The 57,671-nt window shown below is 54.8% G+C and carries 55 protein-coding genes and 2 tRNA genes (2 of these 57 running past the window's edge); 38 read left to right on the plus strand and 19 right to left on the minus strand.

Annotation, left to right across the window (positions count from 1 at the left end):
- From ACN08Y_RS04430 to ACN08Y_RS04445, 4 genes are all read right to left on the minus strand, one after another.
- A protein-coding gene (locus ACN08Y_RS04430; RefSeq protein ID WP_419104469.1) for a neutral zinc metallopeptidase crosses the window boundary here: on the minus strand, positions 1-831 show its 5' portion. It extends 105 nt beyond the left edge of the window; 831 of the gene's 936 nt are visible here — the first part of the coding sequence; its start codon is at positions 829-831; its stop codon lies off the left edge, out of view.
- A 107-nt stretch (positions 832-938) separates the two neighbouring features.
- Complete coding sequence (locus ACN08Y_RS04435) at positions 939-1,556, minus strand: CbiQ family ECF transporter T component (RefSeq protein ID WP_419104470.1); 618 nt, start codon at positions 1,554-1,556, stop codon at positions 939-941.
- Positions 1,553-2,317, minus strand: a complete 765-nt coding sequence (locus tag ACN08Y_RS04440; protein ID WP_419111955.1) for an energy-coupling factor ABC transporter ATP-binding protein — start codon at positions 2,315-2,317, stop codon at positions 1,553-1,555. Before ACN08Y_RS04440 ends, ACN08Y_RS04435 begins: the two co-directional genes overlap by 4 nt.
- Positions 2,318-2,389: 72 nt before the next feature.
- On the minus strand, positions 2,390-2,980 hold the full coding sequence (locus ACN08Y_RS04445; RefSeq protein ID WP_419111956.1) for a biotin transporter BioY: 591 nt from the start codon (positions 2,978-2,980) through the stop codon (positions 2,390-2,392).
- A 339-nt stretch (positions 2,981-3,319) separates the two neighbouring features.
- Here ACN08Y_RS04445 and abc-f point away from each other — a divergent pair, with 339 nt between their 5' ends.
- A complete protein-coding gene (abc-f, locus tag ACN08Y_RS04450) occupies positions 3,320-4,870 on the plus strand; it encodes a ribosomal protection-like ABC-F family protein (RefSeq protein ID WP_419099808.1) in 1,551 nt (516 codons plus the stop codon).
- A 579-nt stretch (positions 4,871-5,449) separates the two neighbouring features.
- Here abc-f and ACN08Y_RS04455 read toward each other — a convergent pair.
- Entirely contained in the window at positions 5,450-6,181 is a 732-nt protein-coding gene (locus ACN08Y_RS04455) for a metal-dependent hydrolase (RefSeq protein WP_419111957.1), read from the minus strand.
- A 276-nt stretch (positions 6,182-6,457) separates the two neighbouring features.
- On the opposite strand from ACN08Y_RS04455, the gene ACN08Y_RS04460 reads away from it, so the two are divergent.
- Both ACN08Y_RS04460 and ACN08Y_RS04465 read left to right on the plus strand, forming a co-directional pair.
- A complete protein-coding gene (locus ACN08Y_RS04460; protein ID WP_419110457.1) occupies positions 6,458-7,804 on the plus strand; it encodes a uracil-xanthine permease family protein in 1,347 nt (448 codons plus the stop codon).
- A complete protein-coding gene (locus tag ACN08Y_RS04465; RefSeq protein WP_419099744.1) occupies positions 7,801-8,391 on the plus strand; it encodes a xanthine phosphoribosyltransferase in 591 nt (196 codons plus the stop codon). Before ACN08Y_RS04460 ends, ACN08Y_RS04465 begins: the two co-directional genes overlap by 4 nt.
- A gap of 48 nt (positions 8,392-8,439) precedes the next feature.
- Here ACN08Y_RS04465 and ACN08Y_RS04470 read toward each other — a convergent pair whose 3' ends face one another.
- The 3 genes from ACN08Y_RS04470 to ACN08Y_RS04480 form a co-directional block, all read right to left on the minus strand.
- Positions 8,440-9,402 (minus strand): SURF1 family protein, encoded by a 963-nt coding sequence (locus ACN08Y_RS04470; protein WP_419111958.1) that lies wholly within the window; start codon positions 9,400-9,402, stop codon positions 8,440-8,442.
- Between the two features lie 72 nt (positions 9,403-9,474).
- Entirely contained in the window at positions 9,475-9,723 is a 249-nt protein-coding gene (locus ACN08Y_RS04475; protein ID WP_419099742.1) for an acetone carboxylase, read from the minus strand.
- A 2-nt stretch (positions 9,724-9,725) separates the two neighbouring features.
- Positions 9,726-10,214: a DUF3099 domain-containing protein gene (locus tag ACN08Y_RS04480; RefSeq protein ID WP_419111959.1), complete on the minus strand. Its 489-nt coding sequence runs from the start codon at positions 10,212-10,214 to the stop codon at positions 9,726-9,728.
- Between the two features lie 169 nt (positions 10,215-10,383).
- Between ACN08Y_RS04480 and fabG the strand changes: the two genes are divergently transcribed.
- The gene (fabG, locus tag ACN08Y_RS04485) at positions 10,384-11,091 is read left to right on the plus strand and encodes a 3-oxoacyl-[acyl-carrier-protein] reductase (RefSeq protein WP_419099740.1); all 708 of its coding nucleotides are present in this window, start codon (positions 10,384-10,386) and stop codon (positions 11,089-11,091) included.
- Positions 11,092-11,478: 387 nt separating this feature from the next.
- A complete protein-coding gene (locus ACN08Y_RS04490; RefSeq protein ID WP_419111960.1) occupies positions 11,479-12,219 on the plus strand; it encodes an SDR family oxidoreductase in 741 nt (246 codons plus the stop codon).
- A 91-nt stretch (positions 12,220-12,310) separates the two neighbouring features.
- Here the strand turns inward: ACN08Y_RS04490 and ACN08Y_RS04495 are convergent, their stop codons facing one another.
- On the minus strand, positions 12,311-13,093 hold the full coding sequence (locus ACN08Y_RS04495; protein WP_419111961.1) for a lysostaphin resistance A-like protein: 783 nt from the start codon (positions 13,091-13,093) through the stop codon (positions 12,311-12,313).
- A complete protein-coding gene (serB, locus tag ACN08Y_RS04500; protein WP_419111962.1) occupies positions 13,038-13,976 on the minus strand; it encodes a phosphoserine phosphatase SerB in 939 nt (312 codons plus the stop codon). The genes ACN08Y_RS04495 and serB overlap by 56 nt, the downstream gene beginning before the upstream one ends.
- A 133-nt stretch (positions 13,977-14,109) precedes the next feature.
- Here serB and ACN08Y_RS04505 point away from each other — a divergent pair, with 133 nt between their 5' ends.
- The 4 genes from ACN08Y_RS04505 to ACN08Y_RS04520 all read left to right on the plus strand — a co-directional run bounded on the left by ACN08Y_RS04505 (position 14,110) and on the right by ACN08Y_RS04520 (position 17,517).
- A complete protein-coding gene (locus ACN08Y_RS04505; RefSeq protein ID WP_419111963.1) occupies positions 14,110-14,895 on the plus strand; it encodes an ABC transporter ATP-binding protein in 786 nt (261 codons plus the stop codon).
- A gap of 3 nt (positions 14,896-14,898) precedes the next feature.
- The gene (locus ACN08Y_RS04510) at positions 14,899-15,783 is read left to right on the plus strand and encodes a TrmH family RNA methyltransferase (protein ID WP_419111964.1); all 885 of its coding nucleotides are present in this window, start codon (positions 14,899-14,901) and stop codon (positions 15,781-15,783) included.
- 155 nt (positions 15,784-15,938) lie between these two features.
- Positions 15,939-16,196, plus strand: coding sequence for a type B 50S ribosomal protein L31 (locus tag ACN08Y_RS04515; protein ID WP_083091002.1), 258 nt, complete (start codon positions 15,939-15,941; stop codon positions 16,194-16,196).
- Between the two features lie 160 nt (positions 16,197-16,356).
- Positions 16,357-17,517 (plus strand): LCP family protein, encoded by a 1,161-nt coding sequence (locus tag ACN08Y_RS04520; RefSeq protein WP_419110448.1) that lies wholly within the window; start codon positions 16,357-16,359, stop codon positions 17,515-17,517.
- An 81-nt stretch (positions 17,518-17,598) separates the two neighbouring features.
- Here ACN08Y_RS04520 and ACN08Y_RS04525 read toward each other — a convergent pair whose 3' ends face one another.
- Together ACN08Y_RS04525 and pepN are read right to left on the minus strand one after the other, a co-directional pair.
- Positions 17,599-18,777, minus strand: coding sequence for an HIRAN domain-containing protein (locus tag ACN08Y_RS04525; RefSeq protein ID WP_419111965.1), 1,179 nt, complete (start codon positions 18,775-18,777; stop codon positions 17,599-17,601).
- Positions 18,778-18,928: 151 nt separating this feature from the next.
- Positions 18,929-21,574: an aminopeptidase N gene (gene pepN, locus ACN08Y_RS04530; RefSeq protein ID WP_419111966.1), complete on the minus strand. Its 2,646-nt coding sequence runs from the start codon at positions 21,572-21,574 to the stop codon at positions 18,929-18,931.
- 181 nt (positions 21,575-21,755) lie between these two features.
- Between pepN and ACN08Y_RS04535 the strand changes: the two genes are divergently transcribed.
- Together ACN08Y_RS04535 and ACN08Y_RS04540 are read left to right on the plus strand one after the other, a co-directional pair.
- Positions 21,756-21,841: transfer RNA gene (locus ACN08Y_RS04535), tRNA-Leu, on the plus strand.
- A gap of 65 nt (positions 21,842-21,906) precedes the next feature.
- Positions 21,907-22,335: a hypothetical protein gene (locus ACN08Y_RS04540; protein WP_419111967.1), complete on the plus strand. Its 429-nt coding sequence runs from the start codon at positions 21,907-21,909 to the stop codon at positions 22,333-22,335.
- Here ACN08Y_RS04540 and ACN08Y_RS04545 read toward each other — a convergent pair.
- Positions 22,332-22,754: a hypothetical protein gene (locus ACN08Y_RS04545; RefSeq protein ID WP_419111968.1), complete on the minus strand. Its 423-nt coding sequence runs from the start codon at positions 22,752-22,754 to the stop codon at positions 22,332-22,334. The genes ACN08Y_RS04540 and ACN08Y_RS04545 overlap by 4 nt on opposite strands.
- 255 nt (positions 22,755-23,009) lie before the next feature.
- Here ACN08Y_RS04545 and ACN08Y_RS04550 point away from each other — a divergent pair, with 255 nt between their 5' ends.
- The 3 genes from ACN08Y_RS04550 (at position 23,010) to ACN08Y_RS04560 (ending at position 25,340) form a co-directional block, all read left to right on the plus strand.
- Positions 23,010-23,462: a hypothetical protein gene (locus ACN08Y_RS04550; protein WP_419111969.1), complete on the plus strand. Its 453-nt coding sequence runs from the start codon at positions 23,010-23,012 to the stop codon at positions 23,460-23,462.
- A gap of 156 nt (positions 23,463-23,618) precedes the next feature.
- Positions 23,619-23,704 (plus strand) — tRNA-Leu (locus ACN08Y_RS04555).
- 115 nt (positions 23,705-23,819) lie between these two features.
- Positions 23,820-25,340, plus strand: coding sequence for a protein adenylyltransferase SelO family protein (locus ACN08Y_RS04560; RefSeq protein WP_419111970.1), 1,521 nt, complete (start codon positions 23,820-23,822; stop codon positions 25,338-25,340).
- A 114-nt stretch (positions 25,341-25,454) separates the two neighbouring features.
- Here the strand turns inward: ACN08Y_RS04560 and ACN08Y_RS04565 are convergent, their stop codons facing one another.
- Positions 25,455-27,485 carry a DHA2 family efflux MFS transporter permease subunit gene (locus ACN08Y_RS04565; protein WP_419111971.1) on the minus strand — a complete coding sequence of 677 codons (2,031 nt, stop codon included), beginning with the start codon at positions 27,483-27,485 and terminating at the stop codon, positions 25,455-25,457.
- 346 nt (positions 27,486-27,831) lie between these two features.
- Between ACN08Y_RS04565 and ACN08Y_RS04570 the strand changes: the two genes are divergently transcribed.
- The 4 genes from ACN08Y_RS04570 (at position 27,832) to mshC (ending at position 31,627) form a co-directional block, all read left to right on the plus strand.
- Entirely contained in the window at positions 27,832-28,794 is a 963-nt protein-coding gene (locus ACN08Y_RS04570; RefSeq protein WP_419099724.1) for an L-lactate dehydrogenase, read from the plus strand.
- A gap of 196 nt (positions 28,795-28,990) precedes the next feature.
- On the plus strand, positions 28,991-29,266 hold the full coding sequence (locus tag ACN08Y_RS04575) for a hypothetical protein (protein WP_419099723.1): 276 nt from the start codon (positions 28,991-28,993) through the stop codon (positions 29,264-29,266).
- A 96-nt stretch (positions 29,267-29,362) separates the two neighbouring features.
- Positions 29,363-30,193 carry an undecaprenyl-diphosphate phosphatase gene (locus ACN08Y_RS04580; protein ID WP_419104487.1) on the plus strand — a complete coding sequence of 277 codons (831 nt, stop codon included), beginning with the start codon at positions 29,363-29,365 and terminating at the stop codon, positions 30,191-30,193.
- A gap of 135 nt (positions 30,194-30,328) precedes the next feature.
- Positions 30,329-31,627, plus strand: a complete 1,299-nt coding sequence (mshC, locus tag ACN08Y_RS04585) for a cysteine--1-D-myo-inosityl 2-amino-2-deoxy-alpha-D-glucopyranoside ligase (RefSeq protein WP_419111972.1) — start codon at positions 30,329-30,331, stop codon at positions 31,625-31,627.
- A 112-nt stretch (positions 31,628-31,739) separates the two neighbouring features.
- Here mshC and ACN08Y_RS04590 read toward each other — a convergent pair whose 3' ends face one another.
- Complete coding sequence (locus ACN08Y_RS04590; protein ID WP_419111973.1) at positions 31,740-32,645, minus strand: PAC2 family protein; 906 nt, start codon at positions 32,643-32,645, stop codon at positions 31,740-31,742.
- Positions 32,646-32,746: 101 nt separating this feature from the next.
- On the opposite strand from ACN08Y_RS04590, the gene ACN08Y_RS04595 reads away from it, so the two are divergent.
- The 15 genes from ACN08Y_RS04595 to ACN08Y_RS04665 all read left to right on the plus strand — a co-directional run bounded on the left by ACN08Y_RS04595 (position 32,747) and on the right by ACN08Y_RS04665 (position 50,163).
- Entirely contained in the window at positions 32,747-33,880 is a 1,134-nt protein-coding gene (locus tag ACN08Y_RS04595; RefSeq protein WP_419111974.1) for a site-2 protease family protein, read from the plus strand.
- A 75-nt stretch (positions 33,881-33,955) separates the two neighbouring features.
- Positions 33,956-34,969, plus strand: coding sequence for a tRNA (adenine-N1)-methyltransferase (locus ACN08Y_RS04600; protein WP_419099718.1), 1,014 nt, complete (start codon positions 33,956-33,958; stop codon positions 34,967-34,969).
- A gap of 79 nt (positions 34,970-35,048) precedes the next feature.
- Complete coding sequence (gene arc, locus ACN08Y_RS04605) at positions 35,049-36,728, plus strand: proteasome ATPase (RefSeq protein ID WP_419111975.1); 1,680 nt, start codon at positions 35,049-35,051, stop codon at positions 36,726-36,728.
- A 30-nt stretch (positions 36,729-36,758) separates the two neighbouring features.
- Entirely contained in the window at positions 36,759-38,339 is a 1,581-nt protein-coding gene (gene dop, locus ACN08Y_RS04610; RefSeq protein WP_419112052.1) for a depupylase/deamidase Dop, read from the plus strand.
- 24 nt (positions 38,340-38,363) lie between these two features.
- A complete protein-coding gene (locus ACN08Y_RS04615) occupies positions 38,364-38,567 on the plus strand; it encodes a ubiquitin-like protein Pup (RefSeq protein WP_419104491.1) in 204 nt (67 codons plus the stop codon).
- A 47-nt stretch (positions 38,568-38,614) separates the two neighbouring features.
- Positions 38,615-40,048 carry a Pup--protein ligase gene (pafA, locus tag ACN08Y_RS04620; protein ID WP_419111976.1) on the plus strand — a complete coding sequence of 478 codons (1,434 nt, stop codon included), beginning with the start codon at positions 38,615-38,617 and terminating at the stop codon, positions 40,046-40,048.
- Positions 40,049-40,149: 101 nt separating this feature from the next.
- Positions 40,150-41,193, plus strand: coding sequence for an FKBP-type peptidyl-prolyl cis-trans isomerase (locus tag ACN08Y_RS04625; RefSeq protein ID WP_419104493.1), 1,044 nt, complete (start codon positions 40,150-40,152; stop codon positions 41,191-41,193).
- 23 nt (positions 41,194-41,216) lie between these two features.
- Positions 41,217-41,618: an FKBP-type peptidyl-prolyl cis-trans isomerase gene (locus tag ACN08Y_RS04630; protein WP_419099713.1), complete on the plus strand. Its 402-nt coding sequence runs from the start codon at positions 41,217-41,219 to the stop codon at positions 41,616-41,618.
- An 86-nt stretch (positions 41,619-41,704) separates the two neighbouring features.
- Complete coding sequence (locus ACN08Y_RS04635) at positions 41,705-43,648, plus strand: helix-turn-helix transcriptional regulator (protein ID WP_419111977.1); 1,944 nt, start codon at positions 41,705-41,707, stop codon at positions 43,646-43,648.
- A gap of 189 nt (positions 43,649-43,837) precedes the next feature.
- Entirely contained in the window at positions 43,838-44,089 is a 252-nt protein-coding gene (locus tag ACN08Y_RS04640) for a hypothetical protein (protein ID WP_419099711.1), read from the plus strand.
- A 5-nt stretch (positions 44,090-44,094) separates the two neighbouring features.
- Positions 44,095-44,355: a Sec-independent protein translocase subunit TatA gene (tatA, locus tag ACN08Y_RS04645; protein ID WP_419099710.1), complete on the plus strand. Its 261-nt coding sequence runs from the start codon at positions 44,095-44,097 to the stop codon at positions 44,353-44,355.
- A 110-nt stretch (positions 44,356-44,465) separates the two neighbouring features.
- Positions 44,466-45,320, plus strand: a complete 855-nt coding sequence (gene tatC / locus ACN08Y_RS04650) for a twin-arginine translocase subunit TatC (RefSeq protein ID WP_419111978.1) — start codon at positions 44,466-44,468, stop codon at positions 45,318-45,320.
- 111 nt (positions 45,321-45,431) lie between these two features.
- Positions 45,432-48,245: a DEAD/DEAH box helicase gene (locus ACN08Y_RS04655; protein WP_419111979.1), complete on the plus strand. Its 2,814-nt coding sequence runs from the start codon at positions 45,432-45,434 to the stop codon at positions 48,243-48,245.
- Positions 48,246-48,272: 27 nt separating this feature from the next.
- Complete coding sequence (locus ACN08Y_RS04660; RefSeq protein ID WP_419111980.1) at positions 48,273-49,346, plus strand: hypothetical protein; 1,074 nt, start codon at positions 48,273-48,275, stop codon at positions 49,344-49,346.
- A gap of 82 nt (positions 49,347-49,428) precedes the next feature.
- Positions 49,429-50,163 carry a polyprenol monophosphomannose synthase gene (locus ACN08Y_RS04665; RefSeq protein WP_419104498.1) on the plus strand — a complete coding sequence of 245 codons (735 nt, stop codon included), beginning with the start codon at positions 49,429-49,431 and terminating at the stop codon, positions 50,161-50,163.
- A gap of 86 nt (positions 50,164-50,249) precedes the next feature.
- Here the strand turns inward: ACN08Y_RS04665 and ACN08Y_RS04670 are convergent, their stop codons facing one another.
- From ACN08Y_RS04670 to ACN08Y_RS04680, 3 genes are all read right to left on the minus strand, one after another.
- Positions 50,250-50,588 (minus strand): RNA polymerase-binding protein RbpA, encoded by a 339-nt coding sequence (locus tag ACN08Y_RS04670; protein ID WP_419099705.1) that lies wholly within the window; start codon positions 50,586-50,588, stop codon positions 50,250-50,252.
- 102 nt (positions 50,589-50,690) lie between these two features.
- Complete coding sequence (locus ACN08Y_RS04675) at positions 50,691-51,821, minus strand: SPFH domain-containing protein (RefSeq protein WP_419099704.1); 1,131 nt, start codon at positions 51,819-51,821, stop codon at positions 50,691-50,693.
- A 54-nt stretch (positions 51,822-51,875) separates the two neighbouring features.
- Entirely contained in the window at positions 51,876-52,319 is a 444-nt protein-coding gene (locus ACN08Y_RS04680) for an NfeD family protein (protein ID WP_419104499.1), read from the minus strand.
- A gap of 242 nt (positions 52,320-52,561) precedes the next feature.
- Between ACN08Y_RS04680 and ACN08Y_RS04685 the strand changes: the two genes are divergently transcribed.
- Positions 52,562-52,945 (plus strand): DUF3054 domain-containing protein, encoded by a 384-nt coding sequence (locus ACN08Y_RS04685; RefSeq protein WP_419104500.1) that lies wholly within the window; start codon positions 52,562-52,564, stop codon positions 52,943-52,945.
- Between the two features lie 54 nt (positions 52,946-52,999).
- Here the strand turns inward: ACN08Y_RS04685 and trpD are convergent, their stop codons facing one another.
- Positions 53,000-54,040, minus strand: coding sequence for an anthranilate phosphoribosyltransferase (gene trpD / locus ACN08Y_RS04690; RefSeq protein WP_419111981.1), 1,041 nt, complete (start codon positions 54,038-54,040; stop codon positions 53,000-53,002).
- Positions 54,041-54,281: 241 nt separating this feature from the next.
- Here trpD and ACN08Y_RS04695 point away from each other — a divergent pair, with 241 nt between their 5' ends.
- The 4 genes in view from ACN08Y_RS04695 to ACN08Y_RS04710 are tightly spaced (at most 53 nt apart) and all read left to right on the plus strand, a layout consistent with a single transcriptional unit that may run on beyond the window.
- Positions 54,282-54,920 (plus strand): cytochrome c oxidase subunit 3, encoded by a 639-nt coding sequence (locus ACN08Y_RS04695; RefSeq protein ID WP_419099700.1) that lies wholly within the window; start codon positions 54,282-54,284, stop codon positions 54,918-54,920.
- 53 nt (positions 54,921-54,973) lie between these two features.
- On the plus strand, positions 54,974-55,768 hold the full coding sequence (locus tag ACN08Y_RS04700) for a c-type cytochrome (protein ID WP_419099699.1): 795 nt from the start codon (positions 54,974-54,976) through the stop codon (positions 55,766-55,768).
- 49 nt (positions 55,769-55,817) lie between these two features.
- Positions 55,818-56,906 (plus strand): Rieske 2Fe-2S domain-containing protein, encoded by a 1,089-nt coding sequence (locus ACN08Y_RS04705; protein ID WP_419099698.1) that lies wholly within the window; start codon positions 55,818-55,820, stop codon positions 56,904-56,906.
- Positions 56,906-57,671: the start of a cytochrome b gene (locus ACN08Y_RS04710; protein ID WP_419104502.1), read on the plus strand. It continues 899 nt past the right edge of the window; the window shows 766 of its 1,665 coding nt (coding positions 1-766); it begins with the start codon at positions 56,906-56,908; its stop codon lies beyond the right edge, outside the window. Before ACN08Y_RS04705 ends, ACN08Y_RS04710 begins: the two co-directional genes overlap by 1 nt.

The raw sequence follows: 57,671 nt of genomic DNA on the forward strand, positions 1-57,671 counted from the left end.
GCCGTGGGTGTAGGTGGATGAATCGGTGTGGCCCTGGCTTGTCATCTGTATGTGATCATCTCCGATAACCTCGGTTGCGTTGATGATTCTCTCTAAGTCATCGGAGCTAAAGGGTTTGATCTGAACGGGTGAGCTGGTGTCCTCTTGGGCGCCCCTGGCCCAGACACCTGCGTAGCAGTCAGCCTGCAGCTCAACGCGCACCGCCCCGGAGTCTGCCCCCTGGGGGTCATACTGGGAGTATTTGAGGTTACCGAGTAGGTTCTGAATATGGTGGCCGTATTCGTGGGCCAGTACATACTGTTCGGCACTCTGGCCGCCGGTTGCCCCCAGCTGGGTTTTCATGGTGTCAAAGAAGCCAGTTTGGACGTAGGCAACCTGGTCGGCGGGGCAGTAGAAGGGGCCTACTGCCTGGCTGGCAGAACCGCAACCGGTACTGACGGTCTCTTGTTTGAAGAGGTCAAGTTTTGGTGCAGTGTAGGCTATACCTGCTTGGTCGGGCAGAGCTGTCTGCCAGAAGTAGTCTAGCGAGTTGGCGGTTCCCACCATGTTGCAGTCGGTGTAGGTATTGGCATCTTCACCGGTCTTGCAATGGGCAAACTTTTCTCCTGAATCACCTTCAACCTGCTGGTAGTTGAAGCCACCACCGCCGGTGACCTGGTTGAGCATGTTAATGCCGTCCTGGCCAAAAATTATTCCAACAGCAAGTACCAGCACGATACCGCCTAAGCCACCACCGATTTTGAGTCCGGAGCCACCGCCTGAGCTGCCGGAACTACCTGAGCTACGTACCCGGTCGGTGTTCAGCCGGGAGTTTTCTTTAAAAGCCATCATGGATACAGCATAAGCTGTGAACTTCCCCTGAAGACCATTTCTGCACCCCGGCGGTTTGCCTTGTCCTGCTTACACCCCGGTAAGTGTTATACCGGCAGACAGAACAATTAGCGAGAATCTAGCCCGCGGGCGGCGAGCGCGTCACCTGTGTCCTGGGCGTAGGAGACGGTGGAGATGACCAGTGGAATGAAGAGACGAAAGCGCGAGACTTTGAGGCCGCGAGCGGTGACTGATTCTTGAAGGAAGGACCAGGTATCGATGATCGTTGGAATGGAGCGAATCATCAGTGCCAGGGCCAGGCCGATGCCTTGTGGGGAGATACCAAGGTGACGGAGGGGTGAGCAGAGCCAGATGAAGCCGTCAATGATGACCGGTAGGGGAGTCGACCAGAGCAGAACCTTGGCGGCAAAGAGCAGGCTGAGTAGACCTAGCAGGGTGTCTGCCCCTCGGGCCAGGGTGCCGGTGTACCAGTAGTAGAGCAGGAGGAAGCCCAGAAGCCAGGCGAGTGATCCTAGTGCCTGCACCCAGGTCATAACTGGTATCTGGGCGAGGGTGCCTAGAGCTATGACGATTACAAGCACAGCCGCCGCGATGCTCCACTGGCTGGTGAGCGTGAGTAGGGCGGTGAGTGTGAGCAGAGAAAGAGCCTTGACGCTCAGCGGTGTTCTGTGGATCGGTGTTTCTAAGGGCTGGTAGGTTCCAAAGAGGTGGTGGGCGGCGTTCACGGGTGGTTCTCTTCAGGGCTTTCTGCAGTGGGCTCTGAATCTAAAGCAGGAAAGCCCTCGGCGCACCAGCGCCGGTAGTCAGATAGGATGCTGGCCGTAGGTCCCTGGGCTAGTAGCCTGCCTTCGTGGATTACCAGTGCTTCGGTGCAGGTGGCCGCTAATTCAAGGTCGTGGGTAGAAATCAGGAGTTGCTGAGGCAGGGTGTCTAGTAGCTCAATGAGCTTTAGCCTGTTCCTGAGGTCTAGCAGGGTGGTTGGTTCATCGAGCAGGAGCATGCTTGGCTCTACTGCCAGAACCGCCGAAAGTGCGGTGAGCTGTTTCTCCCCACCGGAGAGGTTGTAGATCGGGTCAAAAGCCCGCTGTTCAACTCCCTGGTGGGCCAGTTGTGTCAGTGCCTTCTCCCGCCGCTCCTTGCGGTCTTTAATGTGCTGAAAGGACAGCTCAACATCTTCAACGCCGGTGGGCATCACCAACTGGGCCCCCGGGTCAGAGAAAAGCATACCCACGTGCGAACGAACGTGGTTGAGATTTTCGTAGACGCTCAGCCCGTGAACGGTTACTTTCCCGCTACTGAGGGGAGCAAGCCCGTTGAAGAGCCTCAGAAAAGTTGATTTGCCCGAACCGTTGAGCCCAAGGACGGCGGTCCTGTTAGCAGTCAGGGTGACTGTGACATCGTGCAGGAGGGTGCGTTGGCCCGTGCCTGTGGGGGCGGTGACGGTTGCTTGCCGGGTGCTCAGAACGTTCGGCTCAGAAAATACCACTGGGCCTGACTCTCTGGGGGAGCTTCTTCGGGAAGATCGGGAGAAAATCACGGTGTATATAGTACCCAAGCCTTAGCGGCCTGAGCCTGCTAGCGCGGGGAAGGCACGGTGCACCGAGAGGGCAATGGCTACGGCTACAGCGCATTTGATGAGGTCGCCGGGAACGTAAATCATGGCAGCTGCAAGGGCGGTGCCCAGGTCCAGGTGGGCATTGACCATCATGCCTGCTACACCGAAGACCTGAATAACTGCGAAGCCCGCTAACGCGGAGACTGCTAGGCCCAGAGCAGTAACCGCTTTTGAGCGGCTAGGCCCCAAGAAGCGGTAGGCCAGAAAGCCTGCTATAAAAGCGCCGGGAACAAAACCGAGAAGATAACCGAAGGAGGGGGAAGCTAGCACACCGAAGCCACCGCTACCACCGGCAAATACGGGCAGGCCCAGCAGGCCCGCTAGCAGGTAGAGAGCTACCGAAAGACCGGCACGCCTAGCACCCAAGATGAGGGCAACGGTGTAGACCGCCAGGGTTTGTAGGGTAATGGGCACGGCAACCGGTCCGACCGGAATAGCGGGTAGAAGCGAGCAGGCGGCAATAAAGGCGGCAAAGATAGCTATGAGAGCGAGGTTGCGGCCCGGTTGAGCGGCGGTGGTATGGGGTGAAGTCATCATGTCCTCACTATAGGGGAGGCTGAACACCCTTTAAAAATGGAGACTGCACTATCTCATATAGGAAAACCTCACCGAGAAATGCGGAATGCAGAGCGGATACCAGGAAGAAGCCGAGTTAGTGGATCCTGCGGGTATCTTAAACCCAAAAAATCTCTTATTCCGCGCATGAGCTAGATCCTCCAAGTATCGAGTCTTCTGGCTGTAGAATGGTGAGCTGGCATTCAGGGAGCTATCGTTGCCTTTCCTGTGCCTCTCTTTTCATTGTCATACCCTAGGGAGTTTTACCCCGTGCTATCTGTTTCTAACCTTGAACTGCGAGCAGGTGCCCGCCTGCTCATGGAGGATGTTAACTTCCGTATTGATAAGGGTGACAAGGTTGGGCTGGTTGGCCGTAACGGTGCGGGTAAAACCACTATGACCAAGGTGCTGGCCGGGCTGACTCTGCCTGCTGACGGTACCGTTAGCAGGGGTGGGACTATCGGCTATCTGCCTCAGGACCCCAAGGTCGATGATATGACCCAGCTCGCTAAGGACCGTATCTTCTCCGCTCGCGGGCTGGACGGTGTTGCCCGTAAGATGCGTCAGGCCCAGGAGATGATGGCCAGCGAAGACCCCGCTGAGCACGCCAAAGGCATGCGCCGCTACGATCGGCTTGAGGCAGAATTTATTGCCGGCGGCGGGTATGCTGCCGAGTCTGAGGCCGCAACCATCACTGCTAACCTTGACCTGCCAGAGCGTGTGCTTAACCAGCCGCTTTCCACCCTCTCCGGCGGTCAACGCCGCCGCGTGGAGCTAGCCCGTATTCTCTTCGCTAACGCCGACACAATGTTGCTCGATGAGCCCACCAACCACCTGGACGCCGATTCTGTGGTCTGGTTGCGTGACTTCCTCAAGAACTACCAGGGCGGGATCCTGGTCATTAGCCACGATGTTGAGCTCATGGAGCTTGTCGTCAACAAGGTTTTTTACCTGGATGCTAACCGCTGTGTCATTGATATCTACAATATGGGCTGGAAGAACTATCTGCTGCAGCGGGAACAAGATGAGGCCCGCCGTAAGCGCGAGCGCGCCAATGCACAGAAGAAAGCTGGCGCTCTCATGGAGCAGGCTAACAAAATGCGCGCTAAGGCAACCAAGGCGGTTGCGGCCCAGCAGATGATTAAGCGTGCCGAAAAGCTCATGCGCGGCCTGGAAGATGAGCGTCGTGTCGATAAGGTTGCCGCTATCCGCTTCCCGGACCCTGCTCCCTGCGGCAAGACCCCGCTTTCCGCCGAGGGCCTTTCCAAGAGCTATGGTTCGCTTGAGATTTTCACCGACGTGGATCTGGCGATTGACCGTGGTTCCCGTGTGGTGGTGCTGGGCTTTAACGGTGCCGGTAAAACAACGCTTTTGCGTATGCTGGCTCAGGCCACCCAGCCTGACACCGGTGAAGTCATTTATGGTCACGGTGCTAAGGTCGGCTATTTTGCTCAGGAACACGAAATCCTGGACGGTGAGCGCACTGTTTTTGAGAATATGAAGTCTGCGGCCCCTGATTTGGACGATACTAAGGTCCGCACCATTCTGGGGTCTTTCCTCTTCTCGGGCGACGACGTCGATAAGCCCGCCGGTGTGCTCTCGGGTGGGGAGAAAACCCGCCTGTCTTTGGCGACCTTGGTTGCATCGTCAGCTAATGTGCTTTTGCTCGATGAGCCCACCAACAACCTTGACCCCGCATCGCGTGAGGAAATCCTGAACGCCTTGAAGAATTACCAGGGGGCAATTGTCATGGTTTCTCACGATGAGGGTGCGGTTGAGGCGCTGGACCCAGAACGTGTACTGCTGCTACCTGATGCGGTAGAGGATCTGTGGAGCAAGGAATACCAGGATCTGATCTCACTGGCATAAGGGGTGCAATCACCGGGTAGGTTCTGTGGCCTTACGCGGGGAACCATAAATGGTCCCTACCAATATGCCTGTGTGTCTCTTTCTTACGAGTCTTAGTCGTTATGCAGGTCACGTGGCATGGGATCAGTAATGTGTGATTGTTGGGTTTGGGGCCAAAAAACCAAATATCACGAAACGGTAACGTCATCTCTTGCCTAGTAAGCCCCAGAGCAATGAGCGTAGAGTAAATACCAGCCCTCGAGGCTAATAACCCCGAGTGCTTATCAAGAAAAACCACCCCGCCGATGTGGTGGAACCACCGGCTAACGCAGGCGTTAGCTAAGAACCTTGAAAGGAAGATTCTATGCTCGAATCACACGACGTACGTTACCCTGAAATCGCCGAAGAGGGCACCGAGGTAGACGTTTTTTGGACTGAAGACTAGGTCAATCACCGCACGTCGTCTTTTGTTTTGCTTCAGTACATTCCATGTGTGCTTCTAGGCTCATAGGTAATTTGCGTGAAGGGGGCCGGAGTTCTTACTCCGGCCCCCTTTCTTTGCCTCTGTCATGGGCTAGCATCTGAGGGCACGCCCGGTACCTACCTATCAGAGATGAATTGGCTGATGAGCTCGCCAGGGGGCAAATGGGTGATGCCCAGGATCGTCAGCGCATAAAGCCCGACATAAGAGGCCAACAGTCCTGAGAAAATATTCTCACGGTTACTGCCAGCATCCCCTAGCACAGGTAGCGCCATATACCCGCTCCTGCGCCACAGAGGGCTGGGAACCAGAGGCCTAAGTGTTGCAGGCCAGAAGGGGTTTACTCCGCGGGTGGTAAGTGCATCACCCACAATATGGGCTGTGGCCCCGGCCAAGATTGCCCAGGGCATCGTAGCAAAAGAATTGGTGTAGATAGTACCCGCCATGACCACCAGCGCACCAGCCCAACCGCCAGGCGCTCTAAAGGTGCGCAGAGCAAGCCCACCCGCAAAGCCAGCCAGCGCCAAAGCGAGGAGTGGTACCCCTGCGTAGGTTAAGCGGTTGGCGCTAAGAGCTAGCACCCAAAAGAAAGCCAGGCCTATCAGAGAATGGGTGCCTTTGCGATGGCCGCCTGAGATTTTGGCAACCAGCCGTACAACCCACCGGCTGACAGGGGGTATGGAATGTGCAATTGACCCGTTGTGGTGATCGATATCGGGTAGCATGCCTGCACCAGCGGCAGCCAAAGTGGTAACGGCGAGCGTGGCGGGATCATCAATTCTGATAATCCCGGATTCATTCAGAGCAAGCCAGGCAGCTGCTGCGCTGATTGAGTGTGAATACCCCATCATGGCGGGCTGAACCTCCTCATGAAAAGCAAAACACCACCCTAGCACATATTCGAAAGTATGTTCTAATAGGATCGGAGGGGCGGGCAAGATCCTCCTTGGGCGGTTATGCACTAGAGTTTTTCGCCTAAGCAGGCAGAGAGGACAAGCCGAAAAGACCTGACATAAACCTTGTCAGTTTGCCCGGTAGAGGAGTTCGACCGGTAGGATTAACCCTGTCCTCCACCGCCTGGTAGCTCAAGGCGATTTTTCTGTTAACTTCACATCGAAAGTCCTCCGTTGAACCAACATACCCAAGGGTCGGCCCACACGGCCCCTGCTGAAACTTCAACCGACATGCTCTACCAGCTAGACGACGTTCCGCCCCTGGGCGTCTCGATTTTACTGGCCCTGCAACATATTCTGGCCGCTTTTGCCGGTATCATCGCCGTACCCCTCGTTGTCTGCACAGCCTTGAATTTCTCCCTTGCACAAACCTCATTGATGGTTTCTGCCTCGATTTTTGTGGCAGGTATCGCCACTTTTATCCAGTCCAAGGGCATCGGGCCCGTGGGTGCTCGCGTCCCCGGCATGATGGGCACCGACTTCACCTTCGTTAACCCCACCATAGCGGTGGGTAGCCAGTTCGGCATGGCTGGTATTGTGGCGGCGACCCTTTCTGCTTCGCTGGTTGAGGTTATCCTCAGCCGCTTCATCAAGCCACTGATGCGGTTCTTCCCGCCACTGATAACCGGTACCGTGGTTGCCCTGATCGGTATCACTCTGCTCCCTGTCAGCATGGACTGGGCGGCAGGTGGTGTGGGCTCCGAGGATTACGGCTCGCTCCAGAACCTCACTATCGCCTTCGGCGTTATGACCCTCACCCTGGCGATTGCTCATTTTGGTCGAGGCATCCTCCGCGCAGCTGCCGTCTTTATTGGCATGGTTGCAGGCTACCTGGTCTGTATCCCTCTGGGTCTGGTCGATCTCTCCGTTGTGGGGGATGCCCCCTGGTTCGCGCTGCCGAACATCTTTGCTTACGGCTTCCACTTTGACTGGGCCTCTACCCTGGCCTTTGTCCCCGCCTACATTGTGTCCACCATCGGTACCGTGGGTATCATGATGGCTATCGGTCAGGCTTCCGGCCGCACCTTGGAGAGCAAACGCGTATCGAACGGTGTTCTAGCGGACGGCGTTGGCTCAGCTATGGCCGGTATTTTCGGCGCAGGACCGAACACTTCTTTCTCCCAGAACGTCGGCCTGATTGCTCTGACCAAGGTGGCCTCCCGCCGTGTCATGATTATTGCCGGCCTGATTCTGGCTGTGCTGGGTGTCTTCCCCAAGCTCTCAGCCCTAATTTCTGTGATGCCTCAACCCGTCCTTGGTGGTGCTGGTGTTATCATGTTCGGTCTGGTTGCGGCTCAGGGGATTAAGACCCTAGCCTCCATTGAATTGGGGGACCGTGAGCTACTCATCGTTTCGGTGGCCTTTGCCCTAGGTATTGGCGTGACCGTACGCCCCGGTATGCTGGCAAACCTCCCCGGCGCCCTCCAGATGATTTTCTCCTCGGGTATCTCAACAGGTACGCTGGTTGCTCTGCTTCTAAACGTGGTTCTATTCGACCGTAAGAAAAAGGTGAGCGCATGAAACTCCTGGAAGAACGCATCCGCAGGGACGGAAGAATCCTGCCCGGAAATATCCTCAAAGTTGACCAGTTCATCAACCACCAGGTGGACCCCCAGCTCATGGTGGAAATGGGACGCGACTTCGCTGAGCACTTCAAGGACGCGGGGATTACGCGGGTTCTTACCCTTGAAGTATCTGGCATTTCAATGGCTATGACGGCCGCCCTACACCTGGGCGTTCCCATGGTTTTCGCCAAAAAGATTTCTTCAAAGACGCTGTCTACCGACACCTACAATTCCAAGGTCTTCTCCTACACCAAGAAGATCGAATACGACATCCGGGTGGACAAGCGCTTTGTCACCCCCGAAGACAGAATCCTGATCATCGATGACTTCCTGGCCAACGGACAGGCCCTCCACGGTCTGACCCACCTGTGTGAGCAGGGCGGTGCTACCGTAGCAGGTATCGGTATTGCGATTGAAAAGGTATTCCAGGGTGGCGGTAAAGATTTCCGCGACCGTGGCTACGATGTTTATTCTCTGGCCATGATTGACCACTTCACCGAAGACGGTGTCGTCTTCAGCCACGAACTAGAGTCAAGCTCCTAGAAACACTCGGGCCCCACACCATCACACGGTGCGGGGCCCGAACTGTAACTAGAGGAGCTTATCGACCAGTGCGTCCTCTTCTTCCTCATCAGTGGGGCGTGAGCGCTTCTTGGGAGGCCTTGGCCGCACAATGGACTTCATATGTGCAGGCATATCGTCCACAAACTCCATACGGCGGCGAATAATTTCTTCGTCTACCTCGCCAATATAGTTGCCCTCAGTGTCATAGAACTGGCTGTAGTAAGCATCGAGTTCAGCGGCAAGCTGGGCGTCAAGCTCATCATTGCGCACCTTTTGGCGGGCAGACCAGAAGAAAGCAACATAGAACATAAGAGCGAAGCAGTACCACTGCACAGAGTAGGACAGGTTAGGGCCGTAATCCTGCTCCGGCTTATCCCTCTGAACCGGTGCGCTTGCGGGAGCCGGGCTTTCGCTGGCCATGACACCATAGTTGGCGGTAGCAAGGTCTAAGCCTGTGAGCTCAGCGATTTCTGGTAAATCGATGGAGGTTATCTGCCCCTTGACGGGCGAGGCCCCCGTATCAATTTCGCCCTCAACAATTCGTGCGGTTAGGGTAATCTCACCGGTGGGAGGCTGGGGAATAGGGGTAGCGGTTGCCGCCGCATCACCAAAAGCCGCTTCGACCCATCCCCGGTTAATAACGATCATCTGACCGGTATTTGTGCGGAAGGGGACCAGAACCTCGTAGCCGTTCAGCCCGTTATAGGGCCTATTGCGAACCAGTAGCTGTTGATCGGCGAGATAGGTGCCAGCCATCTCAACCTGTTGCCACCGCAAATCAGGGTGCGGGGAAGAGAAAAGCTCGGGGGAGTCTGCAAGGAGTATCGGGTCAGCATCATAGTTGAGAGATATTCGCTCGTTACTGAAATCCAGAGCCTCTTTGCGGCTCATCTGCCACTGGGCCAGGTAGAGGCAAATTAGCGAAGCAACCACAGTGAGTGCAAAAATACCAATCCATTTACCAGAGAAAAGAAACCCGTATTTTTTCATCACGTACCTTGCTGAATATGCGCTAAAGAGAGAACCAAGAGCCTATTGTACGGACTCAGCTGGCAACACACCCTAGGAGAGCGGGCGGGTCTGCTTCCAAAAACCGCGTGCCACCAAAAAATCTTGCAGATAGGCCGTGTGCTCGGTACAGGCCGCCCAAGTCTTGCGCCGATCGGGTGTATGGACTTTGGGGTTATTCCACAGAATCTCAGAGGTAGCCGCCGCCTGGCACCCCTTACGTGAACACTTAATGAAATCCGGCTGAGGAAGAGCCGATGATCCACTGTGCTGTGCCGAAGTCAAATTACCGAGTATATCCATGCTTACAGTCCTCCCTGCCTGCCGGAGGAAGAACCCCCGTCATCGTGCTCGTCCTCGACCAGCTCACCGTCAATAACAATAGGTCCATCGGTAGATACAGCTTCTTCCCCCGGTTGCCAATCATGCTCCGCCTGGTCCTGCCGGCTGATCCGCTCCTCCTGCGCCGCTGCAATAGCGGCCTGCTGCTCCGCCGGTAGGTAGGCTGTAAAACTTGACCCACCCTGCTGATGCTCGCCATTTGCCACCACAACCGCTAGCCAAGGGATAATTGCTGCCCCAGCTAAGAAAATCCACTGCCAGACACCCTCAACCATCACAGCCGCAATGATAAAGATAATGCGTAAAAACATCTTGAAGGCATAGCTTTTGGCGCGTGCACTCACACCTGTCGACTGGCGTTCTGCCGCACCAGTAATCTCAAATACCTCAGAATCACCAGAAGCGTAACCGGCCGCTTTCAAGTCCTCCGCAGTCCAATATTTAGCAGCCATATTTTCACCTCCCGGGCGCAGTTAAAGCTACTTCCACTAGTGTAACCCCAGTCAAACTAACAGAACCCGGCAGACTAAATAACACGCGTTTACCCGGTAAACCTGCCCCTGCCCACGCCAAACGCGTAAAATAGGGGCAGAAAAACAACCCCCACCCCAAGGGAAACCCATGAGCAACCAAACCGTACTCATCACCGGTGGCAACCGAGGCATCGGCTACGCCATGGCCCAAGCCTTCAAACAGGCCGGCTACCAGGTAGCTGTCACCTACCGCTCCGGTCAAGCCCCCACCGAGTTCTTCGCCGTCAAAGCCGATGTCACCGACGCCGCCTCCATCGACGCCGCATTCAGCGCCGTAGAAGCCGAATTCGGTCCCATCGGAGTCCTTATCGCTAACGCAGGCATCACCAAAGATACCCTACTCATGCGCATGAGCGAAGAGGACTTCACCTCAGTCATCGACACCAACCTCACCGGTGCCTTCCGCGTCGCCCAGCGCGCCACCAAGGGCCTGCTCAAAAACAAGCGCGGCCGCATCATCTTCATCTCCTCGGTCGTAGGCCTCTACGGCAACCCCGGCCAGGTCAACTACTCAGCCTCAAAAGCCGGCCTGGTCGGCATGGCCCGATCCATCACCCGCGAACTAGGCTCCCGCAACATCACTGCCAACGTGATTGCACCCGGCTTCATCCAAACCGACATGACCGACGCACTCTCCGACGAGATCAAGAAGCAGTACACCGACTCAATCCCCGCCCGCCGCTTCGCCACACCACAGGAAATTGCTGACGTGGCTCTCTTCCTGGCATCAGATGCCGCAAGCTACATCAGCGGGGCCGTGATTCCCGTTGACGGCGGTTTAGGCATGGGGCATTAGGGTGTTAACGGGAATCACATTCCGTTTGCTCCTGTGTGCTCGCTTGCTCGCACCCGCTGCACTCCATCCCGTTGACGGTGGTTTAGGCATGGGGCATTAGGGTGTTAACGGGAATCACATTCCGTTTGCTCTTGTGTGCTCGCTTGCTCGCACCCGCTGCACTCCATCCCGTTGACGGTGGTTTAGGCATGGGGCATTAGGGTGTTAACGGGAATCACATTCCGTTTGCTGGCTGATTAAAGCTGATAGGCCTCAGCCCACTCACCTCCTCACCGGTTCGCTAACGCCCTCACGCGATTCACGCCAGACCCAGCCCGTGGGCTTCCGGCATACCGGCCCTAAGCCAAGGCAGCAGCCAGACCAAAGCTATTGAAGAAAGAAAATTACATGTCACTTCAGAACAAAACCATCATCATTACCGGCTCCTCACGCGGCGTAGGCGCAGATACCGCCCAAATTCTTGCCGCCCAGGGCGCAAACATCGTCGTCAACTACCGCTCCAAGGCACCCCGAGCCCAGAAAGTAGTGGCAACCATTGAAGAGGCCGGTGGCTCCGCCATCGCCGTTCAGGGCGACGTCACCAAGGCCGAAGACGCTCAGGCCCTCATCGACGCCGCCCTTGAAGCCTACGGTTCCTTGGACTACCTGATTCTCAACGCCTCCGGCGGTATGGAATCCGGTATGCCCGAGGACTATGCCATGACCCTCAACCGCGACGCACAGCTCCGTCTGGCACGACTAGCCGCCGAAAAAATGACCCAAGGCGGCCGCATCGTCTTCGTGACCAGCCACCAGGCGCACTTCATTCGTGAGGTAGAAACCATGCCCGAGTACCAGCCGGTAGCAGAGTCCAAGCGGGCCGGTGAAGACGCTCTGCTGGCTGAGGTTCCTGCCCTGACTGAGCGCGGTCTATCGCTGGTCGTTGTCTCTGCCGACATGATTGAAGGCACCGTCACGGCGGCCCTGCTCAACCGCCTGCACCCCGGCGCTATCGAAGCCCGCCGCGAAGAAGCCGGCAAGCTCTACACCGTCAATGAGTTCGCTCAAGAAATCTCAAAGATGGTTACCGCCGACGTTGAAACCGGCCATATCGAGCTGGTCGGCGGAGCAGGCGGCTTCATCAAATAAACGTTAGCCCTCTCAAACCCAAAGGGTGTTCGCATACAGTACGCGAACACCCTATTTTGCTACGGACCTAAGTAACCCAAATAAGGATTTTCTACCTCGAAAAGGCTAGCAAGGTTAGGAACACAACCATACCATTGAGACTGATATGGCAGATAAGTGGTGCCCAGATACTGCGGTGAAAAGCTCTCAGCCAGGCTAACCCCGCCCCCAGGACAAAATAGTAAGGAATGAGCAGACCAAGGCCGTGTATAAATGCGAAGACAACACCACTCAAGATAACCGCAAGAACAGCAGAAAAACGAGTACGTAGCCAGCCCCAAAGGTATCCGCGTAAAAGCAACTCCTCCCACAATGGTCCCAAGAAAACCATTGATAGAACTGCGCATACTATTGATAAGGGAGAAGGCATGCTAGAAAGCAAAGTCTCTAACGACTTTCCTGGAGGACTTGTTTCTCTATCTACGAACGCATAGACGATAAATAACTGGAAAGTAAGGGCGGCTATAAAGATGAGCGGGCCCTGCCAGAAGACATGAAGAATCCGCAAAGAAGGCTTGCTCAGACCCAGAACATCCGCCCTTAAACAGTATTTCTTTTTCAGCCAAAACAACCAGGATAAAGAAAAACCCCCGACAAGGAGCATCGCAAACATAAGGGCCTGAACCAGGAGCTGGAGCTCCCACTGTAAGAACAAACATAGAAGGACAACCGCCCCAAAAATACACACAACAGTAGCGATAACACCTGCAACCGCAAGCCCTAAGTGTCTACCCCCAACCACTTGAGGGCTTTCAAAGACATTGATTCTTTTCACAGTGTTAGAGTCCCACGAAATGGCGCACAGCATCCAGGCGGGGGAAGGGGACCTGCGCATCGGCAACCTCGCGCAGGGCTTCTTTCGCGCAGTAGGCAACACCCAACTCAGCCTGACCTAGCATCAAAATATCGTTGGCTCCATCACCCACCGCAAGCACCTGCGAGAGATCAACCCCAAACTCCTGAGCCCATTCCAGCAAGGACTTACGCTTGACCTCAGCGGTAACAACCTGCCCGGTAACCTTCCCCGTTAGTGCCCCATCGTCAACCTCCAGCCTATTTGCCCGGTACCTGGTGAGGCTGAGCTCACCGGCCAGGGGAGCCAAGACCTGCATAAACCCACCAGAAACAACACACACGGCATGCCCTGCCTCCAAAAACAGGCTAACTAGCTCATGAGCCCCCGCAGAGAATTTCACACTCCCAGCAACTTGCGCAATAACATCCTCGCTAAGACCGGCAAGCGCGCAGACACGCTCGCGCAGGGACTGCTCAAAATCAAGCTCACCGCGCATAGCCCGCTCGGTCACCGCAGCAACTTCAGCACCACGGCCCGCCGCTACCGCCAACTCGTCAATAACCTCCTGGCCAATGAGAGTCGAATCAACGTCCATAACGAGGATTTTCTTCTCGGAACCGGTCAGGGAACATGGAACAAAGTTCACATGATACCCCCGCTCGCAGAGCGTATCTAAAGCTGCGACCTCTTGCCTGAGCCCGTCAATCTCACCGGCAGAATATTCCGCATCGGCGGTGTAGACCCAATACGCAGGCCCGGAGAGCTCACCTGCAACCGCGCATTCCTGCATATAGTCAGACTTGCCGTTGGTCAGCTGTAGGCCTTCAACCTCACCGAGAACCTGTAAGAACCAACCCTGATCAAAAGGTGGCGTGCTACTAGTGGCGGGGGCAAAGGCTACAAGGCGCATAGAAACACTCATGGCTCCCATTCTAAAAGTGTCAGCTAAGCCATGTTGCCAGCTAGTGCTCTGACACGCGATACGGATATAACCCTTTGGCTCCCCTTGCAACAAACTAGGCAGGTGAACCCAAAAGGTACTAAAGTTGGGTGCTATGGCATCAGTTCTGGATCTCAAGCACGTCACCGTCACTCGAAACGGCAAAAACCTTATTGACAAGATCACCTGGCAGGTAGATGAGGGCGAGCGCTGGGTCGTCCTCGGCCCTAACGGCGCTGGCAAAACTACCTTGCTCTCCATTGCGGCAGCGCGTCTGCACCCCACGCGTGGTGAGGTAGATATTTTGGACGAAATTCTTGGTGCGGTTGATGTCTTTGAACTGCGCCCACGGATTGGGCTTTCATCTGCTCCGGTAGCTGCTCAGATTCCCGGCAATGAAACAGCCCTAAACGTCGTTATTACTGCAGCTTACGGTGTATCAGGCCGTTGGAATGAAGAGTACGATTCCTTTGACGATAATCAGGGGCTTGTTCTGCTTGAGGACTGGGGAGTGGCTCACCTGGCTGACCGAACTTTCGGGTCACTTTCTGAGGGTGAGAAGAAGCGCGTTCTGATTGCTCGTGCGCTGATGACCGACCCCGAAATGCTGATTCTCGATGAACCCGGTGCGGGCATGGATATTGCTGGGCGGGAGGACCTCGTTAAGCGTCTGACCTATCTCGCTCAGGACCCTTATGCCCCCGCAACTATTCTGGTAACTCACCATCTTGAAGAAATCCCTGCGGGCTTCACGCACGCCCTCCTGCTGCGCGACGGCCAAGTCGTTGCCGCTGGGCCTATCGAGAGCACTCTGACGCAGGAGAACGTCTCAGCTACCTACGGAATGGATCTTGACCTCACAGTTCACCCCGGTGGTCGCTACTCAGCCTTTGCTCGCTAAAGCATGAAACCCAAGCAACTGAGCCCGGAGCAGATTGCTGAGCGCGCCGAGCGAGTCTGGGCTCTACCCAACGCTCGCGCGCTGGCTGAGGCCCCTGAATCTGAGACACGCTACTACACCTCGCTCACCGACGTGAAGCTGCGCTCCCAGAAAGAACCTGAGTGGGGTATCTATATTGCTGAATCGTCTAAGGTAATTCGCCGTGCCCTAGCCGCTGGGCACCGCCCTCTTTCGCTCATACTGAGTGAGAAGTGGGCTGATGACCTCTATGATGTTCTCAGCGCCCACCCCGAGGTACCTGCTTATCTTGGAACAGAAGCTGAACTGGAAGCGGTGACTGGCTTCGCTCTACATCGGGGTGCTCTGGCAGCTATGGCACGCCCCAAACCGACCGCCTTGGCAGACCTGCTTGAGAACGTCCAGCGGGTCGCTATTCTTGAAGATATCGTTGATCACACCAACGTGGGGGCTATTTTCCGCTCTGCCGCCGCCCTTAACGTCGACCTTGTGCTGGTAACGCCCCGCTGCGCTGATCCTCTTTACAGGCGGTCTATCAGGGTCTCTATGGGAACTGTGTTCCAGGTTCCCTGGGCTCGACTTGAGTCCTGGCCCCATGCGCTAGAAACCTTACACAAGGCCGGGTTCGTGACAGCCGCGCTGGCTCTCAAAGAAGACTCCCTGACCCTTACCCAACTGGCGGAAAAACGGCCAGAGAAACTTGCCCTGATTCTGGGATCAGAAGGGCACGGCCTTGCCGCCTCAACGCTGGCTAAGACCCAGCATACCGTCATTATTCCCATGAGCCACGGCGTTGATTCACTCAATGTCGCCGCAGCTAGTGCGGTGGCTTTCTGGGAAACCCGGCCCCAGTCTCACCTGAACTCCTAAAGAGTGATGAACAACCGACCCTCCTGGGGCTCTAGTTTGCCCAAAGAGTGGTAGAGTGGTGCCTCGGTTGTAAACCGCAACCACCGGTAGGCACCCGCCCCGGTAGCTACAAGATATGCACTGGCAAAATCCAGGGCACGAAGAAGGTATATATCATGCAGGCTGGCATCCACCCTGAATACAACTACGTTCTGTTCCGCGACCTCGCTTCTGGCGAGACCTTCCTGACCAAGTCCACCATGACTTCTCAGAAGACCGAAAAGTGGGAAGACGGCAACGAGTACCCCCTCGTAGAAGTTGAAATCTCATCGGCTTCACACCCCTTCTACACCGGTAAGCAGCGCATCATGGACGCCGCTGGCCGTGTTGAGCGCTTCAACGCTCGCTTCGCAAACTTCGGCAAGAAGGCCTAAGCGCAGGCCACAGGCTTTCTCGCTTAACATCACACCCCGCAACGGCGATTTTTCACTCCTTGCGGGGTGTTTTTGTAGGTTCACTGCGTAGAATTAGGGTCGATTCGCTTTGCGCCAACCCCCAAAGGCGCTCACTGTGAAATAACTATAGGGAGGTACCGTGTCCAAGGCGGTTGAGGGTCAACCTCAGAAAAAACGAAAAAAAGCACTGTGGATTATTCTGCTGTGCCTTATTCTGGTTCCGGCCTTGGCTGCCGGTGGGTATTTACTCATGATTAACAAGGCTTGGAATAAAGCCGAAACTATTGAGAACGCTATGCCCAATGAAGATGGCTCGGTGAACACCGTGCACAACGACCAGCTTCAAGAGATGGTTGATAAAGCAACCAAAGCCCCAGAAGAAATTACTAATGAGTCAGGGGCTAGCCTGAAAGAGAATATCTCTGAGGGCGACTCCGATGGCGATGGCATTCTCGATAAGGTGGAGGGCGGTGCTGTTACCAGCCGTCCCGCCAACACCAACTCCACCGACATCCTTCTACTGGGCTCCGATCAGAGAAGCGGAGCGGAAGCTCAGTACGTGACCGGTGCCCGTGCAGATAGCATCATGGTGCTCCACATCCCCGAAGACGGCTCAGCCGCCTACCTGATCTCTATCATGCGCGATACCTGGGTTAACATCCCCGGCTATGGTTCCCACAAGGTGAATGCTGGCCTGAACTACGGTGGCGTTGACCTACAGGTAGCAACCATCGAACAGCTCCTGGGCATGCAGATGGACCACGTAGCAGAGATTGATTTCGAGGGTTTCAAGGCTCTTGTCGACACTTTAGGTGGCGTCACCGTTGATGTTCCCCTGGCTTTTAATGCTAGCGCTCCAGGCTACTCCTTCGCTGCTGGACCCCAGACCATGACTGGCGGACAAGCCCTTGTTTATGTCAGGGAACGTTACAACTTCAGTGACGGTGACTACCAGCGCGTTCGTAACCAGCGCGCCTTCCTGCGCGGTGTCTACAATCAGCTGCGTTCTGAGGGCGCTTTGAGCTCTGCTGCCAAGCTACTTCCGGTTATCGAGTCCGTTTCGCCCTACATGAAGGTTGACTCGGGGCTTTCACCCGCAGCTATTGTTGGAATTGCTCAGCCGGTTCTGTCCAACGGCAACACCCAGCTTGTCTCATTGACTCTTCCCAACGCTGGCACCGGCTGGTCATGGGACGGGCAGTCAATTGTTGTGCTTGATGCGGCAGCTACCAGCGCTCTATCCCACGCACTACAGACCGATACTATGCCAAACTACATCGCTACCTACGGTGCTGACTAAACAGTAGGGCGCGGCAACTGATTAAAAAATATTGAGGGCCCCTTACTGGGGCCCTCAATATTTTTGTCTCAACAAAAAAGCTTAGTGTTCGAGCGGGTCCTCGGAGACTTCTTCTTCGTCGTAGCTATTGTCTCGACCGTAGAAGAGCGCAAGGAAGGCGATAGAGGCCCCCAGAACAAGGCCCAGGATACCAAGCATGGGCTTGAAGAAAATCATGACCAGGCCGGCAGTCAGAATCAGGCCGCCCAGGATTCCCATGAGCACTGAAATCCTCTGGAGGCCCAATGGGGGTGCCGGGTAGTCGGATTCGTTCTGGTCCTTCCAGGTAGCCGATTCATGGTTGGCCGTGTCGGCAACTGAGGCTGAACGACCGGGAATCAGGGAGCGCTTTTTCTTGGGTGCACTTTCACGGTGGGCTTCGCCCTCGGAGGGCACGAAAGCATCGGGTACATCGTACTCGTCAGCCTCGGGAAGAAGCTCGGGCAGGAAGTTGGGTAGCTCATTGAACCACTCCTGAGTAATCTCGGAGGGGCGCACAGCCTGAACGGTGAGCGAGAGTTCAAAAGCGTTACCGCGAATAGTTCCCCAGGCGCTGGTGAGCTTGTTGTGTTCATAGGCATGGCGGATAACGGGTGCTAGCTGCTCCGAAATCTGTGTTGAGAGCCGACCAACAACCTTGCGGTCATGGAGCACATCAACAGAGTCAACGGTACGGCCGTCGGCAAGTTTGATTTGGTTGTTCTCAAGGGAGAGGATTACACGGCCCTCGCCGGAGGGAGGAAGAATCTCGTGGAGGTACTCGGAGTAGTCTTTTTCATCGAGGACCTTCATGGAGGCACCCTGGGGCAGGAGCGCTGCCTGGGTGGGTGCCTGGTTGAGGGGGAAGAGCGACCCCGGTGCACTCAGTGAAAGCAAACCGGTGCTTTCGATGTAGGTGTCGCCGGTGACCCCACGCAGAACAGCGGTGAGCTGAAGCCGCGCAGTGGCATCGTAGCCTGAGGCAACAACGCGGCAGATGGGGTTCCAGTAGGCTTCGGAGTCTTCTGGGCTCATGCGACCTACTTTGAGATCGTCGACGTAGACCGCGATAGCGTAAGGCTGGTAGGGGTTATCCGGCTCAGGGACCAGGCGAACATCGCCGTTCCAAACCTGCTCCCGGTCAATCAATAATTCTTCAAAAATATGAAGAATTTCGGCGTCGTAATAGTCATCGGTGATGATATGTACGGTGCCACGATCGCCCAGTGTATATTCCGTCACTGCCAGCTCCTATTTCCCTGCAAAACTTACTCTCTATAGCTTCTCACGAAAGCGCCGGTTTTGGTTCGCAATCTCGCCCACCAAAACCGGCTTTCTTTCGATATTCTCAGCCTTGAACGCGGTTGGAGTGAGGCAACTCTCGCAAGACTTTTTATCTGCCCGCTGTATTGAATTCCTGGGCCGCCAAAATGCGCTGGGCGTCATCGAGTAGTTCTCGAATGAGGCGTACCAGTGCTGTTGGGGCGTCCTGGTTCTGAGATAGCCAGTCCTTGGTGGCGGTGATAACCGGGTGGTTATCGAGCGTTCCCTCAGCAAGTTCGACCGCGGGGTAAAGCCCGCGAATAATCCGGGTTGCCATTCCGCCAGAACGCTCGCCCCAGGTCTTAGCCAGAAGCTCAAAATAACGGGAACGGTATTCCGTGCGCAGGCTTTCTGGGCCCTGCTGGAAACCTGCGGCTGTGGCGGAGAGAAGGTCGTTGGAAAGATCGGGGTTGCCGGTGACGGCTTCCCAAGCCTTTGCCTTAGCTTCTGCGGTGGGTAGTGCAGCCAGGGCGAAAGCGTAACCGCGTTCGGCGGTGGCTGACGGGGAGTAGCTCCGCGCCTGGGCCAATTCCTGCTCCGTCACCTGCTGGTTCACGGCAAGCGCGTTCAGCGCCTTCCAGCCCAGTGTCTGGTTGTAGCTCACACCGGGGGCCTGGGGGATATGTCCATCTACCGGGCCGTAGGCACCCCGGGCAACATCGCGTGCAAAGTCGGAGCCCAGCCTCGTATGGCTTGCAAGACTGAGAGCGGTACGAACCATGATGAGCTGTTCATCGCTCCCAGGGGCCGCTGTTTCGAGGGCTGAGAGCAGAGCCTGGTAGAGGGTGTCCCATAGGGTGCCCCGCTGGTCCTGCGGCGTGTAAAGGGAGATAGCGGATTGAGCTTGAGCCACAATGTTGGAGAGTAGTGTTGCAGACTTTTCCTGGGGCAGAGCCTGGCAGACAGCGGTGACGAAGCGGCTAGCTTCGAGCTTGCTGTCCCTGGTCATGTTCCAGAGGCTACCCCAGAGCAGGCCACGGCTAAGTGGGTCCTCAAGGGTAGAAACGTGGCTAAGAGCAGTGGACAGCCCGGTTTCCTCGGTCAGAGCGACCTTGGCGTAGGTGAGATCTTCCGCGTTGAGAAGTAGCACGGCGGCATCGGCAACCTGTGCAAGCTCGTCGGCTGACAGGTTTACCTGTGCTTCTTCTGTTCCTGCGGGCATCTCAAGGGGGATGCTGGCAGTCTGGGTAAGCCGCCCATGGGCGAGAGCCAGTGTTGCAAGCTGGAGCCTGTGGGGGCGACCGATAGATGCGGGCACCTCGGGCGGCAGAACCTGCTGAACTGTGAGCGTAGCCAGGTTGCCCTGTGCATCGCGCACGAGACGGCAGGAGAGCTCGGAGAGGCCGCTGGTGAGTAGCCAGGCATCGGCCCAGGAACGCACGTCGCGGTCGGAGACCTCATCGAGCGCCGCCAGGAAGTCGTCCAAGGTGGTGTTATCCCACGCATGACGTTTGAAGTAGAGGCGGGCGGCGTCAATAAACTCGTCAAAGCCGACGTAGGCTACGAGCTGTTTGAGAGCAGATGCGCCCTTGGCGTAGGTAATTCCGTCAAAGTTTTGGCGGGCCGCTTCGAGGTGGGGTATCTCGGCCACGATGGGGTGGGTGGTGGGTAGCTGGTCCTGCCGGTAGGCCCAGGCCTTGCGTGAATTGGCGAAGGTGACCCATGATTCTTTGTAGCCGTTGGCTTCTGCCGCGCCCAGGTGGCCCATGAAGTCAGCGAATGATTCTTTGAGCCAGAGGTCGTTCCACCACTTCATGGTGACCAGGTCACCGAACCACATGTGGCTCATCTCGTGGCAAATGACGTTGGCCCTGCTCTCTAGCTGGGACTGGTCGGCACCGGAGACAAAAATGTAGTTTTCGGTAAAGGTCACCAGCCCGGGGTTTTCCATGGCACCCAGGTTGTATTCGGGCACAAAGGCCTGCTCGTACTTGGGGTAGGGGTAGGGGTAATCGAAGAGCTCTTGGAAGAAGTCAAGGCCCTGCTTGGTGACCGCGAAGATGTTGTCGTGGTCAAAGTGTTCTGCCAGGGACTGACGGCAGTAGGCGACCAGAGGGATATTGCCTGAGTTGACCGAAGCCTTGGGGGAGTAGGTATCACGGGCGACAAAATACTCGCCGGCAAGGATCGCGGTGATGTAGGTGGAAATCCTGGCGGTCGGCTTGAACACTCGTTTGCTGATGGTTGAGTCTGAGGGGTCTTCTAGTTCCCTTTCTAGTTCTGCGTTGGAGGAGACAACCCAGGTTTTGGGTGCTGTGACGCGGAAGTTGAAGACGGCTTTGAGGTCGGGCTGTTCAAAGCAGGGGAAGACCCTGCGGCAGTCTGCTGGCTCGTACTGGGTGTAGAGGTAGGTGCGGTTATCGGCCGGGTCAGTGTAGCGGTGGAGGCCTTCACCCGAGCGACTGTAGTAGGAGCGGCCCTTGATGGTGAGGGTGTTCTCTTTTTCAAGGTTGGGTAGTGTAATGCGGGAACCTTGGACTACGTCGTCCAGGTGGAGGGTTTTACCGTTGAGTTTGACGGAGTCTACCGCCTGGTGAATGTAGTCGATGAAGGTTGATTGGCCGGCAGCAGCGGTGAAACGGACGGTGGTAGCAACCGGGAAGGTCTCAAAACCTGCCGCTGCGTGGGTCAGGTCGATGTGGACGTCGTAGGTATCAACGGTGATCAGGTCGGCGCGGGTGGCGGCTTCTTGCTGGCTTAAGTTTTCGTTATTCACATCACCTATGGTAGGTCGCGGGGTAGCGGAGGTCTAATACCTAGGGCAGGCTGTCGCTAGAGTGAAGCGGTAGCCGTGCGGTGTCACTGTTTTTGGGGGAGCCGATTTGCGGTGCGCCTACCGAACGGTGTATCTTGTTTTTTGTTGCTTTTCTGGCCCAAGCGGGCCGGGAAGTCACCTTGCGCGGGTGGCGGAATAGGCAGACGCGCTAGCTTGAGGTGCTAGTCCTCGTATTAGAGGGTGGGGGTTCAAGTCCCCCCTCGCGCACAACTGAAAACCCTGACTCATATGAGTCAGGGTTTTTCTGTATACACCGAATAAGGAGCGACAATATGGCCGCGAGAGGGAATACAGTACCCACAGCAGCTGAAATTCGTTTTGCGAAAATACTCAGAATATTCTTCGCAATGATTCCTGTAGTTTATTGTCTCTTTTGGATACTGTTTACCGATGAAAAAATTAACTACTGTCTGATATTTTTTGTCTACTTCTGTGTCAGTTATTTTCTTAGTGCGCTGCTACCAGATATTTTGATTGGCATTACAGCCATAGGGATTGCGGAATACTCATTCGGCTGGCTGGCAACAGACCTCTATCAGCAAATGGGTATTCCGATGCCTGATTTTATATACCCCATATGGAGCGGACTCATTACTGGCTGTATTCTTGGTAAAAATTTTGGATTACCCTATGTGAGTACCTGGCTAAAGACCAATGAATGGGTCTACGAAGAATCGCAGAAGAATAAGAAGACAAGCTAGTCGCCAAAATCAACGGCACTAACTTCTGGATCGCTCAGAAACAACTGCCAATCACCAAAAGCTAGATCAAGTTTCTGACCTTTATAAGAATTGATTCTGCTAATGAACTCATCTTGAGTTAGCCCCTGTTTGCTACCTCTGAATCGTAGATATCCACAATCTGTAGTTGCAATATATAAATATTCAGTATGGTTGTAAGACTTTGTTCCCGTGCGCGCGATACCCGCAGATTTGATAGTGCAAGTTTTAACGTGGTTGTGGCTTTGGTTGTAGAGCGGGGAGAACCCCATATGCGCTAAGCCATAAGCAACTGGGGCCACAACTACGAGTGCCACTACTCTCAATGCCCAAACAGTTGCCCGCGGGAACTTTTCGGTAGATTTCAGTACCACTTTTCTGGGTTTCCCTTGAATGCTCATATATCCCTTTGCTTATTTCGGGTGCACACCATATCTTACTTACGTTCCTCTATCTAAACGACAGGTATGCTTGCCTACCTCATGAGAGAAACCGCCCTTATGCCGTTGTTACTTCCTGTTCTCAGTAGTATCTGTGGTGAACATGTTTATAGCTTATCCCCAGGGCAGTCCTGGTTTTGAGGTGGTCTGATGAAGCGTTTGGGTGGGTTGGTTGCCTTTCTTCTCGTGGCAGTGGTGTTGTCCGGGTGCTCTTTTGTGCAGGGTTCTTCTCGGGTTGCTTCTGCTGAGCAGCAGCGTGTGATTGTGGATGAGTTTTGGTCTTTGTTCCCTGACACGGTGGAGGCTACGGGGACTGATCCTTCTCATTTTGTGTATGAGGGTGGGGCTATTTACACTGCGGAGCGTATTGCTGAGCGTGATCTTGATTATCGGTTGTGTTCGGATGATGTTGATGGGACGTCTTTGTATATGTTGTCTGCTTTGGTGAGGGACACTTCTCAGCGTAATTCGAAGGAGGAGTACAAGCAGAAGGTGCAGAAGATGCGTGATTTGTGGGAGTCTTGGGGGTATGAGGTTCAGGGTAGGGGGCCTCATAGTGAAGGGGCTGAGATTGTGATGTATACGGATTCTGGTACTCGGGTGTCGTATTTGGCTACTGTGTCGGGTGAGCGTATATCGGTTGATACGGCGTGTGTTTTGTCGAAGTAGCTGGCGGGGGAACCAGGTAGCTGAAAATTTCCCCCGTTTTATTAGGGTGTGGCACGTCACCCGCTTTTCGGGGCTGAAAACTTGCAGACCTCGAATCTTCTGCGTATAGTTATTACTCGTTGCCAGCTAAGCCCAAAGGATCAGCTAAGACACCTTGCGCGGGTGGCGGAATAGGCAGACGCGCTAGCTTGAGGTGCTAGTCCTCGTATTAGAGGGTGGGGGTTCAAGTCCCCCCTCGCGCACAGAGCAATCCCCGGTTCTTTGAGAGCCGGGGATTTTTCTATGCCCACCCAACCACCCAGACCAAGGTCGAACCCGGCACCAACCCCAACCGTAGAGGGCCGATAGACTGGGAACATGACAGCCACCAGCCCCAACCCATCCCCCCACCTACCTCAGCTCGAACACACCTACGCCCAAGCCTTCCCATCCCTGGCCCACCCCGCGCAGCCAGAGATACCCGCAGGGTCACAAGTAGCCTGGGTCAACCACAGCCTGGCCCGCCAACTCGGACTAGACAGCGAGCGCCTCGCCAGCGCCCAAGGACTCACCTGGCTCACCGGCGGGGCAAGCAAAAGCACCTACGCCCTTGCCTACTCCGGCTACCAGTTCGGCCAGCTCTCACCCGTCTTAGGGGACGGCCGGGCCCACCTGACCGGGGAACTAACCCCCAGCCCAAAAGCTGGTGATACTCCTGGGGCCAGAGCCCACCGCCTAGACCTGCACCTTAAAGGCAGCGGCAGGACGCCCTTTTCGCGCCCCGGCTCAGACGGCAAGGCACCGCTGTCAGCAATCTGGCGCGAAGCGGTCATCGGGGAATTCCTGCACGCAATGAACGTGCCGACCAGCAGGGTCCTAGCCATTATCGAAACCGGGGAACGCATCAGACGGCGTTCGCCCCAACCTGAGCCTGCCGGCATCGGGGTGCGTGTGGCTAACAGCCACATACGGGTGGGGACCTTCCAGTACGCCCAGTACCGGGCAGATACGGACATCCGCCGGGAGCTAGTCAGCTACGCCCTACACCGCCACTACCCGGAGGTAGAAATCCCAGCAACCAGCGGTCAAGAAGCCCTGGCCCTCCTGCGCGCGGTAGCACAGAGACAGGCCGAGCTGGTGGCTCAATGGCAGGCGCTGGGCTTCGTGCACGGGGTACTGAACACCGATAACGTGACTATCTCCGGTCAGGCCATAGACTTCGGGCCCTGCGCCCTCATTGACACCTTTAGACGCGGTGCCGTGTACAGCTCAATTGACCAGAATGGGCGCTATGCCTACGACCAGCAACCCGCTGTCACCCAGTGGAACCTTGCGCGCTTTGCTGAAACCCTGCTTGACCTCATCGACGGTGAGAACCCCAACCGGGCTATTCACCTGGCAACAGAGGTCCTGGCCGAGTTTGAAGAAACTATCCGCGACCGGCAGGTTAGTTTGTTTGCGCAGAAAATCGGCTGTGACCTCTCATCAACACCTGTAGAACACCGGGTACAGGTGGCTGCCTTCATCGACCGGACGCTGGGATTGCTCGAAGAACAGTCCCTCGATTTCACCGGCTTTTTCAGTTCTCTCACCGGAGGCAGCTGCCTGCTCAAAGGCCAGGAACAGGCCGCCTGGCTGGCAGAACAACAGCACCTGCAAGAGCTGACGCAGACCACCCCTGAGCGCGCGGAGCAGTTGATGAAGCGGGCAAATCCCCTCTACATTCCTCGCAACCTTGCCCTGGAGACTGCCCTGCGTCAGGTGGAGCGAGGAAACCTAGAGCCGGTACTGGGCCTCATTGACATCATCAGCAGGCCTTTTACCCCTCAAGAGGGGGCCGAATTTTTACAGACAGCACCCGCCCAGTCACGTTTCTTTGTCAGCTTCTGCGGCACCTAGAACCCCTACACCGGGTAGTGAGGGTAAGAGAAAGGGCCGATGACCCTACACAGGTCATCAGCCCCTTGCTGGGACTAGCGGTTGCGGCGGGAATATACCCACACCACAAGCGCGCTAGACAGATTCTTTACTCTGCTCAGTTTCTTGGGCAGCGGCTAACTGCTTATCAGCCTGCTTCACGCGGGCGCTTTCCTGTAGACCGGAGCTAGTGCGTAGCGGGGGCACCCTAAAGAAGAGAGCAAGAATAAAAGCCAATACCGTAACGAAGAAGCCCACCCAGTAGACCGAGACCGCTGAGGCGGTGAAACCCTCCATGAAGGGGCGGGTCAGGCGGGCATCTGCGCCGTTCAGATACGAGGTATCGGAGGTTGACACTTCAGCGCCCTGAGTTTCCCCGGAGTTTTCTTCGATTTTCTGAGCTATCTGCGGCACTAGCTGATCTACCCAGTAGGTGCGCTGGGCCTGGTCGGACCAGTTAACGGTTAGAGTTCCCTTATCGGCGGTGGCATGGAGTTGGCTGGCAACCTGTTCCAGTGCGGCAGTCTCTGCCTGCGGGCTAGCCTGCTCAATCTGGGCATCGATGACTGTCTGAGCCTGGTCTGCCGCAAGAAGGCCAGCCTCTACCTGCTTCTGAACAGCCTGGGTGACCTGCTCCTTGACCTGAGTATCTGCGGTTGATTTGGCGCTCTCGGCTGCCTGCTGGAGTTGCGTGGCGATACCCGCTTGCGCAGAAGTAAGAATCTTGTTCCAGATCTGATCCATGACGCCCTGATTTTCAGGTGCCTGAGCAACTGCCGGTGTCAGCGCGGCATCGAGCCCTGCGCGCAGGTCATCGTCGTTACCCATAGCTTTAACAATGTTGGCGGGCATCGCAGAGAAGAGAACAGAGAGCAGAACGGCGGTGCCCATTGTGCCACCAATCTGGCGGAAGAAGGTGGACCCTGATGAGGCAACCCCCATGTAGGTCGGTGCCACAGCGTTCTGGGCGGCGAGGGTGAGTGACTGCATGAGCTGGCCCAAGCCAAGACCCATGATGAACATACCGATCATCAGGAACCAGAGGGGGCGGTCAACCGTCATAAAGGTCAGATAGAAGTAGGCAAGGGTCATGAGCGCTGTACCCAGAATCGGGAAGATGCGGTATTTCCCGGTACGGGCAACCATACGGCCAGAAACAATGGAGGCTATCATGATGCCACCCATCATAGGCAGGGTTGCAAAACCGGACTCAGTGGGTGTGAGGCCCACAACAATCTGTAGGTAGAGGGGGATGGTCATCATGGCACCGAACATGCCAAAGCCTACGAGGAAGCCCAGAATCGCAGACATCGAGAAAGCACCGGACTTAAAGAGCGCTAGCGGGATAATGGCATCCTGGCCCATCTTAGCTTCAATGCTAAGGAAGGCTACTAGACCCACAGCAGAAATAAGGTAGCAGGTAATTGCAGAGGCTGAGGTCCAGCCCCACTCACGGCCCTGCTCAGCCACCAGGAGCAGGGGCAGTAGGGCAACGATGACGCTGGTTGCGCCCCACCAGTCAACGCGGGGAGCTTTGCTCTTATCAGCGATAGCGGGCAGATGCAGGAACTTCCAGACCATGGCTAGAGCAACAAGGCCGACAGGTACGTTGATGAGGAAGACCCAGCGCCAGCCAGTAACCCAGAAAATTTCGGGGGCACCGGCGAACATCCCACCGATGAGGGGCCCGAGTACCGATGAGATACCGAAGACCGCCAAAAAGTAGCCCTGATACTTTGCCCTTTCGCGGGGAGCTAGCATGTCGCCCATAATCGCCATGGGTAGGGACATCAGCGCGCCCGCACCAATACCCTGGAAGGCACGGAAGAGGGCAAGCATCATCATGCTGGTCGAGAAGCTAGAGAGTAAGGAGCCCAGAATGAAGACCAGGATGCCCAAGAGGTAGAGGGGGCGGCGGCCGAAGACATCGGAGAGCTTGCCGTAGATAGGGGTGGTGATGGTGGAGGTAATCATGTAGGCGGTGGTTACCCAGGCCTGCTGTTCTAGCCCGTGTAGGTCATCGCCGATGGTGCGGATTGCTGTTGAGACGATGGTCTGATCGAGCGATGAGAGGAACATGCCCGCCATGAGCCCGAGAATAACCAGCATGATTTGCCGGTGGGTCATGATAGGTTTTTCACCCGTGCTGGGCGACACTTTCTTATCTGGTGATGTCACTGTTGGTCTTTCGGTGCATGGGATATTTGCTCAGATTTATTCTAGTTTGCAGTTCTGCAAAAACTTCTAAAAGTTCATGTTCTTTCCCGCACATTCCCTAGCTCACTAGAGCATGTGAGCTTCAACAAAAGGTCAGGATGCACATATTTGTTTTTGTTGGTTTTTTAGGGGGCTGGGCCGGGTAAACCCCACACAAAATACAGGTAAAACCACACTAAAACACATCGAATCGTGGCATAATTGAACTGCCACCAGAAAACATCCACCACGGATTCTGTGAAAGGAACCTAATACCATGGCCCTGGAAAAGAAGCACACCAAGCTCGGCGTTATCGGCGCAGGCGGCGTAGGCTCAGCAACCGCATACGCAGCAACCCTCCGCGGCGCAGCCGATGAAATCGTGATCTACGATATTGCCGCCGACCGTGCTGTTGCTGAAGGCCTGGATATTGCTCACGGCACCATGTTCGCCCACGAAGCTGAGGTTGCAGGTAGCGGCGATATTGAAATCCTACGCGATGCTGACCTGATTATCGTCACCGCAGGCGCTCGCCAGAAGCCCGGCCAGCCCCGCCTGGAACTGGCAGAAGCAAACGTCAACATCTTCAAGGCAATGCTGCCCCAGGTTATGGCAGTAGCACCCAACGCAATCCTCATGATCGTCACCAACCCCTGTGACGTTCTGGCCGTTGTCGCCCAGAAGATTACCGGCCTGCCCAGCGAGCGTTGCTTCGCATCGGGTACCGTTCTTGACTCTTCCCGCCTGCGCTGGCTCATTGCCCAGAAGGCTGGCGTTTCCATCCGCTCCGTCCACGCAAACATCGTGGGCGAGCACGGCGACTCCGAGTTTCCCGTATGGTCAGCTGCCAACATTGGTATGGTTCCTCTCAACGAATGGACCAACGAAGCCGGCGAAAAGGTCTTTACCGACCAGGTTAAGGCTGAACTTGCTGAAGAGGCTATGCGCGCAGCCTACAAGGTCATTGAAGGCAAAGGTTCCACCAACTATGCTATCGGCATCTCAGCAACCCGTATCGCAGAGGCTATCCTGCAGGGCCAGGACGCCGTTCTGAACGTTGCTACCCAGATCCGTGGCCGCTACGGCATCGAAGGCGAAGCTGCCCTCTCACTGCCTTCAGTCGTTTCCCGCGATGGTGTCAAGCGTGTACTCGATGTCCCTATGACCGATGAGGAGATTGAGCGGCTGCGCGCTTCAGCCAACGCAATCAACGCATCATTGGCTACTCTAGGTTTCTAATCAAGGCCGAGTCATCGCCACTCTCGCAAGGGAAGAGGCCTCAGGAGCGCCGATAGGGGCCCGGTAGACAGAACCGGGCCCCAACCTATACCCCCTAAGACGGGGTGGACTTCTGGGGGAAGCGGAAGGGTGGTTTAGCCAAAATTTTCCTGACGGGTATTTCCCACTTTGGGAGAAAGGCTGTAACGTCTACTGTATGAGTACAAATCCTCGTGCCGAACTGGCTTATCTGACATCCGCTCTTGAAGAGCACCTCAACGCAATCGTTAACAGCCGAGGTGAACACGATGCGGCTGTAGACAACGCCTACGTTGCCATTGCCAATGCCTTTGAGCGTTACGAAGAGGCTCTTTTTGACGCTTATGAAGAGGTCACTCCTCTGGAAGTTTTCCTGGATGAAGACGATGACACCGATGAATTCGATTACGAATTTGAGGCTGACGACGCAGAAGATGCTGATCAGGCCGAGTAACCTTAGGGGCTAGAGAAGATTTTGTAGCCTGTTATTCCAAGCACAGCACCGCGAGCGGTGCTGTGCTTTTGTTTTGACTCGCGTAAAGTTCTAGCTGTGGAATGGATACAAGCAGTCATCCTGGGTCTAGTCCAGGGTCTAACAGAGTTTTTGCCAATTTCGTCTTCGGGGCACATTCGCATCATTGGGCAGTTCCTGCCCAACGGTGAGGACCCTGGAGCCGCTTTTACGGCTATTACCCAGCTGGGTACCGAAACAGCAGTTCTGGTGTTCTTTTGGAAGGACATTGTTCGGATCATCAAAAATTGGTTTGGTTCTCTGATCGGTCGAGTTGATAAGAAGGACCCCGATGCTCGTATGGGCTGGTTCATTATTATTGGCTCGCTGCCGATCAGCATCCTTGGCCTGCTTCTTGAAGATGCCATCGATTCAACCTTCCGTAGTCTTTGGATTACAGCAACCATGCTGATTGTCTTTGCCCTTTTCCTGGCAATTGCTGACCGAATTGGTAAGGAACAGCGCGATCTGACCGACCTGAATATCAAGCACGGCGTGATTTACGGCTTCGCGCAGGCACTGGCCTTAGTCCCCGGCGTATCCCGCTCAGGTGGCACTATCATGGCAGGTTTGCTGATGGGTTATACCCGCGAAGCCGCCGCTCGTTACTCATTCTTATTGGCGGTTCCAGCAGTATTCGCATCGGGCTTGTACAAGCTCGCCGGTAGCCTCTCTGAGGGCTTCAACGGCTACTACGGTCTAGGCTCAACCGTCGTGGCGACTCTGGTTGCTTTTGTGGTGGGTTACCTGATCATCGGCTGGTTCCTCAAGTACGTTTCGCATAAGAGCTACAGCATCTTTATCTGGTACCGCATTGCGCTGGGCATAGTACTTTACATCCTTCTGGGGACAGGCATCCTCGTCGCCTAAACTTAGTTGGACTGCACAGCCCGCCCGGAAATATAAACCGGGCGGGTATTGTTTTATCTAGAGAGTTTTAGACTCGGGCACCTGGCCAAATAGGCTGGGGCTGAGCCAAGAAAGTCCACCAAACGTGAGGTATTCATGCGAGCTTGGGAACAACCCCCTATCCCGTCCCTGCCGGGGCAGGCACCCCTTCCTACCATTTTTGATACGGCTCTGGGGGCGCGCGCAACCCTGGAGCGCCAAGAGCAGGCCGGGCTTTATGTCTGCGGTATCACACCCTACGATGCTACGCACATGGGGCATGCGGCTACCTATGTAGCTTTTGACTTGCTGAATCGGGCCTGGCGCGATGCCGGGGTGCCGGTAAAGTTTGCGCAGAATGTTACCGATGTAGATGACCCTCTCTTAGAGCGTGCCGCGGCAACGGGTGTTGACTGGCAGGAACTCGCTGAGGAACAGATCGAGTTGTTCCGCACCGATATGGTTGCCCTGAATGTTATCGCGCCCGATAACTATGTGAGCGTAGTGGACTCTATTCCTGCTGTTGCTCAGTCGGTGCTAGAGCTATTAGAAAGCGGCCTGGCCTATCGCCTGCCCGGTTTTACCGATGAGCAGGGTAACCAGCAGCCTGAGGGCGATATCTACTTTGACCTTGATGCGGCCCAGAAGCTGGGTGAGGGGAGTAAGCATGGCTGGAAACTGGGCCAGATAGCCCACTACACTCCCGAAGAGATGCTAACTATTTTTAGTCAGCGTGGTGGCGACCCGCTCCGCCCCGGTAAGCGCAAGGCCTTAGATCCGCTTCTGTGGCGGGTAGCGCGAGCTGGTGAACCGTCCTGGCCTGCTGAGGGACTGGGCGCTGGCCGCCCAGGTTGGCACATTGAATGTAGCGTTATTTCGGGTAGCCATCTGGGGGCGCCCTTCTCGGTGCAGGGCGGTGGGTCTGACCTCATCTTCCCGCATCATGATTTGGGTGCCAGCCATTCGTACGCCCTGACCGGCCAGCCTATGGCCCGGCACTACATGCACACTGGAATGGTGGGCCTAGACGGCGAAAAAATGAGTAAGTCCCTGGGTAATCTTGTTTTGGTATCTAAGCTGCGCCAGGCTGGGGTTGAGCCGGCTGCAATCCGTCTTGCCATCATGGATAACCACTACCGTACCGACTGGTTCTGGCACGATGACCTGCTAGATAAGGCTAAGGGACGTTTGGAGCTCTACCGTTCAGCTCTTGCGAGCGCCGAAGGAGAGGCCGATGAAGCGGCCTTAGCTCTCTTAGCGTCTGTTCGTGATGCGCTCGCCGATGATCTGAATGCTCCAGCCGCTTTGGTTGCGATTGACCAGTGGGCACTGTCAGTTGTGGAACACGGTGGTAGGGGTGGCCAGCTGGTAGCCGATCTTTTGTCTGCTCGGTTGGGTGTGCTCCTGGGAGCCTAAGGCCAGTGTTCCCTGCACCCCTTAGACCGGTGGCGGTACTCCTGCTGAGCGGGAGCCGCCACCGGTCTCTTTTACCAGAAGTCCCCTGGAGCGGGCCCCTAGCCATGAGTAACTAGGAGGGAGAGCCGCCCTCACTGTCCTGCTCTTTGAGGTACTGCTCAAATTCAGCGGCGATATCGACCTTGCTGATATCCCCGATGCTGTCTGCTCTTTCGTAAGTTGATTCCAGTTGCTGGACATAGGCTAGGAGCTCAGGTTCGTCTTCAAGTAGCTCTTTGGCACCCCGTTCCCAGGCCATAATTTCATCTGCTAGTTTTTCAAGAGGCATGGGCAGGCCCGTGATGGCTTCGATGACGCTGAGCAGGGAAAAGGTTGCCTTGGGGTGGGGCGGATGCGCCAGATAGTGGGGCAGAGATGCCCAGAGCGAGAGCGCCGGAATGTCGCGTGCACCAGCGGCATGCGCCAGAACCCCTATGATGCCGGTAGGCCCGGTATAGGTGCTGGGGGCAACGCCCGGGTGCACCAGCATGGTGGGGCTAAAACTTGTGATGCCTACAGGTGCTGGTTGGGTGTGCGGAACCTCATCGAGCAGGGCACCGCAGAAGATAACCAGATCAACTTTTTCCCGGTCCATGAATTCCAGTAGGTGCTGGCAGTAGTTCTTCCAGGAGAGGGAGGGTTCTTGACCGGTGATGATTAGAATCCGTGTGCCCTTGGTGCTCCACGCTTCGACAAAACGCGTTTGGGGCCAGCTAATCCCCGTGGCTTGGCCCTGAGCTTCGGGTACCAGGTGGGGTCTGCTCTCTGTGTAGGAGTAGAAAGACTCGCTTTCAAAACCAGCAAAAGGCTTGGCCTGGTAGTGTTTTGCCACCAGCTGGACTGCCTGACTGGCGGCTTCACCGGCATCGTTCCAGCCCTCAAAGGCCACCAGCAGGAGGGTAGGTGGCACCTGGCCTTGTTTGCCGGCTTTCTGGGCGTAGTGGGTCAAGAGATGGTGAGGTAGCGGCTGAGTAAACACTCCCCGTATTCTACCCGATATGTGCCGGGCGCTGGTTGGGTAATACACTAGCTTGAGGATAACCCTGTCTTGATGTGACCCTAGGAAGCAGGAGCGAAAGCATGAGGAAAACACCCGGGCTCATGATTGGCCGCTTCGCCGGTGCGCCCATATACCTGCAAAGGTCATGGTTTCCACTGATGGGGCTCGTTATTGCCGGCTACGGTATGCGGCTTGCCTCTTGGCAGAGCTTGAGCACCTTTCAGGGGTATTTGGCAGCGGCCGTTGTCGCTATCACTCTTGCACTGGGTGTCTTCTTACATGAACTTGCACACGCGACGGTCGGCAGAGCACGCAAGGCCCGAGTCTCTTCTATCACGCTCAATATGTGGGGCGGGCAGACCCTCCTGCACACTATGTCTGCTTCAACTGCCCTGTGGGTGGCCTTAGCTGGGCCGCTAATGAATTTTGTGGTCGCTTTAGCCTGCCAGATCATCTGGGCACTTACTGGCACCGCTGAGTTTTACGGCTTCCACCTGGCTGTGCAGGTCAACCTAGCCATAGGGCTTTTCAACCTCTTACCTACCTTTCCTTTAGACGGCGGGTATGCGGTTGAAGCTTTGATCTTCCTGGTGGTGCGGAGTCGCTCAACGGCTCACGCCTTGGTCACCTACACCGGCTTTCTGCTCCTAGCACTGTTGATTGGTTTTCTCCTGATGACCGGTTTTTGGCAGAGCCCCATCACCTTAATCGTTGGGGCGCTCCTTATCGTATATATCGGGGCCGGGCTCCTACCAGCTGTTCAGAAACTTGGAATGAACTCCGATACAGGCCACCCTCTGCACGTTCAGCAACTCATAGGACCTGCTAGCTGTGAATTTGACAGTGAACTTATCGGTCTTGCCGCACAAGGCTGGGACGGCCGGAGCGACATCGTTCTTATCAGCCAGGGCCAAGGAAAACCCGAATTTCGCGCAGTGGTACCAGCAAGTACCCTAAGAGCCTCCTACCAGAGCCTGGCCTACCAGCCCTTAGCCGCTATTGCCCAGCCCCTGCAAAGACGGCATCTCACCCTAAGCTCAGGGCCCACCGATATCATAGACGAGTACCAGGGCTTTGCCAGCTACACAGAACCGCCCGCCGAGAACGCCCTCGACAGAATCTGGCTAGTGACCGGCACCGCTGGCCCCGCCGGAACCGTAACCGCCCAGGATATAGCCGGAGCGCTCAGCAGCATCACACCGCCCTCACCCTGAGACGGCAGGTGTGCTCACCGGTGCTTTATCTGAGACAATGGAAAAAACACTTTAACGAAAGAGATTTCTGACCTTATGAGCACCCCCACCGGTAGCATTAACCGTCGCGGTCCCTTCCGACCTGGCGAGCGCGTACAACTCACCGACGAACGCGGACGCATGACCACCATTACCCTCACCGAAGGGGGCCAGTACCACTCCCACCGTGGCTTCTTCCAACACAGTGAACTGATTGGCCACCCTGAGGGTACCGTGATTGAGAACTCCGAAGGCTTTAAGTTCCAGGCCCTGCGCCCCCTCTACAAGGACTTTGTTCTCTCCATGCCGCGCGGGGCAGCTGTTGTATACCCCAAGGATGCAGGGCAAATCGTTGCAATGGCCGATATCTTCCCCGGCGCTCGCGTCATTGAAGCGGGTGTGGGTTCTGGGGCACTCTCAATTGCCCTCTTGCGTGCTGTGGGCGATCAGGGGCACCTGCGTTCCTTTGAGCGGCGTGAAGAGTTCGCTGATATCGCTCGCGGTAACATCGAGACCTTCTTTGGCGGTGCCCACCCTGCCTGGACCTTAACCCTGGGCGACCTGGCCGAGGCCCTGGGCGATGTCGAAGAACCCGGCAGCGTTGACCGGGCTGTTTTGGATATGCTGGCACCCTGGGAATGCCTGGACGCTGTTGCCCAGGCACTGGCACCCGGCGGCGTTATTATCTGCTATGTAGCAACCGTTACCCAGCTCTCCCGCGTGGCAGAAGCCTTGCGCGCTGATGGTCGGTTCACCGAACCCGAGTCACACGAGACCATGGTGCGCGGCTGGCATGTTGAGGGCCTAGCTGTACGCCCCGATCACCGCATGGTAGCTCACACCGGTTTCCTGATTACCGCCCGCCGTCTGGCAGACGGTGCAGAGCGTCTGGCACCCAAGCGCCGCGCCTCTAAGACCGACTTTTCCGAAGAGGATATGAATGCCTGGACCCCGGCTGCCCTGGGTGAGCGCAAGGTATCGGACCGTAAGCTCCGCCGGGCGGGCCGTGACGCCTTGAGTCTGGCCGAAAAGGCAACATCAGCTAGCCAGCACGCTCAAGAAACAGAGTAGAAAAGCCGTGAATCTCCCCGGTGCCCGCGGGCATCTACTGAGGGCACCAGGGGACGGGCAACAGAAGAGATGATCAGTGATGAGTGAACAGATGAATGTTTCGGCAACCGACTACGAACGTATTTTGAGGCAACTCAATATAGCCAACGATAACCGCCGGAACCTTGACCGCCAGCTCCGTGCTGCTGGTGAGAGAAACCAAAAGCTGGTCACCGCACTCACTAAAACTAAAAACGAGATTGAGCACTTGCGCTTAGCGCTTTCTCAGGAGGTAGCGCCGCCGCTGAACTCGGCTATTGTTCTAGCAGTACACGGTGCCAGCATGACCTACCAGGACTTGGCTAAGGGTAAGACCCCCGCTGAGATAGAAGAGCACCTGGACGTATTCTTAGGTGGGCGTCTGGTGCGCATTACCTGTTCTCCGCTTCTTCCCCTCTCTACACTTAAACCCGGCATGACGGTCTTGCTCAATGAGCACAGTCAAGCTGTCCTCTGCCTGGGCTTTGAAGGCTACGGGGAGCTGGTCGTGGTTCGAGAGCTCCTCGATGACACTCATGCGGTCATTGATATGCCCAACCAGTCAAAGGCTGTCGCCCGAATCTCGGGCGCACTGAACCCCGCTGACCTGAGGCTGGGCGATACCGTCACCTACGATTCGCGGATCCAGATGATTACCTCCCTGGTTCCGCATACCGATGCCCAAGAATTAGTCCTTGAAGAAGTCCCCGATATCACCTATGACCAGATCGGTGGCCTCAGTTCACAGATTGACCTCATTCGTGATGCCGTTGAGCTACCCTTCCTACACCCCGAAATCTATCGCCAGTACGAGCTGACCCCGCCCAAGGGAATCCTGCTCTACGGCCCTCCGGGTAACGGCAAGACGCTCATAGCCAAGGCCGTAGCCAACTCACTGGCAGCCCGCGCAGCAGAGAAAGCAGACGACGGCATCCGCAAGACCGGTTACTTCCTCAACATCAAGGGCCCAGAGCTTCTCGATAAGTATGTGGGGGAGACCGAACGCCAGATTCGCGAGATCTTCACCGCCGCCCGCGACAAGGCCCGCGCCGGTCACCCTGTAGTCGTTTTCTTTGACGAGATGGAATCCCTTTTCCGCACTCGCGGCTCCGGACGATCCTCGGACGTTGAAACCACGATTGTTCCCCAGCTGCTTTCCGAAATTGATGGCGTTGAGCGCCTAGATAACGTCATTGTCATCGGCGCAACCAACCGTGAAGACATGATCGACCCGGCTGTGCTACGACCTGGCCGTCTGGACGTCAAAATCCGCGTCAACCGCCCCAACCGGGCAGGAGCCGCAGAAATCTTTGGCCTCTACCTCACCGCTCAACTCCCCATTAGTCAGAGCGAAATCGACCGGGCCGGCTCAAAAGAAGCCGCCGTTAGCACCATGATTGAAACCGTGGTTAGCCAGCTCTTCTCCACCGATCCGGCCAACCGCTACATCCTCATCGACCTAGAGAACGGGGTCAGCCGCTGGCTTTTCCGCGGCGACTTCCTCTCCGGTGCCGTTATCCGCAACATCGTAGACCAGGCCAAAAAACTGGCCATTAAGTCCTACCTTTCCACCGGCGCAGACGGCATCACCACTGAGCACCTGCTTGAAGCGGTCCGCGCAGAGTTCGAAGACCAGGTCGAAGTACCCCAGGCCGCAGAAATTGAAGACGTCCTCTCCACCCTGAACATCCGTTTACGCGTCCTCCGAGTAGCACCAGCACGCTCGGTTGAAGCTGAATAAGAGGAGGATACCGTGACCGTTCGCCGTATCATGGGAGCCGAAACCGAATACGGGGTCCATGCCCCAGCTAAGCCCCATGCTAACCCCACCGTTCTCTCGGCCTTTGTCGTCAACACCTATGACACCCTCTTTAAAGAGAAGCTCACGTCCGAGCTCAACAGCACCTGGGAATACAGCTCAGAAACCCCGCTCACCGATGCCCGAGGCTTCACCGTTACGCGCGAAAAGGCCCACCCCAGCCAACTCACCGACACAGCTCAAATCCTGACCAGCGAAGACATCGCCGCCGAAGCACTCAGTGAAGCGGGTCACTTTGCCGAACGCATCGACTGGGACGCGGTCACCATGAACTCCATACTGCCCAACGGCGCTCGCCTCTACGTAGATCATGCCCACCCCGAGTACTCATCGCCCGAAGTCACCAACCCGCGCCATGCGGTTCTGTGGGATGCCGCCGGGGACCATATAGCAGCCCAGAGCGTAGCAACCATTGAGCGTATGGTTCAGGGGGAGCAGAGCGCCATGCCTGCTGTTAACCTCTATAAGAACAACACTGACGGCAAGGGGCAGTCCTACGGGTCTCACGAGAACTACCTGCTCCCGCGCTCAGTAGATTTTGAGTACCTGACAGCGGCCCTACTGCCCTTCTTCGCCACCCGCCAGATTATGGTGGGTGCTGGACGCGTAGGGCTGGGAACAGCAGCGGAGAGAGCCGGCTTCCAAATCTCACAGCGCGCCGATTTCTTTGAACGCACCGTTGGCTTAGAAACCACAGTTCGCAGGCCTCTGGTTAATACTCGGGACGAACCGCACGCCGAGAGCAGTAAATACCGCAGGCTCCACGTGATCACCGGCGATGCTAACCTCTCACACTACTCAAACCTGCTGAAGTTTGGCACCATGTCCTTGGTACTCAACCTGGTAGAGGCTCAGCAGGTCCCAGCCATTAAGCTGGCGGACCCGGTGCAAGCCATGCACGCTGTCAGCCATGATCTTAGCCTCAAACAGCCCCTAGCACTGGCTAGCGGCGGCGAAATGACCGCCCTGGAGATTCAAGATGCCTACCTCCAGGCCGCCCGAAACCTCGAAGCCAACCCCGACCCCGAAACCCAAGAGATTCTGGATCTTTGGGCAGACACACTCCAGGCACTAGAACATGATCTGCTCTCCCTGGCAGACCGACTGGACTGGGTTGCCAAATACGCCCTCATGAGCTCCTACATTGCCAAGGGACATACCTGGGCCGACCCCAAACTGGCAGCCATCGATCTGCAATACTCCGATGTCAGAACCACCAAAGGCCTCTACCACAAGCTGGTAGCCCTGGGGCGCATGAAGACCCTCTTCACCCCACAAGAGATTGCCCGCGCCGCCCACGAACCGCCTCGTGACACTCGCGCCTACCTTCGCGGCAAATTCATCACCACCTGGCCCGATGAAGTCCTAGGAGCTAACTGGGATACCCTCTCAGCCCGCAACCCGCTCTCAATTGACCTGCACCGTCTGCACATGGACGACCCCACCGGCTTCACCGCAGAAACAGTAGAACCCCACCTCGGTCTTGCCCACGCTGACCAACTCTTCGCTCTATTGAACAAGACCGAACACTAACCAACCCCAGCAAAGGAAAACACCATGGAACGCATCCAAAGCCAAGCACAGAACCAGAAGCAGGCCACCAGCCAGGGAACCGACGAAATCCAACTGGCAACCACCACAACCGACATCAACCACCAGGCTGTCTCCGAAATCGATGACCTCCTAGCCGAAATCGACGGTGTCCTCGAGGAAAACGCAGAAGACTTCGTCAAAGGATTCGTCCAAAAGGGCGGCCAATAAGAGCCCCAGGCCCCACCCACACCCCTCAACCAGCGGCAAGGACACAGATGGAACGCAGAATATTCGGAATCGAAACAGAATTCGGTATCCGCTACATACCCCGTGGGCTCGGCCCCCTCTCACCCGAAGAAGCAGCCCGAAAGCTCTTCAAACCCGTGGTCGACACCTGGCGCTCATCGAATGTCTTTCTTCCCAACGGGGGACGACTCTACCTCGACGTAGGCTCCCATCCCGAATACGCCACCGCAGAAACCGCCTCAATCCGCGACGCCCTTACCCAAGACAAAGCGGGGGAGTACCTGCTCAACGACCTGGTCAACCAAGCACAAGACCATCTCGAAGCAGAGGGCTACAAGGGCCAAATCTTTCTCTTCAAGAACAACGTAGATTCGGCCGGCAACTCCTTTGGCTCCCACGAAAACTACATGCTCGAACGCAAAGTAGAATTCTCCCGGCTCATGCGATCGCTCATACCCTTCCTCATCACACGCCAAATCATCGTAGGCGCTGGCAAAACCCACCCCCAAGGCCCACCCCAATGGGGCGGACGCACCCTCGGAACCCCAGGGCACCCCAGCTACTCCTTCTCCCAACGGGCCGACTACATCTGGGAAGGCTCATCAACCGCCACCACCCGAGCCCGCCCTATCATCAACACCCGCGATGAACCCCACGCCGATGCCTCCCTCTACCGCCGCATGCACGTCATCAACGGCGACTCCAACATGTCACAGGCAACAACCCTGCTCAAACTCGGAGCCACCGAGCTTGTCCTGCGCATGCTCGAAGACTACTACCCCCTGAATACCTACGACATCAAAGACACCGCAACCGCCCTGCGCGTCATCTCCCACGACCTCACCGGCACCGCCATCTTCGATCTGTCCAACGGCACCCAGGCCAACGCACTGACCCTACAACGCCACTACCACCAAGCGGCCACCCAATACATTGAGCACAAAGGCCCCCACCACCCCGATGTCCCCTATGTACTCGACCTCTGGGGGCGGGCCCTTGACGCGGTTGAAACAGGCGACACATCCCTCATCGACACTGAAATCGACTGGGCCATCAAGAAAAAACTCCTGGACACCTATATTGCGCGGGGCGCTCACGGGTATGACGACCCCAAGATTCAACAGCTTGATCTTGCCTATCATGATATTGACCCGGAGCGCGGCATCTTTGGGTTGCTCAGCCGTAAGGGCCTTATCAAGAACTTGGTCGAGCAAACCGACATAGCCCATGCGGCAGTCAACCCACCAGCAACACGCGCTGCACTTCGTGGCCGCTTTATTAGCGCCGCCAGAGCCGCGGGGGAGCCCTTTACCGTTGACTGGGTTCACCTGAAGCTCAACAACAGACCCCAGCACACCATCATGTGCAAAGACCCGTTTGAAACTCAAAATAGCCAGCTAGATGAACTGCTCAGTTCTCTAGGGCACAAGGAAAAACAGACCTGGCAGACCCCGTTTATTTAGTGGATATTAGCAATTTTTCAGAACTCAACCAGGTCTATCAGATAGTATGAACCCGGTTAAGAATCCCGTCATATTTGGCAGACCCTAGAAAGTGAACCCCCGTGAAGAAAAAGTCAACCCTCATCCTTTCAAGTGCAGCCGCGCTCGCTTTGGCGCTGTCGGCCTGCGGCACTGGCTCAAGCAACAGCTCGAAGCTCTCAGATGTCAACTACTCCATGAACGGTGCAACAGCTCAGCCATCAGTCTCTTTTGCTACCCCCTTTGCGGCTTCTGATGCTGAAGCCTACAAGATTTCTGATGGTGAGGGTGAAACCATTAAGGACGGCGACACCCTGCTCGTTGATGCCACTGTCTTTAACGGTGCAGATACGAGTGCCCTTGATAGCACTTACGCTAGCAATCCCATGATTATCCCTGTCGGCGAAAGCCTGAAAACAGCGGCTCCCGAGCTCTACGAGATTCTGGTTGACTCCAAAGTGGGTGTATCTTTCTCATACACCACTAACATCGACGCTACATCCACCGCAACAGCTTCGGCTACACCGACTGTCTCACCCGGTACAGCAACCAACGTTGAGGTCTACACGGTTTCAGGCAAGCTACTGAAGAGCGCTGAAGGTCAGGCTAAGGAGAAGAAGTCAACCGCGCTTGAATCTTTCTCGCTCACCGATGACGGTACTGCTACCCTCAAGCTTGCTGAGGATCGCGGGGATGCACCCACCGAGCTCTATACCGAGGACTTAATCACCGGTAACGGCCCGGCTATTACCGAAACCGATACTGTTTACGTCAACTATGTCGGTGCGACCTGGTCTGACGGCGCTGAGTTTGATGGAAACTACGGCAAGACTCCCGCTGGTCTCTCTCTTTCACAGGTTATTGAGGGCTGGAAGAAGGGCCTAGCTGGCAAGACCGTTGGCTCCCGTGTGCTTCTCATTATTCCGAGCGAGCTGGCATACGGTGAAGATGCCGCTAGCTCGGGTGCCCCTGAAGGTGCCCTGGTCTTTGTCGTTGATATTGTTGGTAGCGCTCCTTCTCGTGCAGAAGCTTCTCCCTCCGCTACCGCTGAATCTGCTCCCGCGTCCGCTGAAGCAACAAGCACTGAATCCGAATCTGCTGAAGCTTCAGCCTCAGCGAGCGAATAATACTTTAGAAGGGTAATAATCTTATGTCTTTTGGTCAGCGCAAACTTGATCGCACTAAGCCAGAAATTGATTTTCCGGAAGGTGGCGTGCCCGAAGAGCTCGTTATCATCGATGAAATTGAGGGTGCCGGCGATATCGTCGAACCCGGTGACACAGTTTCTGCGCATTATGTTGGTGTTGCCTTTTCCACCGGTGAAGAATTTGATGCCTCGTGGGGTCGAGGGGAACCGCTCCGCTTTCAGGTAGGTGTTGGTATGGTTATTCGCGGTTGGGACCAGGGCCTGCTTGGCATGAAGGTTGGTGGACGCCGTCGTCTGGAGATTCCTAGCGATATGGCCTATGGCGAGCGCGGTGCCGGTGCTGCAATTGGCCCCAATGAGTCACTGATTTTTGTTGTTGATCTGGTCGATGTCACCAAGCGGTAAGGCCTAACAGGTTCAGCAAAAATCTGTGTTTAGCCCCCGGACAGCTCAGTCCGGGGGCTATCTTTGTATATGTGACTTCAAAAGCTGTGGAACGTTCATTAGCGCTCTTAGAAGTGCTTTCTGCTATGCCCCGGGGTATTGAACGTGAAGAAATTAGGTGGCGTGTACCGGGCTATCGTAGTTTAGGAACGCTCGCGGCTTTTGAAAGAACTTTTGAGAGAGATAAACAGGTTTTGCGTGCTTTGGGTATCAGCTTGGTCGCTGAGCGTGATCCATCGGTTGAGTCGGGTTTTATCTACCGTGTTGAGCGGAGGGTTCCTGCTGCGCCGGTTAGTTTCTCTTTGATTGATTGTGCTGTTTTGAATCGCTGTGCTCGTGCCTGGGAGGGAACCGACCTTGAACGTCAGGTGCGTTCAGCTTTGCTTAAACTTGGGACTTTAACTGGCTATGGTATCCAGGAGGATTCTGGGGAAGTGGCACGCTTTACGGCGGGGCCTGGTTTATCAGAGTGCCTTACGTCCTTGGCAGAAGGCAAGGGCGTTAGTTTTTCCTACGGGGCGTCGTCCGAGAGCCGAAAATTATTCTGCTGGGGCTTGGGTTTGCGTTTCGGGCACTGGTATGTGACAGGTTGGGATGCTGATCGTAGGGAGCGGCGCCTCTTTAGGCTTGATCGTATGAGCGATGTCAAGGTTCTTGCTCTTGAAGGGCCGCTGCCACCGGCAGGATTTAGCATGATAGAGGTGCTGGAGCAGCTAAGTTCGGCAGAAACTCCACATGTCCTGACGGTGCCCCTCAGCGATGATGGCGCAGATTCAGAGGTTCAGCAGGTTCTTGTCTCACCGTCGTTTGGGGTCCTTGAATCTGCACGTAGCGCTCTTGCACAAGGCAGGACCCACATGGTGGGTGAGATAGCTAGCTACTCTGTTGGGGCAACAATAGATACCGGGTACCAGGCTGAGGTAGCTCGAGCAGAAGAGCAGTTGCGTTCAGAGCTGTTGGCTTGGCACCGGCAGACTCCGCAGCTTACTTCGCCGTCCAACCCAAAAGAGTGGAAGCCCATTGCGCCACAGCGTTCTCGTGAAAGCGCTTCAGAGCAGTTGGTCAGATTGCTTCTGATGGTGAACCTGGTGTCTGAGAAAGAGGGTATGTACCTTGCAGAGATCGCAGATTTCTTTGATATGCCGGAGCGAAAGATCCGTACAGAGCTTGAGAATCTCTCCTACAGTTTGAACTATGATTCTCTGGAGGTGGAGATCAGGAGCGACGGGTTTGTTACAGCTTCTGGGCGGCCGTTGATTACCTCAGGTGTAAGGCTCACGGAAGCTGAATCTCTGGTTCTAGTCCTGGCGCTTGAGCTGATTGCGAGTTCAGAAGCCAGCAAAGTGTATTCGCTCCTGAAGTTTAAGCTCTGGTCAGCGCTGGGCAATGATGATCAGAGGGGGAGTAAGTCCCTTCAGAATCGTGTTGCTGTTTATCAGGCGGATATCGATGCTGAGCTGGCGTATGCTCTGGAGCACCGTGTTCCTTTAAATATCACTTATCGCTCGCGTAAGGGCACAAGTAGCAGAACGATTGAGCCGGTGAGCCTGGTTATCGATAACGGGCCAAAATATGTTAAGGCCTGGTGCCGAACTGCCAGGGAATATAGAAATTTCTCTCTTGGCTCGATTCTTGAAAGTCGTTTAGCTTTGGGGCAAGTCTACGAACACCAGCCTGAAAGTGATAGCAGCTCTCCACGCGAGTGGCTCAGAGAGCTCGTGGGTAGTAAGGCTGGGCAAGAGATTGAACTTGTTCTTCCCTCAGATATCTCAGGTGGCCACCGGGAGAAATCTGTTGCCTTGCTCAATAGATATTCGCGGGAAGTCGCTGAAACATCCCAAGGGCTTTTTTATCGCCTATCAGTGGTTTATATGTCGTGGTTCTTTGATTTTCTGGTTGAGCTTGGGCCAACGGTATTTGTGCTCTCACCAGGGAAAATACAAGAGGAACTGGTAAGTCATATAGAAACCACGGGTATGGGTAAAAGCTGAGTATCTGCCATAGATGAGTGTACAAAGAATCACTGCAAGCCTAGAGCTAAATGTCCTGCTCTCTCTTGGTGATTGGCATATATAATGAGGGGTATGCCTTGGTGGTTTTGGATAGTCCTATGGAGTGCACTGGTTGTGTGCTCCCTTGGTGTACTAGCCTGGCTTTTGTACCGTGTCTTCAAGAAGGCAATGCAGGCTATTGATGCGGCCCAGGAATGGGAGAACGATATCAATAGCCAGCTAGGGCAGGCAAGGGTTGTCGGTTCGGTGGATAAAACTACTTCGCCGGCTTTCTTCACACCTGTCAGAGCGGCATATTCGGATTATGTCCAGGGCAAAAATACTCGAACGCTCGACCGCGCCCAGCGTCGCACTCAACGCCGCAGCGAACTCGGTCAGCCCCAACTCATGGGAGACCTTAAACGTCTCCAAGAAAGGTGACGAACGTGTTTGGTAATCTCGCTTCTCATCCTGGCCACCTCCTTATTCTCGCTATCATCATTATTCTGCTTTTCGGTGCTCCCAAGCTCCCCGGCATGGCTCGTAGCCTGGGTCAGTCGATGCGCATCTTCAAGTCAGAGGTCGATGGTCTCAAGAAGGATTCTAAGAAAGATAACACCACAGTTGCCGGATCTACTACTGATGACGTAGTTTCGGGCGAAGTTATCAATAACCCCACCAACACTGATCAGAACAAGGGCCTCTAAGTTAGAGACTCCTTGCTTCTTTTGAGCGTTTTTGAGTAAATATCACAGCCCGTACCCAGGATTAGTGGGTGCGGGTTTGTGGGGTTCCACTGAAATAGCAGAAGGCTATGATGGCGAAAAAACATAACCGGAAGAACAACCCTCAGGCAACCATGGCCCTGAGTGAGCACTTCCGTGAGTTCCGTTCCCGGCTCATTAAAGCGGGCATCGCGACCATTATCTGTGCTGTGGCAGGTTTTTTCCTCTATCAGCCTTTCATGGAAGCTATTAGTGCTCCTGTCTATGCAATCAATGTTGAAAGCGGTCGGACAGCTGCGCTCAACTACGCGACTGCTACCTCACCTTTTGATCAGCTAGTGAGGGTATCGCTGTACATTGGTCTGGTTATTGCCAGCCCCGTCTGGATTTATCAGCTGTGGGCTTTCATCACACCGGCCCTCTATCGCAAGGAAAAACTCTACACCCTGAGTTTTGTCTTTACAGCCATTCCAATGTTTTTGTTGGGAACAGCTTTAGCCTGGTGGGTCCTGCCCACTGCTGTACGAACACTGTCTCAGTTTAGCCCCGATGGAGCAAGTAACCTATTTACAGCCGATATCTATGTCGGTTTTGTGGTTAAGTTCCTGCTTGTTTTCGGTTTATCATTTGTCCTTCCAGTTGTCTTGGTTGGTCTAAACTTTATTGGCTTGATTCGGGGCAAAACTATTCTCAAGTCTTGGCGTTGGGTTGTTGTGGTTGTTGGCTTGCTGGCAGCTATTGCGGCTCCCGGTAACGACATCATGTCTATGCTCTACCTAATGCTTCCCCTACTCTTTTTCTTCTTTGTGGCCATTGGCATTTCCATGCTCAATGACAAGCGCAGGGATCGGAGGAACGCCAAGCTTGCAGAGGGCCTGGCACACGATCAACTTAGCCGAGCAACTAGCGCTGAAGAACTTGAGCGGCTTGGTCGAGAAAATCTCTAGTTTTATGTAAACCCCGGTAGTTTGTTTACCGGGGTTTTTGCTTATCCGCCTTAGGCCGAAACTAGCCATAGCAACCCTGAGTGGCCTCCGGTCCCCTCTAAGATGGACTGTATGGCTAGCTATGCTGAACAATATCTTCGCTCACAGGAGCGCGCTGCTCAATCACGTACGGTCCTGCACAGATTCGAACAGACCTTAGAATTCCCCCTCGATAGTTTTCAGCGTGAGGCCTGCACCTCGGTTGAAAATGGTAGGGGAGTGCTGGTTGCAGCCCCAACAGGTGCCGGCAAAACTATTGTTGGCGAATTTGCTATCTATTTAGCCTTGAAACAGGGCAAAAAGGCTTTTTACACAACCCCCATTAAGGCACTGAGTAATCAGAAGTACCATGACCTTGTTGACCTTTATGGTCATGAGGCTGTGGGCCTGCTGACAGGTGACACCTCCATCAATTCTGAGGCGGACATCCTTGTGATGACCACCGAGGTTCTCCGTAACATGCTCTATGCTGGGTCGGCGACCCTTCAGAATCTCGGGTATGTCGTTATGGACGAGGTTCACTACCTAGCTGACCGCTCGCGGGGCGCTGTCTGGGAAGAAGTTATTATCCACCTACCGGAACACATCTCTGTCATCGCTCTCTCGGCAACTATCTCTAACGCAGAAGAGTTTGGAGCCTGGCTCGACATGGTGCGCGGGAGCACCGATATCGTTGTGTCCGAACACCGCCCAGTGCCGCTGTGGCAGCATGTGATGGTGGGCAAACAGCTCCTGGACTTGTTCATCGGAGAGACTACAGTTGAGGATGCCGCCAACTCTGCTGAAATTCCGGCTGTTAATCCTGAGCTGGTGAAGCTGAGCCCTAGGCCGCGTTCTAGGAACGGGCGGCAAGAAAAGTCTTTTTCCCGCTTGGGCAGGGGACGGCAGGGTAAATATGAAGAAGGGTGGGAAAAAACACGACACAGCGCTGAGGATATAAGGCCTCAGAGAGTTTCTCGCCCGCAGATGATTCGGGCTTTGGACCGTGACGGTCTGCTACCCGGTATCTGTTTTATTTTTTCAAGGGCCGGTTGCGATGCAGCCGTATCTCAGTGCATTGACGCCGATGTTAGGCTGACGACCGATTCTGAAGCTCAAACAATTCGCGCATACATCGCAGAGGCAACGTCATCTCTTGATACATCGGACCTTGCTGTTCTTGGCTTCTACGAGTGGCGAGAGGGACTTACCCGAGGGGTGGCTGCACACCATGCTGGCCTGCTACCTGTCTTCAAGGAAGTCGTGGAAACGCTCTTTTCTCAGGGGCTCATCCGCATGGTGTTCGCAACCGAGACTTTGGCTTTGGGGATCAATATGCCTGCCCGCTCTGTGGTCTTAGAAAAGCTCACCAAATTTAATGGTGAAACCCATGTCGATATTACGCCGGGGGAGTACACCCAGCTGACAGGAAGGGCAGGCCGTCGAGGGATCGATATTGAGGGTCACGCTGTTGTCCTGTGGCGTCCTGGTCTGGAACCTCAACAGGTAGCTGGCCTGGCCTCAAAGCGCACCTATCCTCTCAATTCGTCCTTCAAACCGACCTACAATATGAGTGCTAACCTGCTTGCCCAGTTTGGTGCGGAACGTACAAAGAAGATTCTTGAAAGTTCGTTTGCCCAATACCAGGCAGATAAGTCAGTTGTAGGTATTGCCCAGCGGGTGCGCAAGAACGAGAAAGCTCTTGCAGGTTTTGAGGAAGCCATGACATGCCACCTGGGTGATTTTACCGAATACGCATCGTTGAGGCGGGAGCTTTCTGAGCGTGAAAAGAAAGCTGCCAAGGGCCGCTCACGCCTGCAGCAGTCACAGGCCATCGCCTCGATTCTTGATTTGCTTCCTGGCGATATCATCGAGATTCCCGAGGGCCGGAACGCAGGACCAGCTGTGGTACTCTCGCGGGCAGAATCTTTGGAGAACCCCAGGCCTTCAATCCTGACCCTCAAAGCTCAGCTAAGGCGCCTTGATCCGCGTGATCTCGATGGCCCTATCCTACCTATCTCCAAGATCAAGGTATCCAAGAAGTTTACGGGCAAGACCCCCAAGGAACGCCGTGATATGGCCTCAAGAGTTCGCGAGGCTCTCTACCATGAATTACCCGCGCGTAAAGGCTCACAGAAAAAATACTTTAGTGAACGCGATAACGGAGAGTCACAGGCAATCGATAGCTTGCGTAGCTCATTGCGTAATCACCCCTGCCACGGTTGTTCAGAGCGAGAAAACCACGCCCGGTGGGCCGAACGATGGTACAAGCTATCGCGGGAGACAGATGGGCTCCGCCGCCAAATTCAAAGACGTACCAATACAATTGCCCAGGTCTTTGAGCGCATCACGCTGCTTCTTGCCGACTTTGGTTATGTCGATTTCAATACTGGTGAGCATACACTGACCTCTCGTGGCGCATCACTGCGTCGCATCTACGGTGAGAAAGACCTTCTGACCTCTCTGTGCCTGGAAGACGGTTTCTTGCAGGGGCTAGACCCAGCAGCAACTGCCGCTGTTGTGTCATCCTTAGTCTACGAAGCTAAACGAGAAGAATTCGGGCTACTGTCTCGCTATCCATCCTCGGGAGTTGAAGAGGCCCTCATGAAGGTCCTGAAACATTGGAGCACTCTCAACGATGCAGAAAAACTTCATCAACTACCACAGACCTCATCACCCGATTTCGGTATGGTCTGGCCAATTTATCAGTGGGCACGCGGCCGCAACCTGGATCGAACCCTGTCACAGTCGGACCTCGCGGCGGGTGACTTTGTCAGGTGGACTAAACAGGTTATTGATAGTCTTGACCAGATTGCCCACGTATCGAGTACAGATCCACAGCTTCGCACCCAATGCGAGGCTGCAATTATCCTTTTGCGGCGAGGCGTCGTTGCAACCCAGTTCTAGGACATCGAACAGAAAGGAACGCTCACAATGAGCACACAGGTATTTCTGAACGGTTCGGTCTACAGCCCGGCAGATCCTTTTGCTACTGCCATGGTTGTGGCCCAAGGGAATGTGGAATGGGTTGGTCAAGATGCTGGTGCTCGCTCTATTTTGGACCCCTCCATGCGGTGCACTGATTTGAGCGGTAACCTGGTGGCTCCGGCTTTTGCCCTTGCGGCCTTGAGCGCAGAACCTGATCAGGTTGCTGACTTGCTCGATACCTTGACTCAAGCCGGGTACATTTCAGCAAATGTGATGCTAACTGATTCAACAGGCAGGTTTGAAGAGAGCCCAGCAACAAGGGTGAGGTATTACCTACCAGCTAGTAAGCTCAACACCGGGCAGCACCCAGACCCTGCGGTCAAGGGTATCTACTGCCTGGATTCAGCTGAAGTTACGGCTCAGGCCCTCGAATTTGCTACGTCTCACCGACTCAACCTGGTTGCTGTACCCGCAGATGACTCGGTTGCCGAAGAATTTCTGGATAAGCTCGCTGGCATGGATTCGCTGGCCCGTATGAGGATTAGCCCCTGCTTGGGTGGGCTCCAGTCATTAGATATGTCCCTGATTGAGCGTGCAAAAGACCTCAATGTAAGCCTTGGGTTCTCATCAGACTTTGACCAATCCCATAAGTCCTATAGCCATGCTCTGTCGGCTGGAGCATCGGCTGTGCTGGGCTCTGACCCGCTAAGATCACCTTTTGCCTTGGGCTGGGAATTAATGAACCGTGCTGTTAACCCTGAGCAAGATGACATGGCTGTGTCTGCGCGTGCGGCTTTTCAGTCTATGACTCGCGCGGTCTATCGGGCGCAGGGAGAGAATAATCCTTGGTGTGGGCAGTTAGTGCCGGGGGCACCCGCACACTGTGCGCTGTGGAAAGTTACTGAACTGATGGTGCAGACCCCGGACTCAAGAATTTCTGCCTGGAGCACAGATCCTCGCGCGCGAACACCCCTGCTACCTGTATTAGCTGATGATGTCTCTCGCCCTGAACTCGTAGCACTGTATAACTCCGGACAAAAATTGGATAAGGGTAACAAATCGATGAGAGGTATTTTGTAACCCGGTGGAACTCAATAAAGGATACAATGAGAGACTGGTTCAAGTAACCGACCTGTTCCGCAGGCCAGCATAAGGAGACCGCATGCGAGTTTTGACTATTATCCCAACCTACAATGAGAAGGAAAACCTTCCCATGGTGGTGGAGCGCCTTCGCGCTGCTGTACCTGCCTGCGATGTCCTCGTCGTCGATGATAGTAGCCCCGATGGCACCGGTGACCTAGCTGACTCCATGGCCGAGAAAGATCACCAGATCAAGGTCCTGCACCGCACGGTAAAGGACGGGCTGGGTGGGGCATACCTAGCCGGTTTTGCCTGGGGCCTTGAAGCAGGGTATGACGTCCTAATCGAAATGGACGCTGATTGCTCCCACCAGCCTGAACAGCTTCCTCTCCTTCTGCGAGCCATTGAGCAGGGCGCAGATTTAGCTATTGGGTCCCGCTACGTTCCCGGCGGAAAGACCAAGAACTGGCCGGCGCACCGGCAGATTCTCTCACGGGGTGCAAACATGTACACCCGTTTGATTCTGGGTACCAAAATCAAAGACATCACAGCAGGTTATCGCGCCTATAAGAGCGGGGCTCTGAAAGGTCTTAACCTTGAGGGGATTGACTCTAAAGGCTATGTTTTCCAGGTTGACCTGGCCTGGCGCTCCGAGCAAGCCGGGCTTAAAATTGTTGAGGTTCCTATCACCTTCGTGGAACGAGAAATCGGTAGCTCTAAGATGGACGGTAACATCATCCTTGACTCAATGACTAAGGTAACCCGCTGGGGTCTGACTGCCAGGGCTGAGCGTATCCGCAAACTTATCAAGAAATAAGGAAGAGCTTTTCACGGAATAAAGATGAGAAGGGCCCCACCAAACTTACCCGGTGGGGCCCTTCCTCATCTTGAGAAGAAATCTATTTATAGGGAGTGACGCTCTCTGTAGACGTCAAGACGCCGTTGTAGAGTTTCTTCTAACTCTTCTACGCTACGACGCTCAAGGAGCATATCCCAGTGAGTCCTAATGGGCTTATCAGCACTTTCTTCAACTTTGCCGTCGCCAGAAACTAGGTGCGCTTCTTTGCCTGACTTAGCAGTCCAGGTCGCGGGAATCTCGGCTTCCTGTGAGAAAGTAACGAAAACACGCTCACCGTTTTCAGTGCGGTACTCAACGCGCTGGCGAGGAGCGGGCTCCACACCTGATTCGGTTTCCATGGATTGTGAACCCAGGCGCATACCGCGCAGGCTGCGATCGCTCATTTTTTTCCTCCAAGAACGGTGATCTTAATTGTTTGTTGGTTTCTAACCGCCCCTATAGACCGGCTAGAAACCAACAGACCGAGTATCCATTATAGCTTCCGTTTAGTGTGAAGCGTTAGGTATATCGGTTGCGCCAAGAGATGATTCTGCTCCATCCTGTGAAATCTCATCGATAACATCGTCCAGGCCGCTGTCGAGCTTATCCAGATTGGGGTTAAGATCCTCCGGGGTGACCTTAATAACCGGGGTGTCAATCAATGGTGAAGATGGGGGAGTAGCTCCCTCTTCTTCAGCTGTCGCAGTGTCCTGATCGTTCCCGGCATCAGGGTTGAATGCCTTACCGATTCCACGGAGTGCATCCCCCAGCTCAGTGGGGATAAACCACAGCTTGTTTGCATCGCCCTCGGCTAGCTTGGGCAGGGTCTGGAGGTACTGGTAAGTCAGGAGTTTCTGGCTGGGGTTTGAAGCATGAATTGCACGGAAGACCTTCTGAATAGCCTGGGCTTCACCGTCTGCACGCAGAATAGCTGCCTTGGCATCGCCCTCAGCGGTCAGAATCTGTGACTGCTTGGCGCCTTCGGCTCGTAGAATTGCAGCGCGGGAATCACCTTCAGCAGTCAGAATCTGAGACTGCTTCTGACCTTCAGCGGTCAGAATTGCAGCGCGGCGATCACGCTCAGCGCGCATCTGCTTTTCCATGGAGTCCTGAATGGAGTGAGGGGGTTGAATCTCTTTGATGTCAACACGGGAGACGCGGATGCCCCAGCGTCCGGTGGTGTTATCAAGTACTCCACGGAGCTCAGCGTTGATTTTGTCTCGCGAAGTCAGTGTTTGTTCAAGGTTGAGCCCGCCAACGACGTTACGGAGGGTGGCGCTGGTGAGCTCATCGACAGCGTGGATGTAGTTGGTGATTTCGTAGGTTGCTGCCTTGGGGTCGGTTACCTGGAAGTAGACAACGGTGTCGATACCTACAACCAGATTATCTTCGGTAATGACTGACTGCGAGGGGAAAGAGACAACCTGTTCACGCAGGTCGATCAGGGGTAAGACACGATCGATAAAAGGGACGGTGACATGGAAACCGGGGGTAAGGGTCGTGTGATATTTGCCCAGCCTTTCAACAATCCCAGCGCGTGCCTGCGGAATAATGCGGACAGCTTTAAGAAGAATAATGAGTACGAGGACAACGAGGGCCGTCAGGATGAAGCCCGTTGTGAGTAGTGGTGCAGTCAATTTCTTACCTTCCAGTAAAGGTTTAATTGTTAGCTAGTGTTTAATGAAACTGTCTTAAGACAAATACGCTGTGGCGCCCCGAATTTCTGTAACAGTTGCTTTAGAGCCCTCAGGCAGAATCTTTTCTGCTGAAGCCGGGCGCGCGGTCCAAATATCGCCATAAATCATTGCAAGCCCGCTGTCGGTAGTGACTGTCTGGGTTATTAGGGCCTGGGCGCCAACCAAGCCTGCTGTGTTCATGGGCGTATCTGGTGAGCTCTGGTGGAACTTCCGAATCAGCGGAGGCCGAAGCCCAAGGAGCAAGCCAATACTCACGAGGGCAAATAGGACAACTTGGCCTACAAATGAATCAAGGAAAGGCGAAAGACCTGCAGCAGTAAGTGCAGAAATAGCCATCATGAGAAAAACGAAATCCAGCATGAGGATTTCAATGATAGCCAGAAGGATTGCAACCAAGAGCCAGAAGGCCCATAGATGCTCAGCAAACCACTCGATCATGTATTTTCTCCTGCGTTACCTATAGTCCTTCTATTCTCCTCAAAACCTGGAAGGATACCAACAGTCGTGCGTAACATGACGCCGAAAATTGACTGAAGTTAGGGTTCAAATTGATGTTTTCGTAGAGCCGATAATATACATTATGTAAAGTAAAGCTTGAAAAGCTCCCCTGGGTGACCTAGACTCTGCCCTACACCGACTTCCTCAGCTTTGAGATAGCTTGATAGGTTACAGTGGTAACCATGTTAAGTTCTGTCAATTCAGGTAAATATTTTTCTCAGCTAACTCGGCTCGGAATTGATTTTGTCTTGGTTCTTATTTTCGTTGCGATTGGTTTGACCAGCCATCAGGAAACCCTGAGTAAACTCCCGGTAACCGCCCTGCCTTTTGTGCTGGCCGTGCTTGCTGGTCATGTTGGTGTTTGGGCTGTCAAAACCCGCAGGCAACTGCCCCTTATTTTAGAAGGCTTCATGCTCTGGGTAACCACCTTGGTCTTGGGCCTTGGATTGCGCCTCTCGTTTGGAGACACCGCCGCAACACCCTTTATCATCGTTTCAGCGGTTACACTTCTCCTATTTTTAGTTGGTTGGCGCTGTGTTTTGCTGGCTCTGCGCCGCAAGCAATAGACTCAGGCGCACAGCAGCAAGGCCCCGAGTTACGCTCGGGGCCTTGCTCTTGCTCTACTGGGCCTGGCTATAAGAAATCCAGCGATCGAGAGTATCAGTGGCTTTGCCTGATCCAATAGACTCCCTGGCTTGTTCTAGTGCAGCTTCGAATCGCTGGCTGAAGGGTTGATCGTCTACTTTATGGAAGGCAACGATTCCCGCTGCTGCATTGAGAATAACGGCATCCAGGATTGGCCCGGGGTGTCCGCCCAGTGTCTCACGTACTACCTGAGCGTTATATTTTGCGTCACCACCTCGTAGATCTTCCAGTCTGCCAAGCTTGAAACCAAATTCAGTGGGATCGATTTCTAGGGGCTTCACTCCCCCATCGACGGCTTCAAAACCGTAGGACTTACCCGTAATAGTAATTTCATCGAGGCCGTCTCCGCCCCTAAAAATAAGCGCATGATTGCCGCGATTGGCAAAGACCTGGGCCATCTTCTGGGCCATAGCCTGGTTGGAAACACCAATAGCAGAAGACCGCACTTTTGCGGGATTGGTCATGGGGCCTAGATAGTTGAATGCGCATGGAACCCCGAGTGCCCGCCTAACGGGTGCTAGGTAACGCATTGATGGGTGAAATACCTGTGCGAATAAGAATGTAATACCAGCCGAATCCAAGGCTCCTGCAACATCCTTAATCTTAAGGTCTAGATTTATACCAAGCTCGGAGAGCACATCCGCGCTTCCGCTCATTGAAGATGATGCCCTGTTGCCATGCTTGATAACTGGAATACCGGAACCTGCCACAACTAACGAGGCCATAGTGGATATATTGACGGTATTTTGTTGATCGCCACCGGTTCCTACAATATCAACTGCCTTGTGGGTGATTTCAATGGGGCGAGCCTTATCAAGCATTCCCTCCGCTAAAGCATTAAGCTCTGCAGAAGTCTCGCCTTTAACGTGAAGTCCAATAAGAAATGCAGCCAGTATGCCTTCTGGAGTTTCACCCTCCATCATCTGATCCATGGCCCAAGCAACTTCAAACGGTTCAAGCTCTTGATGGGCTATGAGCTTGGTGAGTATCTGTTTCCAGGTGATATTGGGTGTCATGCTCCTTATTCTACGTATATCAGCTAGCTAAGCCTTCTACCCTCTATGGATTAAGGAACAGGTAAATAGAAGCTGTGAGGCTCTGATGCTGCATGGTTACGCGAGTTTTACAGACAATGTGTCTGATATCTCGTGATGAAAGCCCCAGAAATGCAGGGGTAAGCGCAAGATTTACAACACACCTACCCCTAAACCCCCTCTCCTGTTGGTTCAAGGGCTGTTTTACAGACATAATGTCTATGTGACAACTGCAACCCATACTCCAAGTAAGTCGGCTCATGCCACTCTTAATCGACCCAATCAGGTAGCTGTAGGCACCGTTGTTTGGCTCGCTTCTGAGGTCATGTTTTTTGCCGGCCTGTTCGCAATGTACTTCACTCTGCGTGCGTCTCGACCCGATATTTGGGCCGAGAACTCCGTGCACCTTGAAGTCCCGCTAGCTCTTGCCAACACCATCGTGTTGGTCTTGAGTTCTGTTACCTGCCAGTTTGGTGTATTTAAAGCTGAACAGCTCAAGCCCCGTCGTACCGGATCACTTTTCAACATCCGCGAATGGGGCATGGTTGAATGGTTCCTCTTGACCTTCATCATGGGCGCCTTCTTCGTTTCTGTTCAGGCCTTCGAATACGCAAATCTCGTAGCTGAAGGCATGACCATCGCTTCAAGCGCCTACGGTTCAGCTTTCTACATCACCACCGGTTTCCACGCGCTACACGTTACCGGCGGCCTTATCGCATTTTTGCTCATCATTGGCCGTGCTTATGTAGCAAAGCGTTTTGGTCATTACGAAGCAACTTCAGCAATCGTTGTTTCTTACTACTGGCACTTTGTAGACGTCGTCTGGATCGTTCTGTTCCTTGTTGTCTACTTCCTCAAGTAACCGGTAACCGCTAAAAATAATCCCAAATAGCACACACACTAAGGAACAACGACGTGAAGGCACTTTCTCAAAAGCGACGCCATCCGCTTGCAGCTCTCGTCTTGCTTGCTCTCGCGCTGATTCTTTCTGGAGGCCTGTACTCTGTTGCAACGGCTACCAACGAAGCACAGGCTGCAACAAGCACGACTTACACCAGTGATGATATTGATGCTGGGCAGAAGCTGTTTTTGGCTAACTGCGCTACCTGCCACGGCACAAACGCCGAGGGTTCTGTTGACGGACCCAGCCTGATTGGTGTTGGCGCTGCAGCCGTTGACTTCCAGGTCGGCACAGGTCGTATGCCTATGCAGATGCAGGGCGTGCAGGCTCAAATGAAGCCTGGCCAGTTTAATGAAAAGCAGACCAAGCAGCTTGCTGCTTACGTAGCTTCGCTGGGTGCTGGCCCCACTATCCCCGAAGCTGAATACCTGGACGTATCGCAGGGCGATGCAGCTAACGGTTCAAAGGTGTTCCTTGCTAACTGCGCAATGTGCCACAACGCTGCAGGCGTTGGTGGTGCTCTAACCCGCGGTAAGTTTGCACCTACCCTGATGGGCGTATCCGAGCAGCATATCTACGAGGCCATGGAAACTGGCCCTCAAAACATGCCTGTATTTAACGATGCAAACATCACCCCTGAAGAAAAGCGCGATGTCATTACTTACCTGAAGTCTCAGGAAGTTAACGCATCTGTTGGCGGTTTCAAGCTTGGCTCACTCGGCCCGGTATCCGAGGGTCTGCTCATCTGGACACTTGGCCTGGTCATTGTTATTGCTTTTACCCTCTGGCTAACTTCACGAGCTGCATAAGCTCACGCACACACATTAATTTCGTACCAAGGAAGATTTGAGGCAACACATGGGAAACCATAGTGACGGCGCACACGAAAATGCTGCCGTAGTTACCTCTCAAGAGGCAAGTAAGGAGAAGTTCCCCAACCCGGGGCTTCCCCCGCATGCTCCGCGACTCACCGACGTCGATCCCAAAAAAGCTAAAGGTGCTGAGCGACAGGTAGTTCTACTATTCGTCATCTCAATGCTGGGTTCACTGCTCTTTTGGTTCGGCTACTTCGGGATTGAGGTAACCGGCAACTTCTACGATGTCATGAACCCCGAAGCAAACAACATGCTTCGCCTGCAGAACCTCCTGCTGGGTCTAGGCATCGCATTTGCCATGTTCGGTATCGGCATCGGTATCGTCCACTGGGCACGCTCGCTCATGCCCGACCATGAAATGGTCGAAGAGCGTCATGCAGTCACCTCTGAGGAGGATCGAGCTGAGGCACAGGAAATCGTTGAAACTGTCATCGAGGAATCAGGCATCAAACGACGCCCGCTTCTGCGAAACACACTCATCGGCTCTGTAATCCTCGCTCCCCTGACATTCGTCACCCTATTCCGGGACTTGGGACCGGCTGATCCTTCAGTACTGAAGTACACACTGTGGGATAAGGGTGTTCGCCTTGTACGCGACCCCTCGGGTACGCCTATCAAGGCTTCCGATGTCACTCTAGGCTCCGCCTACCACGTACTGCCTGAGACCCTGTCAAGCCTTTCTCATGAAAATGGATATCTTGAAGAGAAGGCAAAAGCAGTAGTGCTACTGATGCGCCTAGATCCTGACGAGCTCAACGTGTCCCCGGGCCGCGAGGACTGGAACGTCGATGGCATAATTGCCTACTCAAAGGTTTGTACGCACGTCGGCTGCCCTATCGCGCTCTATGAACAGCGGACCCATCATCTACTCTGCCCCTGCCACCAGTCGACCTTCGATGCGGCAAATGAGTGCGAGGTTGTATTCGGTCCGGCAGGTCACGCCCTACCTCAGCTGCCCATCGCAGTTGATGAAGAAGGCTACCTAATCGCTCAAAGCGATTTCCATGAACCCGTAGGCCCCGGCTACTGGGAACGCGCACAGCAAATCAAGGAAATGGCAGGTGAAGCGTAATGTCTACTTCATTGCAAAATGACTACAAGGCAAAAACCTCAACGGGAAAGATCGCTCAATATGTCGACCAGCGGGTTGGTGCCTCCGGTATCATCAAGGAGTTCGGCCGTAAGATCTTCCCAGATCACTGGTCATTTATGTTCGGTGAGGTTGCCCTTTACAGCCTAGTAATCCTGATTATTTCGGGAACCTTTCTGACCTTCTTTTTCAACCCCACCATGGTCTCCGTAACCTACGATGGTTCCTATGTGCCCATGAAGGGCACGCACATGTCTGCAGCCTACGCCTCTGCCCTGGATATCTCCTTTGATATTCGCGGTGGACTCCTCATGCGTCAGATCCACCACTGGGCGGCTCTGATGTTTATGATGGCTATGTCAGTACACATGCTACGTGTCTTTTTCACCGGCGCCTTCCGACGCCCCCGTGAACTAAACTGGGTTATAGGAACTGTCCTGCTGATCATCGGCATTCTCGCAGGCTTTACCGGCTACTCCTTGCCTGACGATGTTCTTTCGGGCAATGGTTTGAGGATCATCGACGGTATCTTCAAGTCCATACCTCTGGTTGGTACTTACATCTCTCTTTTCTTCTTCGGTGGAGAGTTCCCCGGCGATGCCGTAATCGGTCGACTTTACAGCCTACACATCATGATCATCCCAGCTATGCTCCTCTTGCTGGTTGCCATTCACATGTTCATGGTTGTACTTCATAAGCACACCCAGTACCCTGGGCCTGGCCGGACTGAAAACAATGTCGTTGGCT

This window comes from Rothia sp. P5764 (genome assembly GCF_048512965.1).
In the GTDB taxonomy this organism is placed as follows: Bacteria; Actinomycetota; Actinomycetes; order Actinomycetales; family Micrococcaceae; genus Rothia.

Coding starts and splice junctions, on each gene's coding strand:
- ACN08Y_RS04685 (WP_419104500.1), top strand. CDS start 52,562: ATGTTAAGTTCTGTCAATTCAGGTAAATATTTTTCTCAGCTAACTCGG.
- ACN08Y_RS04545 (WP_419111968.1), bottom strand. CDS start 22,754: ATGAGCATTCAAGGGAAACCCAGAAAAGTGGTACTGAAATCTACCGAA.
- ACN08Y_RS04515 (WP_083091002.1), top strand. CDS start 15,939: ATGCAGGCTGGCATCCACCCTGAATACAACTACGTTCTGTTCCGCGAC.
- ACN08Y_RS04665 (WP_419104498.1), top strand. CDS start 49,429: ATGCGAGTTTTGACTATTATCCCAACCTACAATGAGAAGGAAAACCTT.
- ACN08Y_RS04540 (WP_419111967.1), top strand. CDS start 21,907: ATGGCCGCGAGAGGGAATACAGTACCCACAGCAGCTGAAATTCGTTTT.
- tatC (WP_419111978.1), top strand. CDS start 44,466: ATGGCGAAAAAACATAACCGGAAGAACAACCCTCAGGCAACCATGGCC.
- serB (WP_419111962.1), bottom strand. CDS start 13,976: ATGAGTGTTTCTATGCGCCTTGTAGCCTTTGCCCCCGCCACTAGTAGC.
- ACN08Y_RS04510 (WP_419111964.1), top strand. CDS start 14,899: ATGAAACCCAAGCAACTGAGCCCGGAGCAGATTGCTGAGCGCGCCGAG.
- ACN08Y_RS04660 (WP_419111980.1), top strand. CDS start 48,273: ATGAGCACACAGGTATTTCTGAACGGTTCGGTCTACAGCCCGGCAGAT.
- dop (WP_419112052.1), top strand. CDS start 36,759: ATGGGAGCCGAAACCGAATACGGGGTCCATGCCCCAGCTAAGCCCCAT.
- ACN08Y_RS04475 (WP_419099742.1), bottom strand. CDS start 9,723: ATGGATATACTCGGTAATTTGACTTCGGCACAGCACAGTGGATCATCG.
- ACN08Y_RS04705 (WP_419099698.1), top strand. CDS start 55,818: ATGGGAAACCATAGTGACGGCGCACACGAAAATGCTGCCGTAGTTACC.
- ACN08Y_RS04600 (WP_419099718.1), top strand. CDS start 33,956: ATGAGCACCCCCACCGGTAGCATTAACCGTCGCGGTCCCTTCCGACCT.
- ACN08Y_RS04445 (WP_419111956.1), bottom strand. CDS start 2,980: ATGACTTCACCCCATACCACCGCCGCTCAACCGGGCCGCAACCTCGCT.
- ACN08Y_RS04670 (WP_419099705.1), bottom strand. CDS start 50,588: ATGAGCGATCGCAGCCTGCGCGGTATGCGCCTGGGTTCACAATCCATG.
- ACN08Y_RS04495 (WP_419111961.1), bottom strand. CDS start 13,093: ATGCGCAGGTCCCCTTCCCCCGCCTGGATGCTGTGCGCCATTTCGTGG.
- ACN08Y_RS04565 (WP_419111971.1), bottom strand. CDS start 27,485: ATGACCCACCGGCAAATCATGCTGGTTATTCTCGGGCTCATGGCGGGC.
- ACN08Y_RS04560 (WP_419111970.1), top strand. CDS start 23,820: ATGACAGCCACCAGCCCCAACCCATCCCCCCACCTACCTCAGCTCGAA.
- ACN08Y_RS04575 (WP_419099723.1), top strand. CDS start 28,991: ATGAGTACAAATCCTCGTGCCGAACTGGCTTATCTGACATCCGCTCTT.
- ACN08Y_RS04505 (WP_419111963.1), top strand. CDS start 14,110: ATGGCATCAGTTCTGGATCTCAAGCACGTCACCGTCACTCGAAACGGC.
- ACN08Y_RS04570 (WP_419099724.1), top strand. CDS start 27,832: ATGGCCCTGGAAAAGAAGCACACCAAGCTCGGCGTTATCGGCGCAGGC.
- fabG (WP_419099740.1), top strand. CDS start 10,384: ATGAGCAACCAAACCGTACTCATCACCGGTGGCAACCGAGGCATCGGC.
- ACN08Y_RS04465 (WP_419099744.1), top strand. CDS start 7,801: ATGAAACTCCTGGAAGAACGCATCCGCAGGGACGGAAGAATCCTGCCC.
- mshC (WP_419111972.1), top strand. CDS start 30,329: ATGCGAGCTTGGGAACAACCCCCTATCCCGTCCCTGCCGGGGCAGGCA.
- abc-f (WP_419099808.1), top strand. CDS start 3,320: ATGGAGGATGTTAACTTCCGTATTGATAAGGGTGACAAGGTTGGGCTG.
- ACN08Y_RS04615 (WP_419104491.1), top strand. CDS start 38,364: ATGGAACGCATCCAAAGCCAAGCACAGAACCAGAAGCAGGCCACCAGC.
- ACN08Y_RS04630 (WP_419099713.1), top strand. CDS start 41,217: ATGTCTTTTGGTCAGCGCAAACTTGATCGCACTAAGCCAGAAATTGAT.
- ACN08Y_RS04680 (WP_419104499.1), bottom strand. CDS start 52,319: ATGATCGAGTGGTTTGCTGAGCATCTATGGGCCTTCTGGCTCTTGGTT.
- ACN08Y_RS04655 (WP_419111979.1), top strand. CDS start 45,432: ATGGCTAGCTATGCTGAACAATATCTTCGCTCACAGGAGCGCGCTGCT.
- ACN08Y_RS04595 (WP_419111974.1), top strand. CDS start 32,747: ATGAGGAAAACACCCGGGCTCATGATTGGCCGCTTCGCCGGTGCGCCC.
- trpD (WP_419111981.1), bottom strand. CDS start 54,040: ATGACACCCAATATCACCTGGAAACAGATACTCACCAAGCTCATAGCC.
- ACN08Y_RS04470 (WP_419111958.1), bottom strand. CDS start 9,402: ATGAAAAAATACGGGTTTCTTTTCTCTGGTAAATGGATTGGTATTTTT.
- ACN08Y_RS04640 (WP_419099711.1), top strand. CDS start 43,838: ATGCAGGCTATTGATGCGGCCCAGGAATGGGAGAACGATATCAATAGC.
- ACN08Y_RS04490 (WP_419111960.1), top strand. CDS start 11,479: ATGTCACTTCAGAACAAAACCATCATCATTACCGGCTCCTCACGCGGC.
- arc (WP_419111975.1), top strand. CDS start 35,049: ATGAGTGAACAGATGAATGTTTCGGCAACCGACTACGAACGTATTTTG.
- pafA (WP_419111976.1), top strand. CDS start 38,615: ATGGAACGCAGAATATTCGGAATCGAAACAGAATTCGGTATCCGCTAC.
- ACN08Y_RS04480 (WP_419111959.1), bottom strand. CDS start 10,214: ATGGCTGCTAAATATTGGACTGCGGAGGACTTGAAAGCGGCCGGTTAC.
- ACN08Y_RS04455 (WP_419111957.1), bottom strand. CDS start 6,181: ATGATGGGGTATTCACACTCAATCAGCGCAGCAGCTGCCTGGCTTGCT.